Here is a 55144-nt window from a genome sequence, read left to right as displayed (position 1 = left end):
CGCTGAGAGCCGCTTCGGCAGCGAGATCTCAGTGCTGTTGATCCTGCAGGCCATGGACACTGCGGGGAAGGGCGGCGTCGTCCGGCATGTCGTGGGTGCAGTGGATCCCCAGGGGGTTCAGCATCACGCCTTCAAGGCGCCTACGGTGGCGGAGCAGAAGCATGACTTCCTGTGGAGAATCCGGAAAGAGCTTCCCGGTCCGGGGATGATCGGTGTGTTCGACCGGTCGCATTACGAAGACGTCCTGATTCACCGGGTGCGTAAGCTGGCTGAACCCGAGGTGCTGAACGAGCGGTACGGGAAGATCCGGGAGTTTGAGGCCGGTCTGGTCGATTCGGGGACGCGGATCATCAAGGTGATGCTGCATCTGAGCAAAGATGAGCAGAAGAAGCGCCTGACGGAGCGGCTGGAGCGTAAGGACAAACACTGGAAATACAATCCCGGAGATCTTGCCGAGCGCGCCCTCTGGGACGACTACCAGCAGGCTTACCAGATAGCCATTGAGCGGACAAGCACCCCGGACACGCCTTGGTTCGTGGTTCCGGCGGATCGTAAGTGGTACGCCCGGATCGCCGTCCAGCAGTTACTGAGTGACACACTGGCGGGAATGCAGCTGAGCTGGCCCAAAGCCACATTCGACGTGGCAGGGGAGAAAGCGAAGCTCGCAGCCACCTGACTGCCAGCTATGGACCTGGCGGTTAGCTCTGAGGCGCGGCGGGCGAATCTGCCTGGTCACGGGACGCGGCGAGGCGCTTGCGCGCTCCCTCCAGCCATTGCTCGCAGTGATCCGCGAGGGCTTCGCCGCGCTCCCAAAGTGCCAGAGACTGCTCAAGGCTTACGCCGCCGGCTTCCAGTTGGCTGACCACCTTGACCAACTGCTCCCTCGCGTCCTCATAACTCAGCTCCGACACGTCTACCGACGCTGCAGCGGCGTTGGCTGCATTCTCGCTCATATCTGGTCCTCACTCTCGTGCGAATTGCTGTTGGACGCTGAACGGGCATTGAATCTACCGCCTGCGACCCTGATGCGTAGAAGAGAATCCTGCGGTGCCTGGTTTAGATCTCGCACAACTTCTCCGGCCTCGTTCTGAACGACTGCGTACCCGCGGTCGAGCGTGTTCTGCGGCGAAAGCGACCGGACGTGGGCCCGCAGGTGCGCTACACGGTCCGATTCCCTGGCCAGAGCACCTTCAATCGCCATCGTGCTGCGGTTGCGCAGCCGCACGAGGTCATCGTGGCGGACAGTCACCATTCCGCTGGGCTGGGCCAGGACCGGACGGGACTTCAGATGAGCCAACCGCTCTGTCTCGCGGGTCATCAATTGGTCGACGCACCGCCGCAATTGCCCCCTCGCCTGACGGATACGCTGCAGCTCCTCGGAGACGTCGGGGACAACCCGCTTGGCAGCGTCCGTGGGAGTGGAAGCACGGAGGTCGGCGACGTCGTCGAGCAGGGGATGGTCTGCCTCATGCCCGATAGCGCTGACCACCGGAGTGGTGGCGGCAGCCACAGCGCGTACGAGGTCCTCGTTGCTGAATGGAAGAAGATCCTCGAGCGAACCGCCGCCACGGGCGATGATGATGACATCCACCTCCGGCATCCGGTCGAGTTCGAGCAGCGCCGAGCGCACCTGCGAGACGGCATTGACGCCCTGCACGGCGACTTCACGTATTTCAAAATCGACCGCAGGCCAGCGTAAACGGGCGTTCCGAAGGACATCTTTCTCGGCGTCGGAATCCCGCCCGGTGATGAGGCCGATACGGTGAGGCAAAGCCGGTAGGGGGCGTTTGCGATGCGCAGCGAAAAGCCCTTCAGCCGCCAGATCCTGACGGAGGCGCTCGATCCGGGCGAGCAAATCGCCCAGACCGACCGGGCGAATATCCCACGCCTGCATGGACAGGCGTCCCGTCTTGACCCAGAAATCCGCCTTGAGCCGGGCGACAACCCGCGATCCGCGCTCCAACGGCATCGCGAGCCGGTCCATCACCGTTCCCCAGACCGTCAAGGACAGTGATATCTCCGCGTCAACATCACGAAGGGTGACGAAGCACATGGTCCCACGTTTGTTCAGCTCAATGACCTGACCCTCAACCCAGGCGGCGGGAGCGCGCTCAATGTGGGCCTTCAACTTCTCCGAGAGCACGTGGAGCGGCCATGGGCGCTCAGCGGATGTCTCAGCTGCTGTCTCAGGGAGTGTGGATGGGTCCCCGGGGTTAGGCGGGCCGGCTGCGACCACGGTGCCCAAGAAAGCGCCGTCGTGGTTCATCAAATACCGCATCCTCCCGAAACAACCCGCTTTGCAGTCCGAGTTCACGAACGCTGCTTCTCGCAGCGCCGCCGGCTGCGGGGCTTCATCACTAGTTAATGTTTATCAGGTACCCCTGACAACGGTGGCACCGGACGGCCGCATGTGCAGGAGCAGAGCGCCACAAGGCAGGCGGCATAGGGCGGGTGCTGCGGCGAGGTAAGCAGGGGTCATAATCGAAGAATTGTCGATCAACGGAACGGGAGCCGATGAGAACCGCCGGTTCGGCCTTCTTTGCCCTGTTAGCCCTCCTGTTCGGTGCGGTGGCGCTGCCGAGTGCGTGGGTCGCCTTGAACGTGGCTGCAGAGGAGGGGTTCGTTCAACTGACGTCGCCGCTCGCCAGTAACCCGGAGTTCACGGGCGCCCTCGCCGACGCGCTGTCCGAAGAGAGCATCTCGGGCGTCGAACTCCCGCCGGAGATGGCGGAAGCAGCCCAACCTGTCGTGAGGGATGTCGCGCTGGGCATCACCCAATTGCCCGGCTTCACAGAGGCGTGGCAGGAGACCCTTGGACGCTCGCATGACCTGACGTTCACGGCTGAGGCTCAGCCGCCGAACGACCCCGTGGGACGGGCATTGTTTACGCTCGACGTCGCACCGTTGGTGGGTCTGGTGAGCTCCGAGATCGGCGGACAGTTCGGGGTCGACGTGCCTGTTCCTGAACAGGTGCCTGTAGCGGTCGGCGGAACGGACCGATTCGACGTCGTCGATCGCATGGAGACAGCCGCGGCGCTGTGGCCGGTGCTTGCTCTCGCCGCTGGCGTTGGCGCAGTCATCGCCCTCGCGCTCGCACGCCGTCGGAGCACGACGACTGCATTGCTCGGTCTCGGGGTGTTGATGATCGGGGCGGCGCTGTGGCTCGCCGCCGGCTTGGCTCCTGTTTCTGTGGACCGGGTTGCCGTGGGAGGAGCCGTGGCGGACGTGTTCATGGTTGCTCTCGTTACACGGGCTGCAACTGACTTCCAGGAGTGGTGTCTGGCAGCCGTTGCCGCGGGAATCCTGTTGACGGTTGCGGGCACTGTGGGCCGTCTGTTGAGTGGCTCCCGAAGATAGACCGTGCTGAGAGCCGACCACGCTCGGCTCTCAGCGGACAGGCCCGCGCGCCCGCCGAACCGGTGAGTCCGGGCCGTTAGCATGGAGTTATGTCTTTAACAGCTGTATCCGTGCCTATGCCGATGGTGCCCCGCAAGCGTCGCTCACCGGAAGAGGTACACGCCGCTGCGCCGGTTGCGGGAACTCGGAGAGTTCTTCTTGCGGCTCCTCGGGGGTACTGTGCCGGCGTGGATCGGGCCGTTATCGCTGTTGAGAAGGCACTGGCCCACTATGGCCCGCCGGTTTATGTGCGGAAGCAGATCGTTCACAACCTGCACGTGGTGTCGACGCTTGAGGAGAAGGGCGCGGTCTTCGTCGAGGACACAGATGAAGTTCCTGAAGGCGCGCTGGTGGTGTTTTCCGCACACGGTGTTTCTCCTGCGGTGGTCCAGTCCGCAGAGGAGCGGAATCTCCGGACCATCGACGCAACCTGCCCTCTGGTGACAAAGGTCCACCGTGAAGCAGTGCGCTTTGCGCGCGATGATTTTGACATCCTCCTGATCGGCCACGACGGGCACGAGGAAGTAGAAGGAACCGCCGGTGAAGCGCCCGACCATATCCAGATTGTGAACGGCCCGGAGGACGTTGACTCTGTGACGGTCCGTGACCCGAGCAAGGTGATTTGGCTGTCGCAGACGACGCTCAGCGTTGACGAAACGATGGAGACTGTGGCGCTGCTCAAAAAGCGGTTCCCCACTCTGCAGGATCCGCCAAGCGACGACATCTGCTATGCAACCTCAAATCGCCAGGCGGCGATCAAGAAGATTGCACCCGAAGCGGATCTCGTGATCGTTGTGGGCTCGGCGAACTCCTCCAACTCGGTGCGTCTTGTCGAAGTGGCGCTTGAATATGGGGCAAAGGCATCACACCGGGTGGACTTCGCCAATGAGGTGGATGAATCCTGGTTCGAAGGAGTGTCCACCGTCGGTGTGACGTCCGGTGCCTCCGTACCGGAGAACCTGGTGAAGGACGTGCTTCGTCTGCTTGCCGATTACGGATACGCGGATGTCGAGGAAGTAGTCACCGCGGAGGAAGACATCATCTTCTCGCTTCCGAAGGAAATACGTGCAGCGTTGAAGGCCATGGGTGACCCCTCCAGTGGACTGGGAGGACGCGGGCAGCGCCCCACCTCCTGAGTTCATCTCTGTGAGTTATCGCTGACGCGGCTCCCTTATGCAGATTGCTCCACAGGCGCCGCCTCGGACCTGGAGTCAATGAGTTCCGGTGCACTGAGCAGGCGCGGCGTCGTCTCCACCGCCTTCGTTGTGAGCCCCGGATCCTGGTCATCGGTCTCGAAAGCGTTGATTCTGCGGGCGGTCGGCAACACTCTCGACTCGAGGGTGCCGACGAACGAGTTGTACTTTTCCACCGAGCTCTTGAGCGAAGTGCCGAGGCGCGTGATGTGTGAACCCATGGTGCCCAACCGCTCGTACAGCTCCCGTGAGAGGTCGTACAGTTCCTTGGCGTTCTCGGTCAGGACGTCCTGGCGCCAGCTGAATGCAACGCCCTTCAGGATGGCGAGCAAGGAAACGGGGGAAGCCAGCACCACATTGCGGCTGAAGGCATAGTCCAGAAGGCCAGGATCCGTTTGCAGCGCGCTGGACAGCACGGACTCAAGCGGTATGAAGCACACGACAAGGTCGGGGGAGTTGTCAGTGCCCTCCCAGTACTTCTTCCGCGCGAGTGCGTCCACGTGGGCCCTGACTGCTTTCACATGCTGGGACAGTAGCTCCCGACGGCGACCTTCCTCGAAGGCGCCTTGCCCCTGATCGTCTGTCGACGGGTGGGACTGGGCCTCCAGATAAGCGTCCAGGGGTACCTTGGAATCCACGACGATCTGCTTGTTGCCCGGTAGTTGGATGATCATGTCCGGGCGGGCGGTGTTCGATGCCCCCTCCCGGGAGGCAATGGTGAGCGTGGCCTGTTCATGGAAGTCCACCCGGGGAAGCATGCCCGCGGATTCGACGATTCGCCTCAACTGCACCTCGCCCCACTGGCCGCGGGTTGTGGTGCTGCGCAGGGCAGAGGCAAGCGAATGGGTAGTGGACAGCAGCTTCGAATCGGACAGCTGTGCTTCCTGCAACTGCTGGGCAAGCTGCCCAAATTGCTGGGCGCGCTCCCGCTCCAGTTGGCCCACATGGGCCTGGACCTGGCCGAGTTTGTCGGCGAGCGGAGCGATGGCACGCAGAACCGACTGATCATGACCGGACTGTTCCATAAGCTGCCTGTTCTGCGCCTGCAGGATCCTGTTTTCCGCCTCAGCAGCCGCGCGGGCGGAAACGGCAGTACCCAGCCGGGTACCGGCGTCGTCCACTTCATTCCGCAGCCCCGTAAGGACCGGTCGGATCAGCGCAACTGCGACACCTGCTCCGACAATGAGACCAATGACCGCGGCAAGAACTACGAAGAGAAGAGTGAATCCGTCCATGATTCAACCTTCGCAGGCGCCTCTGACATTTTCGGAGAGCCCGGGGCCGGGAGCGGGCGCGCCGCGTGCGGCAACGCGACGGTAGACTGTTATCCCGTGGCTCTTACTATTGGCATCGTCGGACTGCCCAACGTCGGCAAATCAACCCTCTTCAACGCTCTCACCAGGAACAGCGTCCTGGCTGCGAACTACCCGTTCGCAACGATCGAGCCCAACGTTGGAGTAGTGAACCTGCCGGATCCGCGCCTCGGGCAGCTTGCTGAATTGTTCAGTTCACAGCGGGTGCTGCCGGCAACGGTCTCGTTCGTGGATATCGCGGGGATCGTCAAGGGCGCCTCGGAAGGGGAAGGGCTCGGTAACCAGTTCCTCGCAAATATTCGGGAGGCTGAAGCGATCGCCCAGGTAGTGCGCGTGTTTGATGATCCCGACGTCGTGCATGTGGACGGTGCGGTGAACCCTGTCTCGGACATGGAGACCATCAACACGGAACTGATTCTCGCCGACCTTCAGACGCTTGAGAAGGCGATTCCGCGCGTGGAAAAGGAAGTCAAGATCAAGAAGCGCGAGGCCGCGCAGCTTTCCGCGATGCAGGCGGCGCAGGCTGTTCTTGAGCGCGGCGACACCATCTTCTCTTCCATCGCCAAAGACAAGCTGGAGGTGGAGCACCTCCGAGAGCTGAGCCTTCTTACGGCCAAGCCTTTCATCTATGTGTTCAACGCTGACGACTCGGTGCTGGGGAACGAGGAGCGTCAGAGCGAACTCCGTGCGCTGGTCGAACCCGCGGACTGCATCTTCCTCGACGCCAAGCTCGAGGCAGACCTGGTCGAGCTCGATCCCGAGGAAGCGCGGGAGATGCTGGAGATGAACGGCCAGGAAGAATCCGGCCTCGACCAGCTTGCCCGAGTCGGCTTCCACACGCTTGGGCTGCAAACCTATCTGACTGCCGGTCCGAAGGAAGCCCGCGCCTGGACCATCCGCAAGGGCGCCACCGCACCGGAGGCGGCAGGCGTGATTCACTCTGACTTTCAGAGGGGTTTCATCAAGGCTGAGGTTGTCTCCTTCCAGGATCTGGTGGCTGCTGGTTCCATGGCCGAAGCCAAGTCCCGCGGCAAGGTACGGATTGAAGGCAAGGAATACGTCATGGCCGACGGCGACGTGGTGGAGTTCCGCTTCAACGTCTAGGGGCTTTCTGCCGCGGAACTGCTTGGATCACGGGACGTCCCAACCCAGGCGGCCGTTTCTTTACTGTGCCCACGTAAGCAAATTTGGTTGCATCTCGGTAACAACCGTCACCACCCTTCCCTTTGGATACCTACCGGTAACAAATACCGCCTAAGCTTTTCTTCATGTGAGGCACGCCACTTTGACCATCAAAGTGCGTGTCAGTCCTTTGTAAAACCATGAAGGACATCTTCCACAACATGAAACAAGGAGGCGGAATGCGTTTCGGACGTACTTCCAAAGCCGTAGGTGTGGCAGCAGTTGCTGCACTTGCACTGAGCGCCTGCGCCGAGAGCGGCGGCGGCGAAGATCCGGGCACAGGGGGCGGGGGCGAAGCTTCCGGTGGCACAGTCACCGTTGCCGAAGTCAACCCGTTCAGCTCGTTCAACTCCGACACCGCCGTAGGCAATGTTGATATCAACAACAAGGTGGCGCTGCTCACAACGAATGACTTCAACTACATCAACAGCGACCTCGAAGTAGTTCCGCGCGAGGAGTTCGGAACCTACGAGGTTGTCTCTGAGGATCCGCTCACAGTCACGTACACGGTTAACGAAGGCGTTACCTGGTCTGACGGTGAGCCGGTGGATGCAGATGACCTGCTTCTTTCCTGGGCATCCACCTCGGCATACTTCGACGACGAATCAGACCCGGACCCTGAGGTGGAAGGCGACGAAACCGGAACCACCTACTTCTCCGCTGCCTCAACCGCCGGCCTCGACCTGACAGAGATGCCCGAGCTGGGTGAAGACGGACGCTCGATCACTCTGGTCTACTCCGAGCCCTACGCGGACTGGGAGATCGCCTTCGGCGTCACCGACACCCCGGCGCATGTCGTCGCTACCAATGCGGGCCTCGCTGACGGTGATGCCCTCATCGAAGCGATCCAGAACGCACCGGAAGGGGATCCTGAGAATCCGCAGGAACGTCCGGAGATCTCCGCTATCGCGGATTTCTGGAACACGGGCTTTGACTCCACGAGCCTCCCGAGCGACCCGGCTCTCTATCTCTCGAACGGTCCTTACGTCGTTTCCGAGATGGTGCCGGATCAGTCGATGACCCTGGTTCGCAACGAGGACTACAACTGGGGACCGATCCCTGCAATCGACGAAATCACCATCCGTTACATCGGTGATGCGAACGCACAGGTTCAGGCTCTTCAGAACGGTGAAGTCGACATCATCCAGCCTCAGGCTTCGGCTGACACGCTGACGTCGCTGGAAGCCATCGACGGTGTCGAAATCCTGCAGGGCCCTGAGCTCTCCTTCGACCACCTGGACCTGTACCAGGAGGGTGGAGTCTTTGCTGACGAGAACGTCCGCAAGGCCTTCATGAAGACCGTTCCGCTTGAGCAGATCGTTGATGCAACGATTCGTCCGCTTGATCCGGAGTCCGGTCCCCGCATGTCCCAGATCTTCGACTTCGGCACCGAACCTTACCTGGCGGCAGTCGAAGAAAACGGATCGTCCGAGTACGCCGAAGTTGATATCGAGGGCGCCAAGGAACTGCTCGATGGTGCAACTCCAGAAGTTCGCATCATGTACAACGCAGAGAATCCGAACCGCGTCGATGCTTACACCCTTATCGCCGAGAGTGCCGAGCAGGCCGGTTTCCGGGTTGTTGACGTCGGTCTCCCCGGCGCTGAGTGGGGACCCGCGCTTGAAGAAGGCGGCGCCCGTTGGGACGCCACCATCTTCGGCTGGATCAGCCCTGGTGTCGGCGTGACCGGTGTGCCGCAGCTCTACGGTTGCGGCTCCGCCTCGAACTACGTTCAGTGGTGTGATGAAGAGGCGCAGGAGGCCATGGATGAGCTGATCCTGACCACCGATCTGGCCGAGCAGCAGGAACTGCAGACTCTCGTCGACACCCGTCTCTACGAGACCGGCTTCGGCCTGCCGCTGTTCCAGTCTGTCGGTATCAACGGTGTGAGCGATCGCATCGAAGGAACCGAGTACATGTCCAACCAGGACGGCATCTGGTGGAACTACTGGGAGTGGACCGTAGCGGAGTAATCGCTGACGGCGATGTAACCGTTCGAAACTGAGATCAGGAAGCGCCGGGGTCACTACGTGCTCCGGCGCTTCCTGACGTTTCAGGCGAATTCGAGCCACGCACACTGATTGGGAAAGCCCAAATTTCCGTTCAACGTGACCTGAATTACGCTCGTTTATGACCTCCCGGCTCCGTCCGGGTCCAACCGGGGAGATCCCGGACGCTCAACTCTGAGGCTGACAAATAATGCTGACGTATATCGTTCGGCGGCTGATCGTCGCTGTACTCATACTTCTTGGCGCGTCTTTTCTCGTATACGTCCTGACAGCGGTGTCAGGCGATCCACTCGCGGATCTTAGGGAAAGCAACGCGCCGAACAGGGACCAACTCATAGCGTTTCGCACAGATCTGCTGAACCTCGATGTCCCACCGGTCCTGCGCTACTTCGCATGGCTTGGGGGAGCGGCTGGCTGCCTGGTCCCCTTTGCAGCAACCTGCGACCTTGGCAACGCCATCAATGGTGCGGAAGTAACGCAGCTCCTTGAACGGGCGATGGGACAAACCATCCTACTCGTCACCGCTGCGACCATCCTCGCAATCCTGATCGGTATCACTCTCGGGATCATCACCGCCCTCCGCCAGTACAGTGGGCTGGACTACGGCGTCACCTTCATGGCGTTCCTCTTCTTCTCACTACCGATCTTCTGGGTGGCAGTTCTGTTGAAGGAGTACGGGGCAATCAGCTTCAACGATTTCCTCCGGGAGCCGGATATCTCACTGTTTGCGCTGATCGTGTGTGGATTACTCACCGCTTTCCTCTTCTATCTGGTGTCGGTGGGAAACCTGAAGAAGCGGCTTCTGACTGCCGCCGTCGGGTTTGCTTTCGCAGTCGCGCTGCTGTGGACTCTGGATGCATTGGGATGGTTCCTTACCCCAGGATTCGGACCAGTCGTCATCGCCATCATCGGTGTGGGTCTCGCCTACGGTGTAACGCTTCTGTCCGCCGGCCTGAAGAACCGCAAGGCTCTGTACAGTTCGCTCATTGTCGTGGGAATCGGCATGGTGGCTTACTTTGCGGTTCAGCCGTTGCTGGACCGTGCCACCGGTCTGATGATCTTCCTGCTGGCTGTCGCTACCGTCCTGGTGGGTGTCGCCGTGGGCCACTTCATGGGTGGATACGACCGGCGCCAGAACATGACCGCAGCCGGGCTGACCGCCTTCCTCATGGGATTCTTCATCCTTCTTGACCGCTTTATGCAGGCCTGGCCCGCCTACTTCGACAACAGCCGCATCCGGGGGCGTCCAATCGCCACCATCGGGTCCTCAACTCCGAATCTTCAGGGCGATTTCTGGATTCTTGGTCTCGACACCTTCACCCATCTGCTTCTTCCGACCATTGCCCTGATGCTGATTTCGCTGGCCGGTTACAGCCGGTACTCCCGCGCCTCGATGCTCGAGATCATGAACCAGGACTACATCCGCACGGCCCGGGCGAAGGGTCTGGGCGAACGAACGGTGGTCATGCGGCACGCGTTCCGTAACGCACTGATTCCGCTGGCTACCCTCGTTGCCTTCGACATCGGTGGCCTGATTGGCGGAGCAATCATCACCGAACAGGTATTCGCATTCAGCGGTATGGGCCAGCTTTTCGTCGGTGCACTGCGCGTAGTGGACCTGAACCCGGTCATGGGCGTATTCCTCATCACCGGCATTCTGGCATTGGTCTTCAACCTAGTCGCTGACCTTGTCTATTCCGTCCTCGATCCGCGCGTAAGGGTGAAAGCATGAGCACACGAATCGGCGAAAGCACAAAAGTTGCCGAGAACGAGACGAAGGGACTCAGCCAGGGACAAATAGTCCGGAAGCGGTTCCTGGGGCACACCGCGGCGGTCATCAGCATGGTGGTATTCCTCGCGGTCGTGGTGCTGGCCTTTACTTCCATCGGGTATGCCGGCATACCCGGGTGGTGGAAATGGAACTATGTCGAGACACCCAGCCTGGCAACCCCGAACGGTGCACCGACCTGGACGTTGCCCTTCGACTTCGGAGATCACCCGTTTGGCCAGGACCGTGTAGGACGCGACCTGTTTGCCATGACGATGCGTGGGGCCCAACTGTCCCTCATCATCATGTTCATCATCGGGGCGATCGGTGCCGTCATCGGAGTGGTCGTCGGTGGTGTATCCGGCTATTTCCGGGGATGGATCGAGGCAGTTCTGATGCGTCTCACCGACGTCATTATCATCATCCCCCTGCTGATCCTGGCTGCCGTACTTGGCACGGTGGGTAATGAGCTCGCGGGTAGGGGCACCTTCTTCAATGCGATCTTCGGCGGCAGCGCCGGAATCATCCTGCTCGGAGTCTTCATCGGTCTGGTGATCTGGACGGGCCTCGCCCGGCTTGTCCGCGGCGAGTTCCTTTCCCTCCGCGAGCGCGAGTTCGTCGATGCAGCCCGGATCGCAGGGGCATCGAACGCGCGGATCATCTTTAAGCACATCCTGCCGAATGCCGTCGGCGTCATCATCGTGAACACCACCCTCGTGATGGCGTCAGCGATCCTTCTCGAGTCCGGTCTGTCCTTCCTCGGACTGGGTGTCCAGCCGCCGGACATCTCGCTGGGCAACCTGATCAGCCAGAACCAGGCCGCTTTCGCAACCCGTCCCTGGCTGTTCTGGTGGCCGGGTCTGTTCATCGTCGTGATCTGCCTGTCGATCAACTTCATCGGCGACGGTCTCCGCGATGCTTTTGACCCGAGGCAGAAGAAGTTCAACGCGAAGAAGGCCGCTGAGCCAAAGAAGCCGGCCTGATGACCAGTTTCAGTACCCGGGGGATGCGTAGCGTCTGCCGTACGCGAGGCGCCGGCCTGCTGTCACTGCAGAGCGAAAGTGAACACGCTCAGCAGCAGCAGGCCGGCGACCACGCTCAGCGGCAGCCAGTTGATCCGCCGTTCCACCCGAGCGAAGTCTGTAGCGTCCACGTCGATCAGGCCCTTTTCGACCTGGCGCTCCCACTCCGAACGGACCAGCAGGGCTGCGAGACCGGAGTCGGTGTTGCTGAGGTCTCCAGGGCGGACGCTACCGCCGGCGCCGTAACTGGAGCTCGGCAGGTTCTGCATGTTCTCAGGTTTCCCCGCATGTGCTCCTCGGACTCCGGGGGCGGGGGCTGCCCAGGCGGTATAGCTTCCGCTGGGCGTGATCAGCTTGAGCGCATACTTTGTGTCGACGTGAATAAGACCTGCCCAGGGCACGTCGACGGTCCTGGTGGGATTACGGAGCTGAACCCCGTCCGGTCCGACGATCACGGCCGGATACCAGAACAGCCACCAGGCGATAGCCGCGACGGCCAGCAGCGGGGAAGCCGCGGCAAGTGCCTCCAGCCCCGACGAAACGATGGAGCTCGCGAGCCCCACGCCCACGATGATGCAGGCAATCACCAGAATCCAACGGCTGCTGCGGGGACGAAAGACGGTGGTCCGAGTGGGACCGGTCAGCGAGTTCATACCTCCATATTTCCAACATTCAGCGTCGGCGCCGTAATCAGCGGGCAAACAGTCCGCTCAACCGCGCCGTACACCCGGTCACACAGTGGAAGGACAGCACTATGACCAACGACATCATTGAAGGCAACGGGAGCAAGGAAAATCCTCCATCCGCCCGTCAGCCGGTGCTCGAAGTTCGCAACCTCAGCGTCGACTTCGGCGTGGAGAAAGAATGGGTTCCCGCTGCAATCGACCTGAACTACCACGTCAACGCCGGTGAAGTGCTCGCCATCGTCGGTGAATCGGGTTCCGGCAAGAGCGCAAGCTCAATGGCTCTGCTCGGACTTTTGCCCAGCAACAGCCGGGTCACCGGCGAGGTCATCCTCAACGGCCGGTCGATTCTGAACCTCTCAGCGAACAAGCTCCGGGAAGTGCGCGGCAATGACGTCGCCGTGATCTTCCAGGAGCCGATGACCGCACTGAACCCGGTCTACACGGTCGGGTTCCAGATTGTTGAGACGCTGCGGTTGCACAATGCCATATCGCCGGACGAGGCGCGCGAGCGTGCCCTCAAACTGTTGGAGATGGTGGAGCTTCCCGATCCGGAGAAGGCGTTCCGCTCCTACCCGCACCAGCTCTCGGGCGGTCAACGGCAGCGCGCGATGATTGCCCAGTCGCTCTCATGCGACCCCAAGCTACTCATCGCTGACGAGCCGACCACTGCTCTTGACGTTACGGTCCAGGCAGAAATCCTTGACCTGATGCGCAATCTCCGCAACAAACTGGATAGCGCAATCGTGCTGATCACGCACGACATGGGTGTCGTTGCCGACCTGGCTGACCGCATCGCTGTGATGCGCAAGGGGATCATCGTGGAGACGGGCACGGCCGAGAAGATCTTCCGCGAGCCGGAACACCCGTACACGCAGGACCTCCTCGCAGCGGTGCCACATCTTGGCCAGGGGTCCGAGGGCGGCACTGACGACGTCGACATCACAGCCGCGCTTGCTGCTGCCACTCACTCGGAACTGGTGGGAGTGGATGCCGAGGAACTCGACCGCCGGGAACGCGCCGTGCTCGCAGGCCTGGAAGAGCAGGTCGCTGCAGAGCGGCAGAGCCGGGGAGACGCAGTCCTCGAACTCGTCAACGTTGCGATCGAATACCCCAAGCAGGGCAGGGTGCCGGCGTTCCGGGCCGTCGAGAATGTGACGCTGTCCATTTGGCCCGGCGAGGTCATGGGTCTGGTGGGTGAGTCCGGCTCCGGCAAGACCACTATCGGGCGGGCCGCCGTCGGCCTTCTGCCGGTGGCAGAGGGATCCATGCGCGTTGTCGGTACGGATATCTCGGGCTACAAACCGACCTCCCGGGAACTGGGAGCAGTGCGGAAAAACGTGGGCATGGTCTTCCAGGATCCGTCCTCGTCGCTCAACCCGCGGCTGCCGATCGGTGAAAGTATCGGCGAACCGATGTTCCTCGCCGGAGAGGCGAAGGGCGCCGAGCTGCAGAAGCGAATCGAGACGCTGCTGGACCAGGTGGAGCTGCCCCGCTCGTACCGGAACCGTTACCCGCACGAGCTCTCGGGCGGACAGAAGCAGCGCGTAGGCATCGCCCGTGCGCTGTCGTTGAAGCCAAAACTCATGGTTGCGGACGAGCCCACGTCCGCACTGGACGTTTCCGTCCAGGCCAAGGTGCTTGAGCTCTTCCAGAACCTGCAGCAGGAAATGGGATTCGCCTGCCTGTTCGTGACCCACGACCTCGCGGTGGTAGACGTCCTCGCCGACCACATCTGCGTGATGCGCCGCGGCCGGATCGTCGAGCAGGGCACCCGGGACCAGATCCTTCGAAACCCGCAGGACCCGTACACCCAGCGCCTGCTTGCCGCTGTGCCGCTACCGGACCCGGAGAAGCAGCGCGAACGGCGTGAGCTCCGCGCACGCCTGCTGGCCTCGGCCGAGTAGAAACGCCCAACGCACGACGGCGGTGCCTCCCTCTTTGTCCACGGCAGGGGAGGCATCGCCGTCGTTCTTAAGTCGGTGAGCAGCGGGGCTGCCAGGGCAGGGTGAGCAGGCTCGTTAGGCCATCTTTTGCCTAACGCTTAGACTGGTAGTAGAGCGCGCTGTGCCGCCCGCTTTCATTTTTCCTTGATGCTCACCCAGCCCCTAAGAAACGAGTCATTCCGCATGTCTGTATCCACGAGCAACACTGCAATCCGCAGTGACCTTCGTAACGTTGCCATCGTGGCGCACGTCGACCATGGCAAGACGACGCTCGTTGACGCGATGCTGAAGCAGACCAACTCCTTCGCCGCCCACGGTGAGGTTGAGGATCGTGTCATGGACTCCGGCGACCTGGAGCGCGAGAAGGGCATCACCATCCTCGCGAAGAACACCACGGTGTTCTACGAGGGTCCGTCCGCCAACGGTGAGCGCATCACCATCAACGTCATCGACACCCCGGGCCACGCCGACTTCGGCGGCGAGGTTGAGCGCGGGCTCTCCATGGTCGACGGCGTGGTACTGCTGGTGGATGCCTCTGAGGGTCCGCTGCCGCAGACCCGCTTCGTTCTGCGTAAGGCCCTCGCAGCCAAGCTGCCCGTCGTGCTCCTGGTCAACAAGACCGACCGCCCTGACTCCCGTATTGACGAAGTTGTGAGCGAGTCGATGGACCTGCTTCTGGGCCTGGCATCCGACCTGTCGGACGAGGTTCCCGACCTGGACCTCGATTCCGTCCTCAACGTCCCGGTTGTCTACGCCGCAGCCCGCGTCGGAGCTGCTTCCCTGGAGCAGCCGGCAGACGGCTCAGCCCCGGACAACGACAACCTTGAGCCCCTCTTCAAGACCATCATCGAGCACATCCCGGCACCGAGCTACGACCCCACCGGGGTCCTGCAGGCGCACGTCACCAACCTCGACGCTTCACCGTTCCTTGGCCGCCTGGCACTGCTGCGTATTTTCAACGGCACCCTGCGCAAGGGCCAGCAGGTTGCTTGGGCGCGCCAGAACGGTGAGCTCAAGACGGTGAAGATCACCGAGCTCCTCGCCACCAAAGCACTGGACCGGGTGCCCACTGACTCTGCAGGCCCCGGCGAGATCGTGGCCGTTGCCGGTATTGAGGACATCACCATCGGTGAGACCCTCACGGACGTCGACAACCCGCAGCCGCTGCCGCTGATCACCGTGGATGACCCGGCTATCTCCGTCACCATTGGTATCAACACTTCGCCGCTGGCCGGCAAGGTCAAGGGCGCCAAGGTGACTGCCCGTCAGGTGAAGGATCGCCTGGACAAGGAGCTCATCGGTAACGTCTCACTGCGCGTGCTTCCCACCGCACGTCCGGACGCCTGGGAAGTACAGGGTCGCGGGGAGCTCGCGCTGGCCATCCTCGTGGAGCAGATGCGCCGCGAAGGCTTCGAGCTGACCGTCGGTAAGCCGCAGGTTGTCACCAAGGTTGTGGACGGCAAGGTCCACGAGCCGATGGAGCACATGACCATCGACGTCCCGGAGGAATACCTCGGCGGCGTCACCCAGCTCATGGCGGCGCGCAAGGGCCGGATGACCAACATGGCGAACCATGGCACCGGCTGGGTCCGCATGGAGTTCATCGTTCCCGCCCGCGGCCTCATCGGCTTCCGCACCCGCTTCCTCACCGACACCCGTGGTGCCGGCATCGCGTCCTCCTACTCGGAGGGCTATGAGCCGTGGGCCGGCGACATCGAGTACCGCACCAACGGTTCGATGATCGCGGACCGCTCCGGCGTGGTCACCCCGTTCGCGATGATCAACCTGCAGGAGCGCGGTTCATTCTTCGTTGAGCCGACCTCCGAGGTGTACGAGGGCATGATCGTCGGCGAGAATTCCCGCGCTGATGACATGGACGTGAATATCACCAAGGAGAAGAAGCTCACCAACATGCGTGCTGCTTCCTCGGACAGCTTCGAGAACCTCACGCCTCCGCGCAAGCTCACGCTTGAGGAATCACTCGAGTTTGCCCGCGAGGACGAGTGTGTCGAGGTCACCCCGGAAGCCATCCGCATCCGCAAGGTCATCCTCGACGCCAACGAGCGTCTGCGCGCAGCACGTTCCCGCGCACGCGCCTAGGGACCGGCGTCCCTTGCCGGCTCCCGGCGAAGCTGCGGACGCACAAAGGCACGGGAACGACGACGGCGCCAGCCCGGCCGCCGTCGTCGTTCCGCCTTCTCCTCACCTCGCCCGATGGCATGGAGTTCTAGCTGCCGTTGTGGCAGGGGTCCTCGCCGCTGTCTTCGGTACCGCTCTCCACGCGAACGTCTGGTACCTGGGCGGCATGGGACTGCCCGTCGGGGCGCTGGCGGCGATCGTGCTTGCGGTCAGTCTGGCCGTCTTTGTGGCGGTGTCCGGCCGCAATGTTCTTCTTGCCGGCCTCACGGGAGCAGTGGCGTACATCCTGGTGGGCCTCGCCGCGTCATTCTCTGCGGGCAGCCTCATTGCTGCGGGCGTTGAACTCGAAGGTGCGCAGCCGCCGGTTTCGCTTGCCGGTTATGTCTGGGTAGTCGGTCTGGCGGTTGGGACGGTGATTGCCGTGGCGGTGTCCTGGTGGGTCCTGCGACCAACCCGGCGGCGCTGATTCGACTGCCGGTTCAGTCGGCGCTCCGGTCCAGGTGGTGGGCCAGCATGATGGAGGTGGCTGTGCCGTCCTCATCCGCTCCGCGTCGGGCATACTCCTCGAAGACGGTGCGGATCTTCTCCATCATTTCGGCGCGGTGCGTGTCATTGAGCCGCACCCCCAAGCGCCAGACGTCGATCTCTGACGGGCTCAGGCCGTCGATCTCCTGCAAAAAGGTCTCCACGAGGACCGGAGCGGCGTTGGGCATCCTGCTTCCCCAGGACAACCCGGTAGCCCTATAGGGGATTTCCTTGGCCCCCCGATTGCCTGATCGTGGCTCCTCGGCCCGAAGGAATCCTGTTGCAAGGAGGGTACGTACATGGTGCAAGGCCGTGGCGGGATTCAATTCCAGCACCTCGGCGATTTCCTTGTTGGTGCGGGCCTTGTGCAGGCACAGCCGGAGGATCCTGAGCCGAACGGGGGAGCTCAGCGCCCTGCCGCGTGCCTGGACGTCCTCATCTGTTTCCATGTCCAAAAGCATACGTCAGCAGGCGTGTAGCGATTGAACTTAGTCAATCGCGTGGAGTCCGAGACGTCATCCGTGCAGGGCGGTACGTGGACCCCGCCGCGGGGGAGGCGGGGGCACCGGCTTCGCTGCGGTGACCGCGTCGAGAGGCACGACGACGTCGCCCCGCCTGGTCGCGACGGTGCAGGATGCCTCATCCCTTCCGGTCAGCTCGCCAAGCGCGTCGGTGAGCCCGCCCTCGATCCGGTATCTGACCACCACGCGGGTGCCGAGCGGCAGTGCGGCCAACCGGTCTGCGGCGGGGTTCGTCATGGCCATAGCGTGTCATATTACGGCGGGCGCCGGTCGATGCCGAACCCTTCGACCGTTGCGTTAAGCTTGAACAGCGACGAAGAGCCGGTACCGGCACCAGAATCCTAGGGAAGGCGTGGGACGTGACCTACGTAATCGCACAGCCGTGCGTGGATGTGAAAGACAAGGCCTGCATTGAGGAATGCCCGGTCGACTGCATCTATGAAGGCGAGCGTTCGTTGTACATCCACCCGGATGAGTGCGTGGACTGTGGCGCGTGCGAGCCGGTCTGCCCGGTGGAGGCCATCTACTACGAGGACGACACCCCGGAGGAGTGGGCCGATTACTACAAGGCCAATGTGGAGTTCTTCGATGACCTGGGTTCTCCGGGCGGTGCCGCCAAGCTCGGCAACACCGGGAAGGACCACCCGATGATCGCCGCCCTGCCGCCGCAAAACCAAGAAGCGTGACAGCAGAGTGACTCTCGAGCGGTCCTTCGGGCTCAACCTGCCGGATTACCCGTGGGACGCCATGGCGCCTTATGTGGAGGAAGCCCGGCAGCATCCCGACGGCGCCGTCAATCTTTCCATCGGCACCCCTGTGGACCCCACGCCGGACGTTGTCCAGCGTGCACTCCGGGACGCCGCAAACGCTCCTGGGTACCCCACGACGCACGGCACTGTGAAGCTGAGGGAAGCGATCAGCGAGTGGTACCGCCGTCGTCGTAATGTTGTGGGCCTGGATCCTGCTGACATTCTGCCCACGGTGGGGTCCAAGGAACTCGTCGCGTGGCTGCCCACGCTGCTCGGGCTGGGAGCCGGCGACGTCGTCGTGCGCCCCACGGTGGCCTACCCCACGTACGACATGGGCGCGCACTTTGCCGGCGCCACTCCTGTCGCTGCGGATTCGTTGGCCGAGCTCGACGCCGACACCCGTGCCCGGGTCCGTCTTGTCTGGGTCAACTCACCGTCCAACCCCACCGGCGCGGTCCACGATGTGGAGGCGCTGCAGGCAATCGTCGACGAAGCCCGCAGTCTGGGGGCCATGGTGGCCTCGGACGAGTGTTACGCCGAACTGGGGTGGGGCATTTGGGATCCGGCGACGGGAGGCCAGCCGGTGCCCAGCATCCTCGATGCGCGGGTCAGCGGCGGATCCTCGGACCTGTTGTTGTCCGTCTATTCGCTCAGCAAGCAGTCAAACGTTGCGGGTTACCGCGCTGCCTTCGCAGCGGGCGACAGCAAGGTGCTGGCGAATTTGATCAATTCGCGCAAGCACGCGGGCATGATCGTGCCCTTCCCGGTTCAGGAAGCCATGCGCGCAGCGCTGTCGGACGACGCGCATGTTGCTGCCCAGAAAGATCTCTACCGGGCGCGCCGGGAGCAGCTGATCCCCGCCCTCGAAGCTTTTGGCCTGACCATCCATTCTTCCGACGCCGGTCTTTACCTCTGGGCCACGGCGGGCGAGGACACCTGGATCACTGTGAAGCGGTTCGCGAAGCTTGGAATCATCGTCGGACCGGGCACCTTCTACGGCGAAGCAGGGAACGGATTCGTCCGCGTCGCGTTGACGGGTTCGGATGAGCGGGTGCGCGCTGCCGCTACACGGCTGAGTGCCTGAGTGCATGTTGCTATTGCACAACAACGGCCAAACGGATTAGTGCTGAAGGCGTGTGTGCCGGTAGCGTTTTAGCTGACTAGGCTGATCCAGCCCACACGCATGCTTTTCCATAAGCTCCACAAGGAGAGTCAATGACTGAGCACAACGGAGCCTCACTCCAGTATGACGGAGGAAGCCTCAGCCTCCCGCTGATTTCAGCGGCGGAAGGCAACCACGGGTACGACGTCTCTAAGCTTCTCAAGCAGACCGGTTCCGTCACGTTCGACCCCGGCTTCATGAACACAGCGGCCACCACCTCAGCGATCACCTACATCGACGGCGACCAGGGAATCCTGCGCTACCGCGGTTACCCGATCGACCAGCTGGCAGAGCACTCCAGCTTCCTCGAGGTCTCGTACCTGCTCATCTACGGCGAACTGCCGACCCCTACTGAACTCGATGCCTTCGATCAGCGCATCCGCCGTCACACGCTCCTGCACGAGGAGCTCAAGGGCTTCTTCGGAGGCTTCCCCCGTGACGCCCACCCCATGCCGGTGCTGTCCTCCGCTGTTTCCGCTCTGTCGACGTTCTATCAGGACTCGCTGGACCCGTTCGACGACGAACAGGTGGAACTATCCACTTTCCGCCTCATGGCGAAGCTCCCGGTGATCGCCGCGTACGCGCACAAGAAGTCGATCGGCCAGCCGATGCTGTATCCGGACAACTCCATGAACCTCGTGGAGAACTTCATGCGACTGTGCTTCGGTCTCCCTGCCGAGCCCTATGACCTCGACCCCACGATGGTGAAGGCACTTGACCTGCTCCTCATCCTCCACGCGGACCACGAGCAGAACTGTTCGACCTCCACCGTCCGCCTTGTGGGCAGTTCGAATGCGAACATGTTCGCTTCCATCTCCGCAGGCATCAACGCACTCTTCGGCCCGCTGCACGGCGGTGCCAACGAGGCCGTGCTCAACATGCTCCGCCAGATCCAGGCAACAGGCATGCAGCCCGAGGACTTCATGGAAAAGGTGAAGAAGAAGGAAGACGGCGTGAAGCTCATGGGCTTCGGGCACCGCGTCTACAAGAATTACGACCCTCGCGCCAAGATCGTCAAGGCAACAGCGCACGACATCCTCTCCAAGCTCGGCGGCAATGACGAGCTGCTGGACATCGCCATGCGCCTCGAAGAGAAGGCCCTCGCCGATGACTACTTCATCGAGCGCAAGCTCTACCCGAACGTGGATTTCTACACCGGTCTCATCTACAAGGCGATGGGTTTCCCCGAGAAGATGTTCACGGTGCTTTTCGCCATCGGACGTCTCCCGGGCTGGATTGCCCAGTGGCGCGAGATGATCAAGGACCCGCAGACCAAGATCGGACGCCCGCGGCAGCTGTACACGGGTGCCGGGGAACGGCACTACCCGGCTCGCTAGGGCCAACAGGCGCAGAACCAGTACGACGACGGCCGGTCACCTTCGCAGGTGGCCGGCCGTCGTCGTACGTCAGCAGGGAACGGAGCTAGGAAGCGTACCCCTGGGGATTGTTCTTCTGCCAGCGCCAGTGGTCCTCACACATCTGGTCCAGCGACCGGTGGGCAGACCAGCCCAGGTCAGCAAGGGCGGACGACGGATCGGCGTAACTGACGGCAGCGTCACCGGGCCGCCGGGGGGCGAACTCGTAGGGGATCTCGTGACCGGCCGCCTTGGAGAAGGCTGCGAGCACCTCAAGCACCGATGACCCGTTTCCGGTGCCGAGGTTCCAGCGGTGCACCCCGGAGTGGGTGGTGAGATAGTTCAGGGCTGCGACATGGCCGTCGGCAAGGTCCACCACATGGATGTAGTCGCGGATGCCGGTGCCGTCCGGGGTGGGGTAATCGTTACCGAAGACCAGAACCTTCTCCCGCCTGCCGACTGCTACCTGCGCCACGAAGGGGAGCAGGTTGTTGGGGACACCGGTGGGATCCTCACCGATCCGGCCCGATTCATGGGCGCCGACGGGATTGAAGTAGCGCAGCAGGGCAATGTTCCAGCGGTCGTCGGAAGCACCGACGTCGCTCAGGATGTCCTCGATCTGTTCCTTGGTGCGCCCATAGGGATTGGTCGCATCCAGCGGCATCTTTTCGATGAGCGGGACCTCCTCGGAGGCGCCGTACACCGTGGCGGAGGAACTGAAGACGAGCGTACGGACGTTGTGCCGGTCCATGGTGCGCAGCAGGTTCAGGGTGCCGCCGACGTTGTTGTGATAGTAGAACAGGGGCTTCTCCACCGACTCACCGACCGCCTTCAGCCCGGCGAAGTGAATGACCGCGTCTACGGACTCTGCCTCGAAGACGGCATCAAGCGCGTGCTCGTCGAGCAGGTCAACCTTCCGGAAGTCCACCTCACGTCCCGCGAGCTCCTGCACCCTGCTCAGCGCGACCTCGCTTGAGTTGTACAGATTGTCCACTACGACGACGTCGTGGCCCGCCTCCAGCAGTGCCAGTGTGGTGTGCGAGCCAATGTAACCGCTTCCGCCGGTGACGAGTATCTTCATGGGTTCAAGCCTACCGACCGGCCGCCTGAGGCGCCTAAGTAAGTCACAGACTGTGCGCCGATCACTCTGGAGGCTCAAGCCCTATCGGTCTACCCTTGGAGGATCACGCGCGAGCCGGCCCACCTGACGCCGGCGGAGAGGTCAGGACCACGCATGCACGTCAACAGGGCACCTTCCTGGAGAGTGGAAGCAGGTTCATCTCTGGAAATGTGCTTCGCCCTGTACCTGCGTGACTGTGCCGGACTCGGAGTGATCGGCCAGCCGGCGGTGTGCCCGGTCAAGCCAGCCGTTCATTGTGTCAGCCCGCGCCAGGTGGTTCATGATGTCGGCGGAATGACTGCGCTCCGGGTCGAGTGGGAGGCCTGGTGGTATGAGCTCGTGGCACACTACGGAAACGGGACAGCGCTTCCGACGCCACCCGATTTCCCCGAGCTCACGTCAATGCCGGCGCTCCAGCGCCTGACACACGCACATTATGGGACTGCCCTGACCTGGACGCAGGAACGCGATGCTGCCTGGCGCCAACGGTCGCTCAAACGGATGCACGACGGCGGCCAGCGATGCTTCGGCGACCTCGTGCGGGAACGTGAACTGGAGCTCGGCCGGCCCGCGAGGCACTTTTCGCTTTCCGTGATCGAGCTGCCGTTGAGCGAGACGCGGGCCTGGTACGTGGAGCCGGACCGGCTCATTCTGAGCGAAGACCTGTACGACGACGAGGCCACCTTCCGGAGCTACGTCCAGCCGGTCGTGGAGATTATTGCGTAACCCCGGTTAGACGGGCGTCTCAGCGAGGGTGATCAGTATCTGGCCGGTTTCGGTTTCCGCGGTGGTCCAGCCGCCGTCGTTCCGGTCCCATCGCAGGCCGGCATGGGAGACGGTGGAGATACCCAACTCCTTGGCGTGGGCGACCGCGAACTGCGCGGCAGCCCACCCGACGGAGCCGGATGCACTGGCCACCATCCCGTTCTCAGTGGCGCTGGTGGCCACAGTGGGGAAGACGGCGGCGAAGCGTTCGGCCACTGCCACCGCGTTCCCGGGTTCCTCAGCCTTCCGCAGGACACAGTTGAGCGATGCCGGAGACTGGCCGGTCAAAGCGGACGCGAAAGCACGTGCTTCGGGCTCGTGGTCGGCATACGCATCGGGGTAGGCGCTTCGCTGGACCAGCTGCGCGGCTTCCGTGATGGGCAGCGTCTGGTATGCCGGAACCTCAACGAGGGCATCGTAGAAGGCTCCGGCGGCGTAGATGGGATCCTGCACCTGTTCCTCGCTGCCCCAGCCCTGCGACGGCCGCTGCTGGAACAGGCCGCGCGAGTCGGGTCCCGCCTGATCACCGTAATCCAGGTTACGCAACCCCGATTCCTGCACCGCTGTGGCCAGGGCAATGGAAGCGGCGCGGGGCGGCAGGCCGCGGGTGACCGCAACTCCCGCGATAGTGGAGGCGTTGGCGGCCTGCTCCGGTCGCAACTCGTACGTGTCCGTACCGACAACGGCGCTGCATCGCTCACGAACCAGAACCTCGGAGGAATTCAACTGGGTTACCGCGAGGTATGCGCCGCCACCGACCACGGCCGTCAACAGGGTGAGGACACCGGCCGCGCGGAGCCGGCGCCGTCGTCGTGCTTGGTGGGAGGTCGGTGGCACGCCGCTCCCTAGTTCGCGTGCAGTGCAGCGTTCAGGGCGATGCCGTGCCCTGACCGCTGGCGCGCTTCCACGATTCCCGTGGTGGAGTTGCGGATGAAGAGCACGCCCGACTGTCCCGAGAGTTCGGCCGCCTTGACCACCGAGCCATCGGGGAGGGTCACTTTGGTGCCCGCGGTGATGTACAGGCCGGCCTCCACGACGCAGTCATCACCGAGTGAGATGCCGATTCCCGCCTGTGCGCTGAGGAGGCAGCGTTCGCCGATGCTGATGCGCTCCTTGCCGCCGCCGGAGAGCGTACCCATGATTGACGACCCGCCCCCGATGTCCGAACCGTTGCCGACGACGACGCCGGCCGAAATACGTCCCTCAACCATCGAGTGGCCCAGCGTTCCGGCATTGAAGTTGATGAAGCCCTCGTGCATGACCGTGGTGCCTTCGGCCAGATGGGCGCCCAGCCGGACGCGGTCGGCATCGGCAATCCTGACGCCGGAGGGCATCACATAGTCCACCATGCGGGGGAACTTGTCGACGCCGTACACGACGACCGCGCCGCGCGAACGCAGGCGAAGGCGGGTGGTCTCAAAACCGTCGACCGGGCAGGGTCCGAAGTTGGTCCACACGACGTTGGCGAGCAGGCCGAAGATGCCGTCGAGGTTGATGGTGTTCGGCTGCGCCAGGCGGTGCGAGAGCAGGTGGAGGCGCAGGTACGCATCGGCGGCGTCCACCGGGGCGTCATCAAGCGATGAGGTAGTGAAGACTACTCCCTGCGTGACACCACGCAGTGCGTCCGGCGCCGCAATGCCCGCGAGTTCGGTGCGCAGCGAGTCTGCGTCGGCTGAACCTTCGCCCAGAACCGGCTGCGGATACCAGACATCGAGTACCGTTCCATCGTCCGCCAGGGTGGCAAGGCCGATGCCGGAAGCGGTCCGGGAGGTGGTTTCGGAGGGGGTCAGGGAAGCGGAGGCCGTCTCAGTCATGGCCTCCATTCTACCGAGTTGGTGCCGGCGACCTCCTCCACCTCGCCGCCACCAGGGGCGGGACCTACGCCAAGTACCCTTGAGACCATGACTGCTTCCGACATTCTTCGGCTCGATCCCACTACCGACGTAGCGCAACTCACGTCGCACATCATGGACATCGAAAGCGTGTCAGGCAACGAGCGGGAGCTCGCAGACGCCGTTGAACAGGTCCTGCGGGCGAGCCCGCACCTCGAGGTCGTCCGGGATGGTGATTCGTTGATCGCCCGCACCAACCTCGGCCGCGCAGAGCGGGTCATCCTCGCCGGCCACCTCGACACGGTTCCCCTGCCGCACGTGCCGGGTTCCCGCGGGACGGTCCCCAGCTCCTGGGACGGTGAGGTTCTGTACGGGCGAGGCGCCACCGACATGAAGGGTGGAATTGCTGTGCAACTTGCCCTCGCCGCTGCGCTGACCGGACCCTCCCGTGACATCACCTATGTCTTCTACGACCATGAGGAAGTCGAGGCTGCCTTAAGCGGACTCGGCAGGCTGGTCGAAAGGTACCCATCGTGGCTCGAAGCCGATTTCGCTGTCCTGCTGGAGCCGACCGATGGAGTCGTCGAGGGCGGCTGCAATGGAACTTCACGCTTCAACGTCACGACGACGGGGCGCGCGGCCCACTCGGCACGCGCCTGGATGGGGGAGAATGCGATCCACAAATTGGCCGACGTCCTTGTGCGGCTGCGGGACCATCAGCCCGCCACCGTCACGGTCGATGGTCTGGACTTCCGCGAAAGCCTCAACGCCGTCCTCATCAACGGTGGTACGGCCGGTAACGTGATCCCCGACCAGGCAGTGGTGGAAGTCAATTATCGCTTCGCTCCGGACAAGACTCCCGACGACGCCGAGAGGTACGTAAGGGAACTGCTCGACGGCTTTGACGTGATCAGGACCGATGCTGCGGCTGGTGCCCGCCCCGGTCTGAATCATCCCGCTGCAGCGGCATTCGTCAGGGCAGTCGGAGGCGAGCCGAAGCCGAAGTACGGCTGGACCGACGTCGCGCGCTTCAGCGCGCTCGGTATCCCGGCAGTGAACTTCGGTCCGGGTGACGCGCTGTTGGCCCACTCGGACAACGAGCATGTGCACGCGGACGCGATCCGCGCCTGCCTGTCTGCGTTAAAGGACTGGCTCGCCTAGACCGGAGGTCGAGACGAGCCAGTGAATCCTGTTGACCGGGCCTAGCCGGCGTTGGTTGCGTCGGGTAGCAGCACCTTTTGGTCCTTGTCCCGCTTGGCTCTCCCGGCGGTGCGGAAGCTGAGCAGCTTCGACAACCGGTTGGCCAACGACGACAGTGCGAAGTTGATGATGATGAAAATTACCGCAGCAATGAGGAGCGCCTGCAGCAGGTTCCCCTCGCCGACGCCGAGCCTCCGCGCGTTCTGCAGCAGCTCGGTGTAGGTGATGATGTAGCCGAGTGCCGAGTCCTTGAGGATCACGACGAACTGGCTGACCAAGGCAGGCAGCATGGCAGTGAGCGCCTGGGGCACCTCAACCGACCGCAGAGATTGACCCCGCGTCATACCGATGGCCATTGCGGCTTCGCGCTGTCCCTTGGGGAGACCCTCCACGCCGGAGCGCACAAGTTCAGCGATGACCGAGCCGTTGTAGAGCGTCAGCGCGGTGACCACCGCAATGAACGGGATGTCCTGCGGGCGCATGATGCTCGCCGCGCCGATAGCCAGCCAGAGGAAGATCATCATCAGCAGGACGGGTACTGCCCGGAGGAACTCGACAATGACCCCGGCGAGCCAGCGGATTGGCAGGAAGTGTGAGAGCCGGCCGATGCCTAGGATGAGGCCCAGAACCACGGAGGTCACGATCGCTACGCCGGCGGCGCGCAATGTGTCCCAGAGGCCCGGAAGGAAGAAGAATTGCCACGTCCTCACCTCGAGGAAGGGTGTCCACTTCGCAGGCTCCAACTGACCGCGCTCGGCGAGGGTGATGACGAGCCACGTCAGCAGCCCAATGACGAAGATGGCACCGGCAATGTTGCCGATCAGGATATTGCGCTTGGCTTTGGGGCCGGGCGCATCGAAAAGTACCTGCTGAGCGCTCAACGTGCCACCGCCAGTTTCTTGGATGCCCAGGTGGTCAGCAGACCGATCGGGATAACGATGATGACGAAGCCCAGGGCAAAGGTGAAGAAGATCGGGATAACCATGTCAGAACGGAACTCGATCATGGTCTTCATGAGACCCGCAGACTCCGCCACCGAGCCTGCAGCCGCCACCGTGGAGTTCTTGGTCAATGCAATCAGCACGTTGCCGAGGGGTGCAATGGCGCCGCGGAAAGCCTGAGGAAGAATGATCAGCCGGGCGGCGGGGAGGAACGACAGCCCGATCGCGCGGGCGGCCTCCGCCTGACCGAGCGGAACAGTGTTCACGCCGCTTCGGATCGCCTCGCAGACAAATGCCGCGTGGTAGAGGCTCAAGCCCAGGATCGCGAGACGGAAGAAGTTGAGGTTGAAGTCTTCCGACAGGCTCACGAAGAGTTGGCCGAACAACGCAAGTACGCCGAAGGCGATGATGATCGTCAGCGGCGTGTTGCGGAAGATGTTGACGTAGGTGGCGCCGAACCACTGCAGGCTCGCAATGGGAGAGATCCTGAACAGTGCGAGGAGAGTTCCCAGGAGCAGGGACCAGATCGCCGCCCAGAATGTCAGCTGGATATTGATCCAGAAAGCCCCTGCGACGTCGTATTGCTCGAAGAGCGATAGGAAACCGTCCACGGCATCCTTTCTTGTCGGTACGTCAAACGGCTGTGTGGGGGCTGCAACGCAACCCCCACACAGCCGCAGAGGGTGTTAGGCGCACTCAGCCGGCGTCGGCGGGTTCAGTTCCGCGTTCGGCTCATAATCGACGCCTTCAAGGTTGGCTGCCAGGGCTTCTTCCCAGGCGCCGTCCTCGATCATCTTCTCGATGGCGGCGTTGATGTCCGAGCACAATTCGCTGCCCTTGGTGAGACCAACGCCGTAGTTCTCCTCCGAGAACGGGTTGCCGACAACCTTGAACTGGCCCTGGTTGGCTTCCTGGGCAGCAAGACCGGCGAGGATGATGTCATCGGTGGTGACGGCGTCGATCTGTCCGCCGCCCATGAGGCTGACACACTCCGCGTAGCCGGGCTGCTCGATCAGGTTAACGTCTTCAGCGAACTCGTCCTTCACGCGCTGTGCGGAGGTGGAACCGGTGACGGAGCAGAGGTTCCGCCCGTTCAGGTCCTCCGGTCCGGTGATGTCGCTGTCGGTGGGAACGAGAAGGTCCTGGCCTGCAACGAAGTACGGTCCGGCGAAGTCGACGGTTTCCTTGCGGGTGTCGGTGATCGAATAGGTAGCGAAGATCATGTCGACCTGCTCGTTTGACAGCAGGTTCTCGCGGTTGGCGGACGGTGCTTCGACCCACTCGATCTGATCTTCGGTGTAGCCCAGTTCGCCTGCAACGTACTTGGCAACGTCAACGTCGAAGCCCGAGTAGGAGCCGCCCTCGTCGAAGCCGAGGCCCGGCTGGTCAAACTTGATGCCGATTCGGATCGAATCTGCTGCGGCTTCGCCGCCTTCTGCGCCGCCGCCTTCGCCTTCTCCTCCGCCGCCGCCGCAGGCGGACAGGGTAAGCGCCGCTGCTGCTGCCATGGCCAATGCGCCATATCGTGTTGTTCGCATGTTTTCTCCTCGGGTTATTTCCTGATGGGAATTCGTCGGTAGTTAGTGGGCGAGGATCTTGCCCAGGAAGTCCTTGGCGCGATCGCTCTGCGGGTTGGTGAAGAACTCTTCGGGCTTTGCCTGCTCGACGATCTGGCCGTCGGCCATGAAGATCACGCGGTCCGCGGCTTTCCGCGCGAAGCCCATCTCGTGGGTGACAACGATCATGGTCATGCCCTCCTTGGCGAGGGAGACCATGGCGTCGAGCACTTCGTTGATCATTTCCGGGTCCAACGCAGAGGTGGGCTCATCAAAAAGCATCACCTTAGGCTGCATCGCCAGCGCACGGGCTATGGCGACACGTTGCTGCTGCCCTCCGGAAAGCTGTGCGGGAAGCTTCTGCGCCTGGTTATCGACGCCCACGCGCTTCAGAAGCGACATGGCGAGATCTTTCGCCGCGTTTACCTTCATGCCCTTGACCTTGACCGGCCCCAGGGTCACGTTCTCAAGGATGGACTTATGAGCGAAGAGGTTGAATGACTGGAAGACCATGCCGACGTCGGCGCGGAGTTTCGCGAGCGCCTTGCCTTCCGCCGGGAGCACTTTGCCGTCGATGCGGATCTCGCCGTTGTCGATGGTCTCAAGGCGGTTGATGGCACGGCAGAGCGTGGACTTGCCGGAGCCCGATGGTCCGATCACCACCACTACTTCGCCGCGGGCGACCTCAAGGTTGATGTCCTTGAGCACATGGAGTTCACCGAAGTGCTTGTTGACGTTCTTGAGGGAGACGAGCGGCTGGGCCGGCGAGTTGGACGCGGACGAGGGCGTGCCCGACTGTGTGTCACGAGTCATAGGTAGAAATGTAGTCAAAGATTCCACACCGGCGGTACATCGACTGGCCGAAAGCGGAAATCGTGATTCAAGAGCAACCAAAGCGTCAGGCCCCCGCGCCGGTTAGCCTTGGGTGTATGAGTCCCCATAGCGGTAATGACGATCAGCAGGCAGGGCCCCCGGCACCGGCACGGCGCCGGGGCCAGGTGGAACTCCGCCGCGACCAGGCAAGTGCGGTGCAGTCGGACCGGTACCTGCTCGACTCGATGGAGGAAACCCCGTTCACCAAAACGGATCCGTGGCGCGTCCTCCGGATTCAGAGCGAGTTCGTGGAGGGCTTCGGCACCCTGTCGGAACTGGGGCCTGCCATCAGCGTGTTTGGTTCCGCTCGCACTCCCCGGGACTCGCAGTTCTACAAGGTAGGCGAGGAAGTGGGCCGGCTTCTGGTGGAGGCCGGGTACGCCGTCATCACGGGAGGCGGCCCGGGCGCTATGGAAGCGGCCAACAAGGGTGCTTGTGAGGCGGGCGGAGTATCGGTGGGGCTCGGTATCGAGCTTCCGTTCGAGCAGGGGATGAACGAGTGGGTGGATCTCGGCGTCAACTTCCGCTATTTCTTCGCCCGCAAGACTATGTTCGTCAAGTACGCCCAGGGTTTCATTGTGCTGCCCGGTGGATTCGGCACTCTCGACGAATTGTTCGAAGCGATGACACTGGTGCAGACCCAAAAGGTGACGTCATTCCCGATTATCCTCATCGGATCTGATTTCTGGGGTCCGCTGTGGAACTGGGTGCGGGACACGCTGCTCGCGAACGGGATGATCTCCGAGAAGGACCTTTCACTGGTTCACCTGGTCGATGATCCGGCGGACGCGGTGGGCGCCGTCCTCGCTGACACAGCCAGGCACACCGGGCCCTGAGTGATGACCATCTTCCTCGTGCTGATCGCCATAGTAGCCGTCGGCGCCACCGCGTTTTTCGCCGTCGGTCGGGGATGGCAGGGGAGGGATCAGCTGCCGCCGCGCGACCAGCCGAGCGTGACGGGGTTGGTTGAGCCGACGCCGAACCTTCCGCCTGTCCTGCTCCCGGATCGCCCTACCGCGTCGGATATCGGCCGTATCCGCTTCTCCCTCGGATTGAGGGGCTATCGGATGGACCAGGTGGACGAAGTTCTGGACCGGCTTGCCGCAGCGCTTGCCGAGCGGGACGAGCTCATCGAAGCGCTGCAGAACCAGAATCGGGACGCTCGGTGACCGCGGTCAGCGGCAGCGACGGCCGCCTGCGGTGCGGCTGGGCCATCTCCAGCACCGAGTACGAGGCCTATCACGACCTTGAGTGGGGCCGTCCAGTCGTTGGCGATCAGGCTCTCTTCGAACGAATCAGCCTGGAGGCGTTCCAGTCCGGGCTCAGCTGGATTACCATCCTCCGGAAGCGGGAGGCCTTCCGTGCGGCTTTCGCCGGTTTTGACCCGCAAGCGGTCGCGGCCTTTGACGACGACGACGTTGCCCGCTTGCTCAGCGACGCCGGCATCGTGCGGAACCGCGCCAAGATCCTCGCGACGATCTCCAACGCGAGGGCGCTGCTCGCGCTTCCGGAGGGAATGACGCTGGCGGGAGTTCTGGAGAGCCACCGGCCGCCGCCTAAAGCTGCGCCTGAGTCGCTCGCGGATGTTCCCGCCGTCGTGCCCGAATCAATTGCGCTCGCGAAGAAGCTGCGCTCGCTCGGGTTCCGGTTCGTTGGGCCCACCACTGCTTACGCCATGCAACAGGCAACGGGTTATGTGAATGACCACCTTGCTTCCTGCTGGGTACGAAATGACGCCGCGGGACCCTTCCATGTCGCTGAGACTGCGTGAATCCCTGAGGCTTGGCGGGTCGTCGTTGCCTGCCTGGATCCGGTCGCTCCGTGATCGGGCGGCGGCTTTCCCCTGGTGGCTGCAGGTGCTTCTCATCTACGGTGTAGCCCGGTTGTATTCGACGATTGTGCTCACCGTAGCCGCGCGCCTTCAGATGCCCAGTCCGTGGGCCGAAGGTTCTCCCACCTATGAAGAGTTCATCAATTTCTGGGACAGCGGCTGGTACGCGCGAATTCACGACGGCGGGTATCCCACCGCGCTCCCGCGGGGCGACGACGGGTCCGTTCTCGAGAACCAGTGGGCGTTCTACCCGCTTTTCCCGGCGGCCGTGCGGGTCTTCTCGATGCTCACGGGCACGGGATGGAATCCCGGGGCCGCGGTCCTCGCCACCCTGTCTGGAGCTGCGGCCGCGCTCGTGATCTACCGCCTCTTCCGGCTGCGCTCCGCTCACCGGGATGCACTGTGGGCAGTGGGGCTGGTCGCTTTCCTTCCGATATCGCCCATCCTGCAAATTCCTTACGCAGAATCCCTTCATCTGATGCTGCTGTCACTCGCGCTGTATCTGGTGATCGGGGGACACTACCTGCGCGCCGTCCCGGTGGTGGTGCTGATGTGCCTTGCCCGCCCGGCCGGTGTCCCTTTCGCCGCGATGCTGGGAGTCCTCCTGCTGATGGGACTGGCGGCGCGGGGCGATGCCCCGGAGGGGAGGTCCTCGGCTGCGGGGGATCTGCTGCGGCTGGCGGTCCTTGCCGGTGTTTGCGGCATTGCGGCCGTCGTTTGGCCGGTTGTCGCGTGGATTGCGACCGGTATACCGGACGCCTACGTCCAGACAGAGACCGCCTGGCGCGGATCTGAACTCACGCTTTTCGCGCCCTGGCTCAGTGCGTCGATGCAGTTGCTGGGCCCTGTCCTGGGCCCGGTCGGCCTAGTGCTGCTGACCGCCGGTTTCGCCGCGATTCTCCTCTCACCCGCGGGCCGGCGTCTCGGATTGCCGCTCCAGCTGTGGTGCGCGGCCTACCTCTTGTACCTCGCCGCTTTTTGGAATCCGCAGACGAGCACTTTCCGGATCCTGCTTCCGTTGTTTCCGCTGGTACTTGCGTTTGTCCTGCTCTCGGATTCGAGGGCATACCGATGGCTGGCGCTCGCCGCTTGTGCAAGCCTGCAGATCGTGTGGGTCACGTGGCTGTGGGCATGGGCACCGCTGTTCGGCGCGGGCGATTATTCACCGTGACGATGTGATGGGCGCCGCATGGCGATTAGCTCGGCGCGCACTTCTACGGGATAATGGGTGTGGACGAGCGTACGGGGGATACTCCGCCGTGCAATGTTGACCGCGGCCCGGTTCCGGCTGCGCACACCGTGGAAGGGAAACTACTCAGATGGCTGCCATGAAACCCCGTACCGGTGATGGACCTATGGAAGTCACCAAAGAGGGACGCAGCCTCATCATGCGGGTTCCGATCGACGGCGGCGGGCGCCTGGTGGTCGAGCTGAACGCCGAGGAAGCCGGCAAGCTCAAAGACTGCCTGGTCACCGTCACGGACTGACGTCCAGCACTCCAGACGTCTCAGCACCAAGAATCTTTCAGCAGCACCGACTGACGAGTTCTTGTGCCCGCTACGCGGGCATTTTGACTGCCATCAAGAGGCCGTTTCCGGCTGGCATCAGCGAGCTGACCAGCGACTCGTTGGCACGCAGCGTCTTGCCCACCTGCCGCAGCGTGTTGGTTGACGCGTCGCGAATGGCCGGGTCAGCTACTTTGCCGCCATCCAGGGCGTCGTTAATCAGAAGCAGCCCTCCGCGTTTGAGAAGTCGGACCGCCTGGTCCGCGTACAGCGGGAGGTTGGTTTTGTCAGCATCGAGAAACACCAGATCATAGGCTGCATCGGTCAGCCGCGGGAGCACATCAGCCGCACGCCCCGAGATAGTGCGCGTCCGGTTCGCCGGAATTCCCGCCTCCGAGTACGCCTCCCGGGACGCCCGCAAATGGTCCACGTCCGAGTCGATCGTGGTCAGAACCGAATTCGCCCCCATGCCCCGCAGCAGGCACACTCCGGATACACCCGCCCCGGCGCCGACTTCGACAACCGTCATCGCCTTCGACGCCGCGGCAAGAACGGTGAGCGCGGCCGCAATGCCGGTGGTGACGGGAGTGACCCCCAGCTCGTATGAGCGGTCGCGTGCTCGAAGCAGGACATCGTCTTCAACCGGCAGGCCTTCCGTGTAGGACCAGTTAGCCTGCTTCTGCGCGCTCATGTTGTTCCGTTCTCTCCACTGGTTCAACCGGGAGCTGAGTAGGGTCGGATGGTTCCCGCGAACTGCCGGGCGTATCTTTCCCAGCCTACTGCCGATGAAGGGGGGCCCCGGGTATCACCGCGTAACAGCGCAGCCCGTTCTCCTGATCTTTTCAGCGAGCTCACAGCAAGATCCGGCACGATTGATATGCAAGACGTGCACTATAAGGCATCCAACCGAGGTGAAGCCCCGAATACCTGATGTGGGTCTTTCGGTTTACGACTGGCGCAGCACACCAAACACATCATTCGAGGGCGAGAGGAGAAGGTCGATGGCTACTTCGCGCACGGTGGCCCCTGCACAGGGCGTCACCACCGGAGAGCACGATCAGGAGGTACCCGGCTGGGTGCCGCCGTCATGGGAAGAAGTGGTTCGTGACCACTCTCCCAAGGTCTATAGGCTTGCCTACCGTCTGACGGGCAACAAGTACGACGCGGAAGACCTCACCCAGGAGGTGTTTGTCCGCGTCTTCCGGTCTCTGGCAAACTTCAAGCCGGGAACCCTCGACGGGTGGCTCCATCGGATCACCACGAACCTGTTCCTGGACCAGGCGCGTCGGAAGAACCGCATCCGGTTCGACGGGCTGGCTGAAGATGCCGAGAGCCGGCTGCCCAGCACCCACCCGAGCCCGGAGCGCAGCTTCGAATTCAACAACCTCGATCTCGATGTGCAGGCCGCTCTGGAGGAGCTTCCGCCGGACTTCCGCGCCGCCGTAGTGCTGTGTGATCTTGAGGGTTTGCCTTACGACGAGGTGGCCCGCGCGCTTGGGGTGAAACTCGGCACTGTACGTTCCCGCATCCACCGTGGACGCACCATCCTTCGAGAGAAACTGGCTCACAGGGACCCCCGGCAGACTCCACCTGCTCCAACCCGCCTCAGCCTGCCTCGAATCGCAGGTGCGCGCTAGGTCGATGCGCCATCCAACCCGTTTCCTGATCGACTACGTGGCGGGCGAGCTGAGCCCGGTCCGGCAGCACGCAGTCGAGAAGCACCTTCTTCGGTGTGCACGGTGCCACGAGGTCGTGGAGCAGGAGCAGGCAATCCGTCGTCGGCTTCGGAGCACCTCGACTCCCGGCCCCTCAGAAGACCTGTGCGAGCGCATCCTGCGCAGATCGGCCGCTTCGCCTGCGGGACTTGACGGACTGGCTGATGCGGGCAACGCCGCCGCCTGCAGCCCGGCGCGCATGAGCGACGAGTCCTTCGCCCACCGGCACAGGGCGGTTGTGGCGGTCGGCAGCGCTATCGCAGTCGCCGCCGTCGCGACCCTGAGTGCAGCCTACGCGCTCGGCTCCGAGGTGGAGTCCGGCGAACTTCCGGCAACGGCCGGCTCTGCGTCCGTTTCAGAGAGCTTCAACAGTGTCGCAGAAGGCACTCCCGCCAGTCTCGATGAAGGTCAGATCGAACAGCTGCGCGACGACGGCTGGTTCTGCCCGGAACTGCAGTCGCTGGGCTTCCGGCTTGAGGGTGCCCAGGCACACGAGATAGACGGCCGGCCCACCCTACAGCTGAACCTGTCGGACGGCACTCACACGCTGACCATCTATGAGCAGCGGGGAGAGACGGATATCCCAACCTCTGCCCCTGTCAATGCGGCGACTGGAAATACCGTGCAGGAGGACGGATTCGAGGAAATCGGCGGCACCGAGCAAACGGTATGGCTCCACCCCGGACGTGCCTGGCAGCTGGTTATCGATTCCGGCTCGGCGACGTACACGGTAGTGTCCACGCTGCCCGTCGCGGATATGCCCCGCGCTGTCAGTCAGCTGATGTTCAACGAACACTCCCAGCTCGCCTACTCCCGGCCGGACGCACCCAGCGACCCGCTGAGCCGTATTCTCCGCGGTCTCGGGAAGCTCGCCCAGCCCGCGCCCTGACGCAAATAGATTCGGTGTTGTCCGGCAGGTAGGCTTCGAGGGTGTTTGGAATCAATGGATACGAGTTCCTGCTGTTGGCGCTCATTGCTGTGATCGTCCTTGGTCCTGAACGCCTGCCCGAATACGCGTCCCAGCTGGCACAGCTCGTGAAGGGCTTGCGAAGGATGGCTACCGGCGCTCGTGAGCAGCTCCGGGAGGAAGTCGGCTCGGAGTTCGACGACGTCGACTGGCGCAAGCTTGATCCGCGCCAGTACGATCCTCGCCGCATCATCAAAGAGGCGCTCCTCGACGACATTGAAGACGCCATCAAGCCCGTGAGTGAGAACGGGTCCATTCCCGGTCCGCGCTCACCCTCTACACCGACGGCCTACACGCCCGGTTCCGCCGCGGCGGATGATGCGACCGGCGCCACAGCCGTCACCCCGCAGCGGCTCACCGCGGGCCAGCCCGCACCATTCGATGTCGAGGCAACCTGACGTGTTCTCACATGTGAGTAGGCGTAACTTTCAGCAGTCTCTCGCTCAGCCCGCGAGGCCGGCGCGCCAACGCTGAGGCAATGCGGCGAAGCTCGCCGGCGGCGCCTGAGCTGCCGTCCAGAACCACGGGGCGTCCGCTGTCACCGCCTTCCCGCAGGGAAGGTTCCAGCGGAATACTTCCGAGCAGGTCGACGCTGTACCCGACCGTCGAGGTGAGCCGGCGGGCCAGCTCGGCACCGCCGCCGCTGCCGAATACCTCCATGCGCTCACCCGAGGGAAGCTCGAGCCACGACATGTTCTCGATAACTCCCGCAACTCTCTGGCCTGTCTGGACTGCCATGGAACCGGCGCGCTCTGCGACGTCGGCCGCCGCTGACTGAGGAGTGGTGACGATGAGCAGTTCCGCCTCGGGCAGCAGCTGCGAGACGGAGATCGCGATGTCGCCTGTTCCCGGCGGCAGATCGAGGAACAGTACATCCAGGTCCCCGAAGTACACATCCTGGAGGAATTGCTCCAGTGCCCGGTGCAGCATCGGGCCGCGCCAGGCGACCGGCTGGTTACCCGCGACGAACATACCGATCGAAATCGCCTTGACCCCGTGTGCAACCGGAGGAAGGATCATCTCGTCCACGCGCGTGGGTGACTGCTCGATGCCCATGAGGGCAGGAACCGAGAATCCGTAGACGTCGGCGTCGACAATGCCGACCCGCAGACCCTGTGCCGCCATTGAGGCCGCGAGGTTCACGGTAACGCTTGACTTGCCCACGCCGCCCTTGCCGCTTGCAACGGCCAGCACGCGCGTAAGGGATCCAGGATCGTTGAACGGGATGCCGCGCTTTGCTCCAGGGCCGCGAAGCCTATCCTTCAGGCTGTCTCGCTGCGCTTGCGTCATAACCCCCAGCTGCACCGAAGCCGTGCTCACGCCGGGGAGTCCGATGAGCGCTGTTTCCACATCCCTGGTGATGGTGTCGCGCAGCGGGCACCCGGCAATAGTCAGCAAGACGTGTACGACGACGGCGCCGTCGTCGTGCACCGTGATGTCCTCCACCATGCCCAACTCGGTGATGGGACGGCGCAACTCCGGGTCGATCACCTTCCCGAGGGCGGCGCGGACAGCGCTTTCGAGGGATTGGGACTGTTCGTCCGTCACTGTCTGTCCTTGCGCGCCGGCGGCACCTGAGGGAGGGACGTGGTGGCATCAGATACCCTGCGTCTGGGCTTGCGTTGGGCGGGTGTCTCATGGCTGTCGGCGGACTCCAACAGCTCCTCCATGACGGAGCGCAGCTCCGACCGGACGAAGTCGCGGGTGGCAACCTCCCGCAGCGCGATGCGCAGCTCCGCGATCTCACGCGTGAGGTACTCGGTGTCCGACAGGTTCCGCTCGGCGCGCTGCCGGTCCTGTTGGAGGGAGACGCGGTCACGGTCATCCTGCCGGTTCTGCGCCAGCAGCAAAAGGGGAGCGGCATAGGACGCCTGCAGGGACAACATGAGGGTAAGCAGCGTGAACCCGATCGCCGCGCTGTCGAACCTCCACGACTCCGGAGCCCAGCTGTTCCAAGCCAGCCACACAGCAACGAATACCGTCATGTAGAAGAGGAACTGCGGCGTGCCCATGAAGCGCGCGAAATTCTCGGTCGCGCTCCCGAAGGCGTCTGGGTTGGGGCGCAGACGTGGCAATAACCTCGCGCGGCTTTCGCGTGGTGTGTCCAGGCCGCTGCTGGTCACAGTTCTGGTTCTCTCAGCCATTCATGCCTCCCCGAGTTGTATCGGGCGTGACGTCCTGCGCACGCCAGTCTTCCGGTAGCAGGTGATCAAGGACGTCATCAACAGTCACCGCCCCCACTAGTCGGCCGTCGCCATTGACGATCGGCAGCGAATTCAGGTTGTAGGTTGCGAGGATCCGCGACACCTCGCTGATATTCGCCTGGTCACTGACCGGTTCCAGATCAGTGTCGACGATGTTTCCCAGCTGCTCAGGCGGCGGGAAGCGCAGCAGCTGCTGGATGTGGACAACGCCCAGGTAGCGACCGGTCGGTGTCTCAAGCGGCGGTCTGCATACGAAGATGGAGGATGCCAACGCAGGGGTGAGCTCCTCCCGGCGCACATGCGCCAGTGCCTCGGCAACTGTCGCTTCAGGAGGCAGGATGACGGGTACGGGCGTCATCAGCGACCCTGCTGTGTCCTCCTCGTACTGCAACAGTCGCCGCACGTCCTTGGCATCGTCCGGCTCCATGAGTTGAAGCAGTTCTTCCTTCTGCTCTTCCGGCAGTTCGTTCAAAAGGTCTGCGGCGTCATCCGGGTCCATCTCCTCGAGCACGTCTGCGGCCCGCTCCCGGTCTAGGGAGGACAGGATCTGTACCTGGTCGTCGTCGGGCAGTTCCTGGAGGATGTCGGCGAGGCGCTCATCCTGAAGTTCGGTGGCCACCTCGATCCGGCGCTTCACACTCATTTCGTGGAGCGCGTCGGCGAAGTCGGCGGCTTTCAGGTCATCGTGCTGTGCGACGAAGGAGGTCGCAGCCTGTGGTTCGTCAGCGTCGCCGTGGAAGGCATCGAGCCAGTCAATGATGAGACGCTCGCCTCGACGGAGGCCCCGAAGGCGGGATTGCGGTCCGCCGCGGCGGACGAAAATCTGGGAGACATGCCAATCCCCGGAGCGGTCCTTCTCCATGGCAACATCTTCAATGGTCGCTTCACCGCTGCCGTCGCGCAGGGTAATCCTGCGGTCGAACAGCTCTGCGACAACAAGCTGTTCGGCCCCACGCTGGTCGAAGCGGCGCAAATTAACCAGCCCGGTGCAGATGATCTGGCCTGCGTCGATGGAGGTCACACGGGTCATCGGCACGAAGACGCGCTTCTTGCCCGGAACCTCGACCACGAGGCCCACCACCTGGGGAACAACTGCTGGACCGCGATCCAGCACGACGGCATCACGAAGCCGCCCGAGACGGTCACCGAGAGGGTCGAAGACGTCCAGGCCCAAAAGACGTGCCACGAATACGCGCGTTGGGTTGCTGCTCACATGCCAAGGCTACTGCCGTTGCTGTACTAGAGCCGTATTGCGTGACAGCCCGCACAACCTGCGCCCGGGGACCTCCGGCCTTCGGGGAGCTTTCCGTCAGCCCGGAAAGTTCACCGCGAGCGATACGGTGACACAGCCAAGCGCTTGTAAGCAAGAATGAAACTATGTCAAACGTACTTGGACGAACCGCCTCACGCGATGAGGGCCGCACCCTCCCGAAGGGCGAAACCATCGGCCGGTACAACTCGTACCTGGATGCGCAGAAGGCAGTGGACTATCTCGCGGACAGCAAGTTCCCCGTGCAGCAGGTGTCGATCATCGGCAATGACCTCAAGACGGTGGAACGGGTGACAGGTCGCCTGAGCTATCCCAGGGTTGCGCTTGCCAGTGCCGCCACCGGCGCATGGTTCGGCCTGTTTGTGGGCTTCATCCTGACGCTTTTCGGCGGTGACTCAACCTACCTGCCTATCCTGTCCTCGATGGCGCTCGGCGCTGTTTTCTGGGTGTTGTTCGGAGTGATCGCCTACGCCTTCCAGCGGGGAAAGCGGGACTTCACGTCAACCAGCCAGGTCGTGGCCACCAGCTACGACGTCATTGTTGATCCCTCCGTAGCCGGTGAAGCCCGCCGCATGCTGCAGCAGCTTCCGATGAACTCGCGTCCGCAGGGGGAGGCAGCGGCGCCGCCCCAGCCGTGGGGTCCGCCTCCGCAGCAGAACCAGCCCCCGCAGCGTCCCGAAAGCTGGACTCAGCCGCCGGTCCAGCCTCCGCACGTGCAGGCACCGGACGGTGCTCAGGGTGCTGCGCCGCCGCAAGCCGGTGAGGAGCAGAGCGATGCCACGCGTCGTTCCACCCGCGGGCAGTTCCCCGATCTTCCCGACGGCCGGCCGCAGTACGGAGTGCGCGTTGAACCGCAGGCAGGGCCGACGTCCCCTGAACCGGAAAAGCAGGGCGACGAATCCACCAGCGATCAGGCGCGCAACCCCTAAAGCCGAAGCGCATGAACCCGAACTGCAAGAAAGGGCGGACAGCCACGTGGCTGTCCGCCCTTTCTTGCGGTCGTAGGGGTGATCCGCTATTCGCCGGTAGGGCTGTAGATACCAGCCATCCACGCCTCGACGTCGTCGGGATCGCGGGGAAGTGCTGAACTGAGGTTCACCGGTCCATCCGCCGTCATCAGGATGTCGTCTTCAATGCGCACACCGATTCCGCGATACTCCTGGGGAACCGCGAGATCCTCTTCCTTGAAGTAGAGGCCCGGCTCGATGGTGAAGACCATCCCCTCCGCCAGGACCCCATCGAGGTAGAGTTCCCGCCGGGCCTGTGCGCAGTCATGGACGTCCATGCCAAGGTGGTGGCTGGTGCCGTGCGGCATCCACCGGCGGTGGTGCTGGCCCTCGGGAGCAAGAGCTTCGTCCAGCGGCACAGGCAGGAAACCCCACTCATCCAAACGCTCAGCAAGCACGGCTACAGCAGCGGCGTGCACCTCGCGGAACTTCACGCCCACCTTCGCAGCCGCAAAACCGGCGTCGGCGGCGTCCAGCACGGCCTGGTAGACCTTGCGCTGAATATCGGAATATTTGCCGCTCACCGGCAGCGTGCGGGTGATGTCCGCCGTGTAGAGGCTGTCAGCCTCCACTCCAGCATCCAGGAGCAACAGCTCATCGGCGTTGACCTGCCCGTTGTTGCGGATCCAGTGCAGAATGGTTGCGTTGTTGCCCGAAGCTGCGATGGTGTCGTAGCCGAGGTCGTTGCCCTCTTCCCGTGCCCGGGCGAAGAACGCCCCTTCAACCACGCGCTCGCCGCGCGGATGCGCAATAGCGCGTGGCAGTTCCTTCACAACCTCGTGGAACCCGTTCACGGTAGCCTCCACAGCCCTGCGCATCTGCTCGACCTCCCACTCATCCTTGATGAGTCGAAGTTCGGACAGAGCTTCCGCAAGTTTTGCGTCGAGCGCATCGGAGGCCTCAAGGTCCACACCCGTGTTGATGCGGGACGTGTCCACCAGGGCGTCAGCGTTCAGATCGACTTCCCGGAGCAAACGGATGCGGGTGCCGCCGATCTCCACTGCGCCGGCGTCCTTCGTGATCGCCGTTTCAAGGTCGGCGAGGTCAGCTGTTTCCAGCGCTAGCAGTGCACGCACCTCCGCGCGGGAAAGACGGGAGCCGATCCAGAACTCGCCGTAACGCGCGTTCGCGTAGAACTCGGCGCTGTCCCGTCCGGCCAGTTCGCGGAAGTAGAGGGTGGAGTGATGGTTGCCGCCGTCGTCGCCGTTGCCTTCTTCAACCGGCTCCATGACGAGCACTGCGTCGGGCTCGTGGTCCAGGCCGAGTCCGGTGAGGTGGGCGAACCCGGAGTGCGGGCGGAAACGGTAGTCCGTGTCGTTTGAGCGGACCTTCAGGGGACCGGCGGGAATGACCAGGCGCTCGCCGGGGAATTGCCGGGAGACCTTGAGGCGGCGCTGCGCCGCGTACCGCGCTACTTCGGCTTCCGCTGGAAGCTCGGTGTCTTTCGGCGCCCAATTGGAACCCATGAACGCCTTGAAAGCGTCCGAGTCCGGCCGCTGCGACCGGTTCTCGTTGCGGCTCGAGAGCGGCTGCTCCTCCGGCGTGACAGGGGTGGCGTCATTGCCGGCTTCGTTCGGATTCATGGTTACTGCCGATGGGATGTTCTCTGCTGTACTCACCAGACCATCGTCTCACCGGCCGTGGAGTGAGCCAAACACTCCCTGGGGCCCGCCGGGCGTACAGTTATTTGGTGAGAATTGACCTGCACGCCCACTCCACCGAGTCTGACGGCACTGAAAGCCCGGCGGACGTCATGCGCGCCGCGGCCGCAGCCGGACTCGACGTCGTCGCACTCACCGACCACGACTCCACAGCCGGCTGGGCCGATGCGGCCGCGGAAGCCCGCACTCTGGGTCTGACACTGGTTCCTGGTATGGAGGTGTCCTGCCGCACCGAAACAGGCATCAGCGTGCACGTGCTCTCCTACCTGCATGATCCGGCCCATCCGGGACTGCTGGCTGAAGTCGAGCGGTCGAGATCGGCCCGGCTTACCCGGGCTGAACGGATGGTCGAGAAACTTTCCGTGGACTACCCGATCTCGTGGCCCCACGTGCTTGAACACGTCGCCGAAGGCGCAACCATTGGGCGGCCACACATCGCCGATACGCTCGTGGCACTGAAGGTCGTGGCGACGAGGAGCGAGGCGTTCGCCAGCATGCTCAGCGCCCGGTCACGGTACTGGGTTGGACACTATGCCCCACACCCCGCAGATGCGGTGGCGCTGGTACGTGAGGCAGGGGGCGTTCCGGTCTTCGCGCATCCAGTGGCGTCCTCCCGAGGCCGGGTCGTGGACAACCGGGTGACCGAAGAAATGATCGACGCCGGCCTTCTCGGCCTGGAGATCGATCACCGGGACAACTCGGAGCAGGGGCGCGCGGATCTGCATCGAATCGCCTCGCGGCACAACCTGCTGATCACCGGCTCAAGCGACTATCACGGAACCGGGAAGCCCAACCGGCTGGGTGAGAACGTCACACGGCCCGAGATGTTTCAACGCCTAGAGGAACTGGCTACCGGCAGCAGCGTTATCCGGTAGCGGCCGGCGAATCCAGCTCATCGGATGTCGGACTGCCTTCCGCCTCCAGCCAGGGTGCCAGCCGCCGGGACATCACCTCGATCGACTGCGGATTGCTGTCCACGCAGACGAACCGCCGTCCGAGCTTGCCCGCGACGGCGCCCAGCGTCCCAGAGCCGGCGAAGAAGTCAAGCACCCAATCACCCGGCCTGCTGCTCGCAGCCAGAGCCCGCCGCACCAAACCCTCCGGCTTCTGCGTAGGGTAGCCGGTCTTTTCCTTGCCCGTCGGGGAGACGATGGTGTGCCACCAGACGTCGGTGGGCAACTTGCCGAGCGCTGCCTTCTCCGGCGTCACAAGGCCGGGCGCCATGTACGGCTCACGGTCAACTTCGGCGCTGTCGAAGTGATACGCCGCCGGATCCTTCACGTACACAAGGATGTTGTCGTGTTTCGCCGGCCAGCGGCGTCGTGCCCGGGCGCCGTAGTCGTAGGCCCAGATGATTTCGTTGAGGAAGCACTCACGCCCGAACAGGGTGTCGAGCATGACCTTGGCGTAGTGCACTTCCCGATAATCGAGGTGCACATAGAGGGTCCCGTCCTCAGCTAACAGACGCCAGGCCTCGGCGAGGCGGGGTACGAGGAACTCCCAGTAGTCCTCGAAGGCATCGTCGTAGCTTGCGAGCATGCCTTTGACCGTGGAGTAGCTGAGCCCCTTGAAACCGACGCGGTCCCCGGCACCCGGCGCACTGCGGACCATGGAGGTCTGCTGCCTGCGTTGCGAGCGGCCCGTGTTGAACGGCGGGTCCACGTAGATCATGGTGAAGGAATTGTCCGGAAGCCCGGCCAGGTACTCCAGGTTGTCCGCCTGCACCACGAGGTTCGGTCCATCCGGCCGCCAGACCGGATGGACCGGAAGATCTCCCACGGATCTGTCAGCTGTCTGCGGCAGGCTTGGCCACGACCTCGCCGTTACGACGGCGGGTCCGTGACCGGTTGCGCTTGGGGCGGTCGGTCCGCTCTGCCCGCGTGCCGCCGGCTTCCGCTGCGGCGTGGTCCTCGGCGGGAGCGGCTGAGCCACCACTACGACGACGGCCGCCCGTCTTCTCCTCGGAACCCTGCTTGCCGCCGCGGCCAGCAGAGCGGGTGCGGTCACCGGTGCGGTTTTTCTTGCCGGTTTCGCCGAGGTCTTCGATCTTCTCGGCGTTGATCCCCGCGAGCGTGCGCTGGGCGCGGGGGAGGCGTCCCTTGGTGCCTTCGGGGATGTCGAGGTCGGTGTACAGATGCGGCGAGGACGAGTACGTTTCCACGGGTTCGGCCTGGTCAAGCCCGAGCGCCTTGTTGATCAGGCCCCAGCGGGGAACGTCATCCCAGTCCACGAAAGTGACTGCGGTGCCCTTCTTGCCCGCACGGCCGGTACGGCCAACGCGGTGCAGATAGGCCTTCTCATCCTCAGGGCACTGGAAGTTGATGACGTGGGTGATGTCCTCGACGTCGATGCCGCGGGCCGCAACCTCGGTTGCGACCAGAACATCGATCTTGTCTCCGCGGAAGGCGCGAAGGGCCTGCTCGCGGGCTCCCTGGCCCAGGTCGCCGTGGATCGCGCCGGCGGCGAATCCGCGGTCCACGAGCTCTTCCGAGAGCTTCGCGGCCGTGCGCTTGGTCTTGGTGAAGATGATGGTGCGTCCGCGGCCGCGGGCCTGAAGGATCCTGGCCACCACTTCGTCCTTGTCAAGGTTGTGCGCCCGGTAGATGACCTGGCGGATGTCCTTCTTGGTGGCGCCGTCGTCTTCAGGATCAGCAGCGCGGATGTGCGTCGGGTGCGACATGTAGCGCCGGGCCATGGCCACAACGGGTCCAGGCATGGTTGCCGAGAAGAGCAGGGTCTGGCGGATCGCCGGGGTTGCCGACATCAGGGTCTCGACATCGGGCAGGAACCCGAGGTCAAGCATCTCGTCCGCTTCGTCCAGGACAACGATGCGGACGTTCTTCAGCGACAGGATCTTTTGGCGGTACAAATCGATCAGGCGGCCGGGCGTGCCGACGACCACTTCGGTGCCGCGCTTGAGCGCCTCGATCTGCGGCTCGTACGCACGGCCGCCATAGATCGTCACGATGCGGGCGTTCCGCTTCTTTGCGGCTTTCGTCAGGTCATCGGCAACCTGGACGGCGAGCTCACGCGTCGGAACAACGATGAGCGCCTGTGGTGCTCCGGGCGCGGGCAGCCTGTCATAACCCTCGTCCGAGGGGCCGACCACGCGCTGCAGGGCGGGCACGCCGAAGCCGAGGGTCTTACCCGTTCCGGTCTTCGCCTGGCCGATAATGTCGTGGCCGCCCAGAGCGATGGAGAGGGTCATCGCCTGAATGGGGAAGGGGTGCACGATCCCCGCATCCGCGAGGGATTCGACGATGTCAGCGCGGACGTTGAAGTCGGCGAAGGTCTCGGGTGCTTCCTGGTGCGGTTCTTCAGTGGTGACAAGCGTCTCTTCGACGAAGATTTCGTCATCGCTGTTGTCCGCGTGGAGGTGGTGGTTGTCTGTGGTCACTCTTACTACCGTTTCGATTAGGCACTGCCGCCGCCGGGCTCAACGGCCGGACCGGTGAGGTCCGCTCGGAGCAGGACGGGGCAGGGCGTCCAGTGGAAGCCGATCGCGGGCTATCAACTGCGGCTCGGGAGCGGAGCGGTCCGCTTCGAGCTGGTAAAAACTCAAGATCGCGTAGGTATTGCGGGTCGATTGTTGGGAGGCTGCCGGTTCACAAGAACCGCGGCCCACCACGTTCGGAACTGGAACAAAAGTTCGTCGAGAACGACAAAAGTTCATCTAGAACGACCGGGCATCCATTACTACGCGTTCCAGTCTACCCTGCCGCGCTTTCACTTTCCGACGTCGACACCGCTTCCTGCGCACCCTCGATCAGCTCGAAGCGCAGGTCACGCCGGCTGATGTCTGCCGTGACCAGCCGAACCCGTACCTCGTCTCCAGCCGTCATGACGCCGTCGCACCGTGCTTCGACGGCGGGATCCGCGATCTGAATGACACCATGGGGGGCTCCGTTGCCGTTCCGGCCGTTCCCGTTCCGGCCGTTCCCGTTACGGCCGTTCCCGCCGTTGCGGCTTTCACCGTCGCTTGCCCTTCGGGGTGCCTCTTCAGGGGGAGGTGCCGGCTCGGATACGGTGGCAGGCGCGTCAGGAGCCGGCTTGGAACCAGTGATAACGACGGCGTCGAACTCCTGGCCCACCCGGTTGCTGAGCAACGCGGCCTCCACGGCGGCAATGGCCCCGCTTTCCAGCCGTGATGCAAGCTGGTTGGAGGAGGACATGAGCGCGTTCAGTTCCGGCAGAGCCGCGCGCACCCACTCCGGGACATTCTTTCCTGCGCACAGTGCCTCGCAGATCACCAGGACGAAACGGTCAACCAGGCGCCGCAGGGGCGCGGTGGTGTGCGCGTAGGGCGCTGCAATTGCAGCCTGCTCGACGGCCTCCGGGATGTCGCCGTCGAACGCTGTGTAGCCTGCCCCGCGGAACAGTGAGGCAGCCGCATGCATGAGGGAGAGCTGCCTGGGGTCCGAGGTGTCGAGGCTGCGCAGGAACTCGCCGTACGGCAGGTCCCGGGGCCAGGAACGCCCGAGTGCCCGGGCCTGGTGCCGGAAGCGGGCAAGAGAGGTTTCATCCGGGGCGGGCATGGTGCGCAGAATCCCCACGCCGCCCTCGAGCATGATCTCCGCGGCTGCCATGCCGGTCATGAGGGAAAGCTGTGCGTTCCAGTCCTCCGACGCCAGGGGCGGGCGCGTGACGATGAAGTAGCGCTCGCCGTCGTGCGCTATTTCCTGCTCCGGCAAGTTGAGGCTGGCGCCGCCACGTTCCTTCTCGAGAGCGATCCGCTTGGTACCGATTTCCTTGAGCAGGGTCAGGTTCTCGGCGGCACCACCCGAGTCAATGTCCTCCTGCACCTGCTCATAGGTGAGTTGCGCGCGGCTCTTGACGACGGCCCGTTCGACGACGACGGACTCAACCTGCGCATCCTCGTCCAGTTCAAATTCCCAGACATAGGCGGACCGCACCCTGCCGGGCAACAGGCTGGCGGCGTCTTCGGCAATGACCTCGGGGTGGAGGGAGATCCGGCCGTCCGGGGCGTACATGGTCTGGCCGCGGAGACGGGCTTCGGCGTCGATCGCGCCGCCGGGAGCCACAAAGGCCGGGACGTCGGCAATCGCATACCAGACCCGGTACCCCGAGCCTGCACGCTCCAGGTGAAAAGCCTGGTCAAGATCCGTGGAGCCCGGGGGATCCACGGTGATGAATCCCAGCGCGGTGAGGTCTTTCTCCGGCAATACATGTTTGTGCACCGCAGCATTCGCCTCTGCCAGCACGTCCGGTGGGAAATCGGCGCGCAACTCCAGTTCCTCGCGCAACCCCTCAAGCGCAGCAGTGAGCTGGACCTGGGAGTCCCTGTTGCTCAAATCCAGATGCGAATACGGCACAGTGCCAACCGTAGTACAACCCACCGACGAACTGTCGGTGAAACTGCGCGCGGGTACCCTTGATCCCATGACTGCCTTGCATCCGCAAACCCCTTCGAGCTCCTCCGCAGCATCCCCGACGACCCGCACGGGAACCGGCCAGGAGCCACTGAACGGGTTCGTCGTCGACCTCTTCGGCGTCATGGCTTATGGGGAACTGTCCGCGTTCGAGCGGCTGTCGTCGGACGCGAGATTCTCGCCGACGCTTCGGGACCGGGCAGCGCTGGGGCGCCTGGCCGTCACCGAGTTCGAACACTTCGAGATGGTCAGCGCCCACCTGGCCGGGCTCGGTGTGGACGTCGAGGAGGCAATGAGCCCGTTCCAGGCTTCGATTGACTCTTTCCATGAGCGGACGCGTCCCGCCGACTGGTATGAGTCGCTCATGAAGGCGTACGTCATCGACGCCATCTCCGGCGACTTCTACACAGCGCTCGCGGAGCACCTCGACGCCCCTACCCGTGACTTGATCGCCCGCATCCAGTCGACGGCCGAGCAGGGCGGTCTGCTGCAGTCCAGGTTGAAGTCCGCGCTCTCCGACGATCCGAGACTCGCCTCCCGGCTTGCCCTGTGGGGACGGCGCCTCGTGGGGGAAGCTCTGACGCAGGCACAACGGGTCGGCATTGAGCGCCAGTTCCTGGGCGGCCTGCTCTTCGGTGCTGCAGACGTGGACCAGGAACGGGAAACTGCGCAGCTCTTCGCCCAGCTCACCCGGAACCATTCACGCCGGATGAGCTCACTCGGGTTGACTGCCTGACTCCTGGCGGCCTTACCGTCCCCGCTGCTCCTCATCCGGAAGCTGCGCCTTGAGCTTTCCGGCGGCCTCCTGCGGATCGTCGGCTTCCGTGATGGCCCGTACGACGACGACGCGCCGGGCTCCCGCAGCCACCACCTCCGGGAGGTTTTGAAGGTCGATGCCGCCGATCGCGAACCACGGCTTCAGGGGGCGGCCCTGTTCCGCCAGCGCTGTTTCGAGCCTCGCCGCCTCCCGGACAAGCTCCAGCCCGACGGCGGTTCGGCCGGGTTTGGTGGGCGTGGCCCAGATCGGTCCCGTGCAGAAGTAGTCGACGTCGTCCTTCGCTGCCGCCGCTGCCACCTGCTCGGGTGAGTGGGTCGACAAACCGAGAACACCGCCGTCGGGCAGGAACTGCCTCGCACGGGTGGGCGGCAGGTCCCGCTGTCCGACGTGCAACACAGGCGCGCCGCTGATGGAGGCGATATCTGCGCGGTCGTTCACTGACCACAGCCTGCCGTGCTTCCCGGCAGATGCGCGCAATACCTGAAGCAGCTCCAGTTCCTCGGCGGCCTCGAGGGACTTGTCCCTGAGCTGAATGATGTCCACACCGCCAGCAAAGGCAGCGTCCACGAAAGCCCCGAAGTCCTGCTGCTGCCGGCGAGAGTCGGTGCAGAGGTAAAGTCGGGCGGCGTCAAGTTGCATACCCCCTACAATAAAGGCGTACTGCGGGAGCCGTGCCGCATCCGGGAACCACCGGATGCCACACCGGCTGAGAGGGCGTTCGACGCCGACCGCGTTGTGAGAACAACGAACCTGATCCGGGTCATGCCGGCGTAGGGAAGGGCTGTGGGTGAATACGGACGTGGATGTCGCCGTCGTCGGCGGAGGGATCATCGGGCTGGGAATCGCGTGGGAAGCGATCCGCAGGGGCCACTCGGTTGCGTTGATCGACCCGGATCCCGCAGGAGGGGCAACACACGCCGCCGCGGGCATGATCGCCCCGGCCAGCGAGCTGCATTACCGCGAGGAGCATCTGCTGCGGCTCACGGTCGACTCCGCATCCCGCTACCCCGAGTTCCTGTTCTCGCTTGCCTGGACGGGCGTCGACCCCGGCTATCGCAGAACCGGAACCCTGGTCATTGCGCTCGACGGCGCCGACCGCACGGCGCTCGCCGATCTCCAGACGGTACAGCAGCGCAATTCGTTGTCGGTGCAGCAGATTCCCCTGCGTGAAGCGCGCCGGTCGGAGCCTCTGATTGGTCCGGCAGCGACCGCGGCTTTCCATGCGCCTGACGATCACCAACTGGATCCACGCAGGCTGGCGCAAGCGCTGATCGCTGCCGTGTCCGAGCGTGGCCGCCTGGTACGGCGACGGGCTTCCGGGATCGAGCGAACCGGAAACCGCGTCACTGGCGTCAGTCTCGAGGACGGCACTTTCGTGGGCGCCCGGCAGACGGTCGTTGCCAACGGCTTGGCTGCTGCAGACCTCGCCGGCCTGCCCTGTCAGCTTCCCCTCCGGCCGGTCTACGGCGACATTCTTCGCCTTCGGGTTCCCGAGGCGCTGCAGCCCCTGCTGACCCACACCATCCGCGGGCTGGTGCGCGGGCACGCCGTCTATCTGGTGCCGCGTGAAGACGGAACAGTCGTGCTTGGAGCGACCATGCGGGAGGACGGCAGCAGCGCCGTGTCCGCGGGAGGGGTGTATCAGCTGCTGCGCGACGCCCAGCAACTGATACCCGCCGTTGCCGAGCTCGAGCTTGTCGAGGTGCTGTGCCGCGCGCGGCCGGGAACGCCGGACAACGCGCCTCTACTTGGTGGTGTAACGGGTACCCACAACCTGGTCATCGCCACCGGATTCTTCCGCCACGGCGTACTTCTGACGCCGGCTGCAGCGGCGCTGTGCGTGGACCTGCTGGAGGGCAAACCGGGCCCGGCGGAACAGGAGCGGTACAAGCCCGATCGATTCGAGGAAGGACGAGCATGGAGAAGTTGACCATCACGGTGAACGGGGAGGACTCGGTCACAACAGCCCCGGACCTGCTGTGTCTGGTGGCAGAGCTTACGGGGAGGGAGCTGGCACCGACCGGGCAACCGGTCGACGGCTCGCGGCTCGGGGTGGCGGTCGCTGTCAATGCTGCCGTAATTCCCCGCAGCCAGTGGTCCGGCAAGGCACTTACCGAGGGGGACGACGTCGAACTCGTCACCGCCGTACAGGGAGGATGAAAATGCAGACGGACACAATCGTGAACGCTGACCCGCTGGTCATCGACGGCGTTCCACTTACCTCAAGGCTCATCATGGGAACCGGGGGAGCACCGAGCATTGAGGGGCTGGGCGAGGCATTGGCCGTTTCCGGTACCGAGCTGACCACGGTCGCAATGCGGCGCTATACGCCGCAATCCGGAGCGTCGCTCTTTCAGCTGCTGAACGGCCGCCGGATGCGCATCCTTCCGAACACCGCGGGCTGCTTCACCGCACGCGAAGCCGTACTGACTGCCGAACTGGGACGCGAAGCGCTCGAGACCGATTGGGTGAAGCTCGAAGTCATCGCCGATGAACAGACTCTGCTGCCCGACGCCGTCGAACTGGTCGAAGCCACTGAAGCCCTGGTGGCACGCGGATTCACGGTTTTCGCCTACACCAATGACGACCCGGTCCTGGCACTTCGGCTGGAGCAGCTGGGAGCTGCCGTGGTCATGCCGTTGGGCGCGCCCATTGGTACCGGGCTGGGCATCCTCAACCCGCACAACATTGAACTGATCGTGGCCCGGGCAGGGGTGCCCATTGTGCTCGACGCCGGAATCGGCACGGCCTCGGACGCCGCGTTGGCGATGGAGTTGGGCTGCGACGCGGTGCTCCTCGCCACTGCCGTCACCAGGGCCCAGGACCCGGTGACGATGGCGTCGGCTTTTCGCCATGCTGTCATCGCCGGACGCCTGGCTGCTCAGGCGGGGCGGATTCCGAAGCGGGAGCACGCGCTCGCGTCGTCGTCCTTTGACGGCAGGGCGGACCTGTAAACGGGCTGCCCGGGCTGTCCCTTCAGCGCCGTTTCAGGATCGCCGTCATGGCTTCGGCGTCAGCCTGCTCCCGGTGCCGGCCGAACCACCAGGCCGCAGCCACGGTAAGGGCGGTGGATGCAACCAGCGGGAGGATCCAAGCCAACCAGGAAAGGTCGGGATGATAGCCCAGACCCGCAAACTGCAGGATGATCCACAGAATCAGCGCTGAGCAGAGGGAAATGGCGGGGAGCAGGAGAACGCCGTAGCGATGATGCCGACGGTCCGCGAACCACACGAAGAAGCCGACGCACACGGCGACGCCGGTAACGACTATCAGCGAGACCACGGCGGCACCTGCTCGGTCAGAGAGCGCCGAATCCGATTCGGCGTGATTCGCTCTCGCCGATCTCCACGTAGCCCAGGACACCGGTGGGAACAATGACCTGGCGCCCCTTGGCGTCGGCCAGGCGCAACTCGGCACCACCGTTCATGGCCCTGCTGACAATCTCAGCGACCTCATCTGCAGACTGGTTGGACTCCAGGACAATCTCGCGGTTGACGTTCTGAACGCCGATTTTGATCTCCACAGCTAAGGCCTTTCATAGACGGGCAGATGACTTTGGCGACGCTCGTACCTCAGCGCCACCACTTAGGGAAATGTAACTCAGATTTCCTTGGGGAATCGACTTATTCCGCGCCAAGCTAAACGGTAGATAAGCTCGCTGGCAGTGTCGATGTCGAGGCTGCCGTCTGTCTCGAGCCAATACCGCGCACTCACCTGTGCCATCCCGGCCATGGCCCGCCCCAGCAGGGTGGCCTCCAGGTGGGATAGCCGGGTGTCACCGGAAATCACACCGGCAATCTGATCCGCGAAGTGGGCGTTGAAAGCTTCGAGACGGCGGCTCACATCAGGATCATTATTCAGATCGGACTCGAACACGATCCGGTGGGCCTGGCTGTCTTGGGCGATGAACTGAAAGTACGCGCGCATGGTGGCGTGCACGCGAAGTTTGTTGTCCGTCGTGGATTTCAGCGCATCCACCAGCAGTTCAGTCAGCGACGCAAGATGGCTCTCAAGCAGCGCCAGATACAGTTCGCGCTTGCCCGGAAAGTGCTGGTAAAGCACAGGTTTGCTGACATGGGCCACTTCAGCGATCTCGTCCATTGCCGCGCCATGGTAGCCGTTGACAACAAACACCTCGTGGGCGGCATTCAGCAACTGGCGTCGTCGCTCGTCTCGCGGAAGCCGTGTGGCCTTTCCGCTTGCCGGTGCCTCTGAACTCACTGTCTGGGCTTTCGTTGTACGTCTTCATAAACCCGCCGGTACAGCGGGTCTCCCAGTCTACCCGCGCAGCACCATGCCGGAGGGAACATCGCCGGGGGAATGTGTGCCTGATATGTCGGCCCTGTATTGCGTTGTGCAGCGCCGGTGGGCATACATTGAAGCATGAGTTCCTTGACTCCCGTCCCTGGCCCGCTGGTGGAGCCGCACGCCGATCTGAGCAGGGAGGAGACGGAGCGATACTCCCGCCACCTCATCCTTCCGGAGTTCGGTCTCGAGGCCCAGAAACGGCTCAAGAACGCCCGGGTTCTCGTTATCGGGGCCGGTGGGCTGGGCTCGCCCGCGCTTCTCTACCTCGCCGCTGCGGGTGTGGGAACGCTGGGCATTGTGGATGACGACGTCGTCGATGTCTCCAACCTGCAGCGGCAGGTGATTCACGGAGTCAGCAATGTGGGTCAGGCCAAGGCCCGCTCGGCCGAGCAGAGCATCAAGGAGCTCAACCCTCACGTGGCGGTCATCCGGCACGAAGTCCGGCTCGACACCAGCAATGTCCTGGACATCTTCGCGCAGTATGACCTGATCCTTGACGGCACTGACAATTTCGCTACCCGGTACCTGGTGAGCGATGCCGCTGAGATTTTGGACAAACCGTACGTCTGGGGCTCCATTCTCCGGTTCGACGGCCAGGTGAGCGTTTTCTGGCCCAAGCCGTCCGTCGGAGGGCCCAGCTACCGCGACCTCTATCCCGAAGCGCCGCCGCCCGGCGCCGTCCCCTCCTGCGCGGAGGGCGGAGTGCTCGGCGTGCTGTGTGCCCAGATCGGTTCAGTCATGGTCAATGAGGCGATCAAACTGATTACGGGCATCGGCTCCACGCTTCTGGGCCGGGTCCTGATCTTCAATGCCCTCGATATGACGTGGCGGGAACTGCGCGTACGCAGGGATCCTTCCGCGGCGCCCATCACTGAACTCTCAGACTATGAGGCGTTCTGCGGAATCGTCCCGGCCGATACGGAAGGGGAGGAGGTTCCGTCCGTCACAGCTGCGCGTCTGGAGGAGCTCCTCCAGGAACGCTCCGCCGGTGCCCATGACTTCGACCTGATCGACGTGAGGGAGCCTGGCGAATACGAGATCGTCCGCATAACGGGAGCAACCCTTGTTCCTCAGAACCGGATCCTGACAGGGGAAACGGCGCTTGATCCCAGCCGGGAGATGTACGTGCACTGCAAGGCCGGTTCGCGTTCCGCCAACGTTGTCCGCTATCTGCGCGAACAAGGCGCGCGGAAGGTCTACAACGTGGAGGGCGGCATTCTGCAGTGGGTTCGCGACGTAGAACCGGACAAGCCGGTCTACTGACCCTGCCCGGCTACTGCTCCTGCTCGACTACTGACTTGCAGTAGATCCTTGTCAGGCTGAGTCGGCGCGGGACTCGTTGACTTCGTGCACCGGGCAGGACTGCGCAGGAGCCGTGCCGGCGCCGGTCTCGGGTTCGATGCCGTAGAGCGCTTCAAGTGCCGCGGTGTAGTCCTCCTGGCGGCCTTCGGCTGCCAGTTGCCGCGCACGGACGGTGGGAACATGCAGGAGCTGGCGAACCATGCGTCGAAGGGCGAACTCGACTTCTTCGGCCGCAGCGGTGCAGCCGTGCTGCGCCCGCACACGGGTCATTTCGGCGTCGAGAACCTGCTGTGTGTGCTTACGCAGTGCGACGATAGCGGCATCAACAGAGCGGGAGTTGACCTGCTCCTGGAAGGCGTGCGCCGCGTTGGATACCAGCTCGCCCGCCTGGCGGAGGGATTCGGCTTGTTCCTCCGGAGCCGCGAGCCGGACGGACTCAAGCGTGATGAGCTCTACGTTCTCCACTGAGTCCACCGCTGGATCGAAGTCGTGGGACAGGGCCAGATCAACGATGACTAGGGTGTGCTCGACGCCGTCCCGAAGCTGACGGATGTCCTCGGCGCCCACGCGACGCTCACTGCCGCTGCAGCCGATGACGACGTCGGCGCGCGTCAGTGCGGCTGCGAGTGTCTCATCGGTCAGGGCTGTTCCGCCGCGGGTAGCCACGAAGCTTTCTGCCCGGCCGGAAGGAGAGTAGACGGAGATGTCGGTGCAGCCGCGCTCACGAAGCAGCGCCATGGTGGCGCCGGCGTATGCTCCAGTGCCGAAAACAACCACGGATTTCTCCGCCAGATCACGGGTGCTGGAGAGGTCTGCGGCGAGGTCGAGTGCAACAGAGACGATTGAACGGCCGCGGGCGCCCAGGGCGGTCTGCGCTCCGACGTCCCGGGCGGTGCGTGAAGCGGCCTGGAACAGGCGTACCAGGCCACCGCTGGCGGTGCCGATCCCCTGGGACTCAACGAGCGCACGCCGTACCTGGCCGGCAATCTCGCGTTCGCCGACGACGGCGGAATCGAGCCCTGCGCTCACACTGAAGAGGTGGCGCGGCACGTCCTGTCCCGTCAGTGTGGTGAACGATTGCGAGACTTTGCTCTTGGGAAGTCCGGACTGGTCGCTGATGGCTGCGATGATGGAGGAACGGGCAGACTCAATGTCTGCTTCCGATGCTGCCTCGCCATAGATTTCGTAGCGGTTGCAGGTTGCAAGGGCAACGGCTCCGCTGAGAGCCTGACTGTCCCGAAGCGCGGACGAAGCGACCTGGGACGCCCCGACGCTGAGGCGGGCGACGGTCTCCAGATCGATATCCGAGTGGGTTGCAACCAGGGAAAAGTAGTTCACAGCCCTCCCAGCATAGCCAAAACGGCCTCTTGAACCCTAATAGGGGAACCTAACCTCCAGCCTTTCTCCAGCGTCCAAAAACCGCGCCGTTGCAGGGAAGTGGGCAAGCGTGCACGGAGGAGAATGTGGGAGCTGTTACCGTGATTTCGGCCACCACCCACGGGTGAAGTTATCCAACCGGGTGGAACTTCGGCAGAATCGACTCATGACCCTCAGCGCAACGCACCCCCTGACTGACGGCACGACGTCACAGTCCCCGCTCATCCAGGCCTATCGTGGCGGCACGCCGTCCCGCCGTCCGGTCTGGTTCATGCGTCAGGCCGGGCGCTCGCTGCCGGAGTACCGTTCGCTCCGTGAGGGTACCGCCATGCTCGACGCGTGTCTGGACCCGGCCATGGCCGCCGAAATCACGCTTCAGCCGGTCCGGCGGCACGATGTCGATGCCGCGATCTTCTTCTCAGACATCGTGATCCCGCTGAAGCTGGCAGGCGTCGATGTGGACATCGTTCCCGGCGTCGGTCCGGTGCTCGGAAGCCCCATCCGCAGCGCAGCGGACGTGGCTTCGCTGCCCGAACTGACAGATGGAGCACTGGAGCCGATCCGCGAAGCGGTATCCCG

General features: G+C 63.6%; 57 protein-coding genes (2 of these 57 running past the window's edge). 31 read left to right on the top strand and 26 right to left on the bottom strand.

Annotated features, from left to right (window positions below; translation table 11 throughout):
- Window positions 1-676, top strand: the 3' portion of a protein-coding gene (locus M1D74_RS11470) for a polyphosphate kinase 2 family protein (RefSeq protein WP_458115396.1). Its footprint begins 179 nt before the window's first position; the window shows 676 of its 855 coding nt (coding positions 180-855); its start codon lies beyond the left edge, outside the window; the stop codon is at window positions 674-676.
- Between the two features lie 22 nt (window positions 677-698).
- Here M1D74_RS11470 and M1D74_RS11465 read toward each other — a convergent pair whose 3' ends face one another.
- Both M1D74_RS11465 and xseA read right to left on the bottom strand, forming a co-directional pair.
- Window positions 699-953 carry an exodeoxyribonuclease VII small subunit gene (locus M1D74_RS11465; RefSeq protein WP_309071471.1) on the bottom strand — a complete coding sequence of 85 codons (255 nt, stop codon included), beginning with the start codon at window positions 951-953 and terminating at the stop codon, window positions 699-701.
- Window positions 950-2266, bottom strand: coding sequence for an exodeoxyribonuclease VII large subunit (gene xseA / locus M1D74_RS11460; protein WP_458115395.1), 1317 nt, complete (start codon window positions 2264-2266; stop codon window positions 950-952). The genes M1D74_RS11465 and xseA overlap by 4 nt, the downstream gene beginning before the upstream one ends.
- Before the next feature lie 248 nt (window positions 2267-2514).
- Between xseA and M1D74_RS11455 the strand changes: the two genes are divergently transcribed.
- Together M1D74_RS11455 and M1D74_RS11450 are read left to right on the top strand one after the other, a co-directional pair.
- Entirely contained in the window at window positions 2515-3357 is an 843-nt protein-coding gene (locus M1D74_RS11455) for a hypothetical protein (RefSeq protein WP_458115394.1), read from the top strand.
- An 89-nt stretch (window positions 3358-3446) separates the two neighbouring features.
- Window positions 3447-4532 (top strand): 4-hydroxy-3-methylbut-2-enyl diphosphate reductase, encoded by a 1086-nt coding sequence (locus M1D74_RS11450; RefSeq protein WP_309071468.1) that lies wholly within the window; start codon window positions 3447-3449, stop codon window positions 4530-4532.
- Between the two features lie 35 nt (window positions 4533-4567).
- Here the strand turns inward: M1D74_RS11450 and M1D74_RS11445 are convergent, their stop codons facing one another.
- Window positions 4568-5824: a DNA recombination protein RmuC gene (locus M1D74_RS11445; RefSeq protein WP_309071467.1), complete on the bottom strand. Its 1257-nt coding sequence runs from the start codon at window positions 5822-5824 to the stop codon at window positions 4568-4570.
- A gap of 96 nt (window positions 5825-5920) precedes the next feature.
- Between M1D74_RS11445 and ychF the strand changes: the two genes are divergently transcribed.
- From ychF to M1D74_RS11425, 4 genes are all read left to right on the top strand, one after another.
- Entirely contained in the window at window positions 5921-7006 is a 1086-nt protein-coding gene (gene ychF, locus M1D74_RS11440) for a redox-regulated ATPase YchF (RefSeq protein WP_458115393.1), read from the top strand.
- 257 nt (window positions 7007-7263) lie between these two features.
- The gene (locus tag M1D74_RS11435) at window positions 7264-9057 is read left to right on the top strand and encodes an ABC transporter family substrate-binding protein (protein WP_458115392.1); all 1794 of its coding nucleotides are present in this window, start codon (window positions 7264-7266) and stop codon (window positions 9055-9057) included.
- A gap of 226 nt (window positions 9058-9283) precedes the next feature.
- Window positions 9284-10825: an ABC transporter permease gene (locus tag M1D74_RS11430; RefSeq protein WP_309071464.1), complete on the top strand. Its 1542-nt coding sequence runs from the start codon at window positions 9284-9286 to the stop codon at window positions 10823-10825.
- Window positions 10822-11844: an ABC transporter permease gene (locus M1D74_RS11425; protein ID WP_309071463.1), complete on the top strand. Its 1023-nt coding sequence runs from the start codon at window positions 10822-10824 to the stop codon at window positions 11842-11844. Before M1D74_RS11430 ends, M1D74_RS11425 begins: the two co-directional genes overlap by 4 nt.
- 62 nt (window positions 11845-11906) lie before the next feature.
- Here the strand turns inward: M1D74_RS11425 and M1D74_RS11420 are convergent, their stop codons facing one another.
- Window positions 11907-12536, bottom strand: coding sequence for a PH domain-containing protein (locus M1D74_RS11420; protein ID WP_458115391.1), 630 nt, complete (start codon window positions 12534-12536; stop codon window positions 11907-11909).
- Between the two features lie 101 nt (window positions 12537-12637).
- Here M1D74_RS11420 and M1D74_RS11415 point away from each other — a divergent pair, with 101 nt between their 5' ends.
- The 3 genes from M1D74_RS11415 (at window position 12638) to M1D74_RS11405 (ending at window position 17117) form a co-directional block, all read left to right on the top strand.
- Window positions 12638-14473, top strand: a complete 1836-nt coding sequence (locus tag M1D74_RS11415; protein WP_458115390.1) for an ABC transporter ATP-binding protein — start codon at window positions 12638-12640, stop codon at window positions 14471-14473.
- Between the two features lie 222 nt (window positions 14474-14695).
- Window positions 14696-16612: a translational GTPase TypA gene (typA, locus tag M1D74_RS11410; protein WP_309071460.1), complete on the top strand. Its 1917-nt coding sequence runs from the start codon at window positions 14696-14698 to the stop codon at window positions 16610-16612.
- A 13-nt stretch (window positions 16613-16625) separates the two neighbouring features.
- The gene (locus M1D74_RS11405; RefSeq protein WP_458115389.1) at window positions 16626-17117 is read left to right on the top strand and encodes a hypothetical protein; all 492 of its coding nucleotides are present in this window, start codon (window positions 16626-16628) and stop codon (window positions 17115-17117) included.
- A 13-nt stretch (window positions 17118-17130) separates the two neighbouring features.
- Here the strand turns inward: M1D74_RS11405 and M1D74_RS11400 are convergent, their stop codons facing one another.
- Both M1D74_RS11400 and M1D74_RS11395 read right to left on the bottom strand, forming a co-directional pair.
- Window positions 17131-17625: an ArsR/SmtB family transcription factor gene (locus M1D74_RS11400; protein WP_309072690.1), complete on the bottom strand. Its 495-nt coding sequence runs from the start codon at window positions 17623-17625 to the stop codon at window positions 17131-17133.
- A 66-nt stretch (window positions 17626-17691) separates the two neighbouring features.
- Window positions 17692-17934 carry a putative acetyltransferase gene (locus M1D74_RS11395; protein WP_458115388.1) on the bottom strand — a complete coding sequence of 81 codons (243 nt, stop codon included), beginning with the start codon at window positions 17932-17934 and terminating at the stop codon, window positions 17692-17694.
- A 122-nt stretch (window positions 17935-18056) separates the two neighbouring features.
- Here M1D74_RS11395 and fdxA point away from each other — a divergent pair, with 122 nt between their 5' ends.
- The 3 genes from fdxA (at window position 18057) to M1D74_RS11380 (ending at window position 20945) form a co-directional block, all read left to right on the top strand.
- Entirely contained in the window at window positions 18057-18383 is a 327-nt protein-coding gene (fdxA, locus tag M1D74_RS11390) for a ferredoxin (protein WP_309072692.1), read from the top strand.
- 61 nt (window positions 18384-18444) lie between these two features.
- Window positions 18445-19530, top strand: a complete 1086-nt coding sequence (dapC, locus tag M1D74_RS11385; protein WP_458117178.1) for a succinyldiaminopimelate transaminase — start codon at window positions 18445-18447, stop codon at window positions 19528-19530.
- A gap of 131 nt (window positions 19531-19661) precedes the next feature.
- The gene (locus M1D74_RS11380; protein ID WP_309123795.1) at window positions 19662-20945 is read left to right on the top strand and encodes a citrate synthase; all 1284 of its coding nucleotides are present in this window, start codon (window positions 19662-19664) and stop codon (window positions 20943-20945) included.
- An 85-nt stretch (window positions 20946-21030) separates the two neighbouring features.
- Here M1D74_RS11380 and galE read toward each other — a convergent pair whose 3' ends face one another.
- Window positions 21031-22044: a UDP-glucose 4-epimerase GalE gene (gene galE / locus M1D74_RS11375; RefSeq protein ID WP_309070652.1), complete on the bottom strand. Its 1014-nt coding sequence runs from the start codon at window positions 22042-22044 to the stop codon at window positions 21031-21033.
- A gap of 153 nt (window positions 22045-22197) precedes the next feature.
- Here galE and M1D74_RS11370 point away from each other — a divergent pair, with 153 nt between their 5' ends.
- Window positions 22198-22809, top strand: coding sequence for a hypothetical protein (locus M1D74_RS11370; protein ID WP_309070653.1), 612 nt, complete (start codon window positions 22198-22200; stop codon window positions 22807-22809).
- Window positions 22810-22815: 6 nt separating this feature from the next.
- Here the strand turns inward: M1D74_RS11370 and M1D74_RS11365 are convergent, their stop codons facing one another.
- Both M1D74_RS11365 and dapD read right to left on the bottom strand, forming a co-directional pair.
- A complete protein-coding gene (locus M1D74_RS11365) occupies window positions 22816-23685 on the bottom strand; it encodes a hypothetical protein (RefSeq protein ID WP_458115387.1) in 870 nt (289 codons plus the stop codon).
- 8 nt (window positions 23686-23693) lie between these two features.
- Entirely contained in the window at window positions 23694-24662 is a 969-nt protein-coding gene (dapD, locus tag M1D74_RS11360) for a 2,3,4,5-tetrahydropyridine-2,6-dicarboxylate N-succinyltransferase (RefSeq protein WP_458115386.1), read from the bottom strand.
- Window positions 24663-24749: 87 nt separating this feature from the next.
- On the opposite strand from dapD, the gene dapE reads away from it, so the two are divergent.
- Complete coding sequence (gene dapE / locus M1D74_RS11355; protein WP_458115385.1) at window positions 24750-25841, top strand: succinyl-diaminopimelate desuccinylase; 1092 nt, start codon at window positions 24750-24752, stop codon at window positions 25839-25841.
- 41 nt (window positions 25842-25882) lie between these two features.
- On the opposite strand, the gene M1D74_RS11350 is transcribed toward dapE, so the two are convergent.
- The 4 genes from M1D74_RS11350 to M1D74_RS11335 all read right to left on the bottom strand — a co-directional run bounded on the left by M1D74_RS11350 (window position 25883) and on the right by M1D74_RS11335 (window position 29190).
- On the bottom strand, window positions 25883-26761 hold the full coding sequence (locus M1D74_RS11350; RefSeq protein ID WP_309070657.1) for an amino acid ABC transporter permease: 879 nt from the start codon (window positions 26759-26761) through the stop codon (window positions 25883-25885).
- Complete coding sequence (locus M1D74_RS11345; RefSeq protein ID WP_309070658.1) at window positions 26758-27432, bottom strand: amino acid ABC transporter permease; 675 nt, start codon at window positions 27430-27432, stop codon at window positions 26758-26760. Before M1D74_RS11345 ends, M1D74_RS11350 begins: the two co-directional genes overlap by 4 nt.
- Window positions 27433-27507: 75 nt before the next feature.
- A complete protein-coding gene (locus M1D74_RS11340) occupies window positions 27508-28359 on the bottom strand; it encodes a glutamate ABC transporter substrate-binding protein (RefSeq protein ID WP_309070659.1) in 852 nt (283 codons plus the stop codon).
- A gap of 42 nt (window positions 28360-28401) precedes the next feature.
- Window positions 28402-29190 carry an amino acid ABC transporter ATP-binding protein gene (locus M1D74_RS11335; protein ID WP_309070660.1) on the bottom strand — a complete coding sequence of 263 codons (789 nt, stop codon included), beginning with the start codon at window positions 29188-29190 and terminating at the stop codon, window positions 28402-28404.
- 116 nt (window positions 29191-29306) lie between these two features.
- Here M1D74_RS11335 and M1D74_RS11330 point away from each other — a divergent pair, with 116 nt between their 5' ends.
- The 5 genes from M1D74_RS11330 to M1D74_RS11310 all read left to right on the top strand — a co-directional run bounded on the left by M1D74_RS11330 (window position 29307) and on the right by M1D74_RS11310 (window position 32568).
- Entirely contained in the window at window positions 29307-30086 is a 780-nt protein-coding gene (locus tag M1D74_RS11330) for an LOG family protein (protein ID WP_309070661.1), read from the top strand.
- Between the two features lie 3 nt (window positions 30087-30089).
- Complete coding sequence (locus M1D74_RS11325; RefSeq protein WP_309070662.1) at window positions 30090-30419, top strand: DivIVA domain-containing protein; 330 nt, start codon at window positions 30090-30092, stop codon at window positions 30417-30419.
- The gene (locus tag M1D74_RS11320) at window positions 30416-31021 is read left to right on the top strand and encodes a DNA-3-methyladenine glycosylase I (protein ID WP_309070663.1); all 606 of its coding nucleotides are present in this window, start codon (window positions 30416-30418) and stop codon (window positions 31019-31021) included. The genes M1D74_RS11325 and M1D74_RS11320 overlap by 4 nt, the downstream gene beginning before the upstream one ends.
- Window positions 31002-32252 (top strand): hypothetical protein, encoded by a 1251-nt coding sequence (locus M1D74_RS11315; protein ID WP_458115384.1) that lies wholly within the window; start codon window positions 31002-31004, stop codon window positions 32250-32252. Before M1D74_RS11320 ends, M1D74_RS11315 begins: the two co-directional genes overlap by 20 nt.
- Before the next feature lie 148 nt (window positions 32253-32400).
- Window positions 32401-32568: a DUF3117 domain-containing protein gene (locus M1D74_RS11310; RefSeq protein WP_309070665.1), complete on the top strand. Its 168-nt coding sequence runs from the start codon at window positions 32401-32403 to the stop codon at window positions 32566-32568.
- A gap of 70 nt (window positions 32569-32638) precedes the next feature.
- On the opposite strand, the gene M1D74_RS11305 is transcribed toward M1D74_RS11310, so the two are convergent.
- A complete protein-coding gene (locus M1D74_RS11305) occupies window positions 32639-33277 on the bottom strand; it encodes an O-methyltransferase (RefSeq protein WP_309070666.1) in 639 nt (212 codons plus the stop codon).
- Window positions 33278-33587: 310 nt separating this feature from the next.
- Between M1D74_RS11305 and sigE the strand changes: the two genes are divergently transcribed.
- From sigE to M1D74_RS11290, 3 genes are read left to right on the top strand one after another with little or no spacing between them, the layout of a single operon-like run.
- Window positions 33588-34223 carry an RNA polymerase sigma factor SigE gene (gene sigE / locus M1D74_RS11300; protein ID WP_309070667.1) on the top strand — a complete coding sequence of 212 codons (636 nt, stop codon included), beginning with the start codon at window positions 33588-33590 and terminating at the stop codon, window positions 34221-34223.
- 4 nt (window positions 34224-34227) lie between these two features.
- The gene (locus tag M1D74_RS11295) at window positions 34228-35190 is read left to right on the top strand and encodes an anti-sigma factor family protein (protein WP_458115383.1); all 963 of its coding nucleotides are present in this window, start codon (window positions 34228-34230) and stop codon (window positions 35188-35190) included.
- A gap of 41 nt (window positions 35191-35231) precedes the next feature.
- Window positions 35232-35666, top strand: coding sequence for a Sec-independent protein translocase family protein (locus M1D74_RS11290; RefSeq protein WP_309124200.1), 435 nt, complete (start codon window positions 35232-35234; stop codon window positions 35664-35666).
- A 7-nt stretch (window positions 35667-35673) separates the two neighbouring features.
- Here M1D74_RS11290 and M1D74_RS11285 read toward each other — a convergent pair whose 3' ends face one another.
- Genes M1D74_RS11285 through M1D74_RS11275 form a run of 3 tightly spaced genes read right to left on the bottom strand, consistent with a single transcriptional unit; the run spans window position 35674 to window position 38685 of the window.
- Window positions 35674-36816: an Mrp/NBP35 family ATP-binding protein gene (locus M1D74_RS11285; RefSeq protein ID WP_458115382.1), complete on the bottom strand. Its 1143-nt coding sequence runs from the start codon at window positions 36814-36816 to the stop codon at window positions 35674-35676.
- The gene (locus M1D74_RS11280; RefSeq protein WP_309070671.1) at window positions 36813-37412 is read right to left on the bottom strand and encodes a DUF1003 domain-containing protein; all 600 of its coding nucleotides are present in this window, start codon (window positions 37410-37412) and stop codon (window positions 36813-36815) included. The genes M1D74_RS11285 and M1D74_RS11280 overlap by 4 nt, the downstream gene beginning before the upstream one ends.
- Entirely contained in the window at window positions 37405-38685 is a 1281-nt protein-coding gene (locus tag M1D74_RS11275; RefSeq protein ID WP_309070672.1) for a magnesium transporter MgtE N-terminal domain-containing protein, read from the bottom strand. Before M1D74_RS11275 ends, M1D74_RS11280 begins: the two co-directional genes overlap by 8 nt.
- 164 nt (window positions 38686-38849) lie before the next feature.
- On the opposite strand from M1D74_RS11275, the gene M1D74_RS11270 reads away from it, so the two are divergent.
- A complete protein-coding gene (locus M1D74_RS11270) occupies window positions 38850-39671 on the top strand; it encodes a general stress protein (protein WP_458115381.1) in 822 nt (273 codons plus the stop codon).
- Window positions 39672-39757: 86 nt separating this feature from the next.
- On the opposite strand, the gene M1D74_RS11265 is transcribed toward M1D74_RS11270, so the two are convergent.
- Complete coding sequence (locus M1D74_RS11265; protein ID WP_458117177.1) at window positions 39758-41332, bottom strand: aminopeptidase P family protein; 1575 nt, start codon at window positions 41330-41332, stop codon at window positions 39758-39760.
- Window positions 41333-41439: 107 nt separating this feature from the next.
- Here M1D74_RS11265 and M1D74_RS11260 point away from each other — a divergent pair, with 107 nt between their 5' ends.
- Window positions 41440-42285 carry a PHP domain-containing protein gene (locus M1D74_RS11260; RefSeq protein ID WP_309070674.1) on the top strand — a complete coding sequence of 282 codons (846 nt, stop codon included), beginning with the start codon at window positions 41440-41442 and terminating at the stop codon, window positions 42283-42285.
- Here the strand turns inward: M1D74_RS11260 and M1D74_RS11255 are convergent.
- The 3 genes from M1D74_RS11255 to M1D74_RS11245 form a co-directional block, all read right to left on the bottom strand.
- A complete protein-coding gene (locus tag M1D74_RS11255) occupies window positions 42275-43189 on the bottom strand; it encodes a DNA-methyltransferase (protein WP_458115380.1) in 915 nt (304 codons plus the stop codon). The genes M1D74_RS11260 and M1D74_RS11255 overlap by 11 nt on opposite strands.
- A gap of 7 nt (window positions 43190-43196) precedes the next feature.
- On the bottom strand, window positions 43197-44807 hold the full coding sequence (locus tag M1D74_RS11250; protein WP_309070676.1) for a DEAD/DEAH box helicase: 1611 nt from the start codon (window positions 44805-44807) through the stop codon (window positions 43197-43199).
- Between the two features lie 313 nt (window positions 44808-45120).
- Entirely contained in the window at window positions 45121-46743 is a 1623-nt protein-coding gene (locus M1D74_RS11245; RefSeq protein ID WP_458115379.1) for an RNB domain-containing ribonuclease, read from the bottom strand.
- A gap of 181 nt (window positions 46744-46924) precedes the next feature.
- Between M1D74_RS11245 and M1D74_RS11240 the strand changes: the two genes are divergently transcribed.
- A complete protein-coding gene (locus tag M1D74_RS11240; RefSeq protein ID WP_458117176.1) occupies window positions 46925-47536 on the top strand; it encodes a ferritin-like fold-containing protein in 612 nt (203 codons plus the stop codon).
- 12 nt (window positions 47537-47548) lie between these two features.
- Here M1D74_RS11240 and thiE read toward each other — a convergent pair whose 3' ends face one another.
- Window positions 47549-48217 carry a thiamine phosphate synthase gene (thiE, locus tag M1D74_RS11235; protein WP_458115378.1) on the bottom strand — a complete coding sequence of 223 codons (669 nt, stop codon included), beginning with the start codon at window positions 48215-48217 and terminating at the stop codon, window positions 47549-47551.
- A 148-nt stretch (window positions 48218-48365) separates the two neighbouring features.
- On the opposite strand from thiE, the gene thiO reads away from it, so the two are divergent.
- Genes thiO through M1D74_RS11220 form a run of 3 tightly spaced genes read left to right on the top strand, consistent with a single transcriptional unit; the run spans window position 48366 to window position 50532 of the window.
- Window positions 48366-49508 carry a glycine oxidase ThiO gene (gene thiO / locus M1D74_RS11230; protein WP_458115377.1) on the top strand — a complete coding sequence of 381 codons (1143 nt, stop codon included), beginning with the start codon at window positions 48366-48368 and terminating at the stop codon, window positions 49506-49508.
- Complete coding sequence (thiS, locus tag M1D74_RS11225) at window positions 49505-49738, top strand: sulfur carrier protein ThiS (protein ID WP_375164369.1); 234 nt, start codon at window positions 49505-49507, stop codon at window positions 49736-49738. The genes thiO and thiS overlap by 4 nt, the downstream gene beginning before the upstream one ends.
- Window positions 49739-49740: 2 nt before the next feature.
- The gene (locus M1D74_RS11220) at window positions 49741-50532 is read left to right on the top strand and encodes a thiazole synthase (RefSeq protein WP_458115376.1); all 792 of its coding nucleotides are present in this window, start codon (window positions 49741-49743) and stop codon (window positions 50530-50532) included.
- A 22-nt stretch (window positions 50533-50554) separates the two neighbouring features.
- Here the strand turns inward: M1D74_RS11220 and M1D74_RS11215 are convergent, their stop codons facing one another.
- From M1D74_RS11215 to M1D74_RS11205, 3 genes are all read right to left on the bottom strand, one after another.
- A complete protein-coding gene (locus M1D74_RS11215; protein WP_458115375.1) occupies window positions 50555-50860 on the bottom strand; it encodes a hypothetical protein in 306 nt (101 codons plus the stop codon).
- Window positions 50861-50876: 16 nt separating this feature from the next.
- On the bottom strand, window positions 50877-51101 hold the full coding sequence (locus M1D74_RS11210; RefSeq protein ID WP_309070684.1) for a DUF3107 domain-containing protein: 225 nt from the start codon (window positions 51099-51101) through the stop codon (window positions 50877-50879).
- A 77-nt stretch (window positions 51102-51178) separates the two neighbouring features.
- Entirely contained in the window at window positions 51179-51799 is a 621-nt protein-coding gene (locus M1D74_RS11205; protein ID WP_309070685.1) for a TetR/AcrR family transcriptional regulator, read from the bottom strand.
- A 162-nt stretch (window positions 51800-51961) separates the two neighbouring features.
- Here M1D74_RS11205 and moeB point away from each other — a divergent pair, with 162 nt between their 5' ends.
- Window positions 51962-53149, top strand: a complete 1188-nt coding sequence (gene moeB, locus M1D74_RS11200) for a molybdopterin-synthase adenylyltransferase MoeB (protein ID WP_458115374.1) — start codon at window positions 51962-51964, stop codon at window positions 53147-53149.
- Window positions 53150-53200: 51 nt separating this feature from the next.
- Here the strand turns inward: moeB and M1D74_RS11195 are convergent, their stop codons facing one another.
- Window positions 53201-54526, bottom strand: a complete 1326-nt coding sequence (locus tag M1D74_RS11195; protein ID WP_458115373.1) for a glutamyl-tRNA reductase — start codon at window positions 54524-54526, stop codon at window positions 53201-53203.
- Between the two features lie 205 nt (window positions 54527-54731).
- Here M1D74_RS11195 and hemE point away from each other — a divergent pair, with 205 nt between their 5' ends.
- A protein-coding gene (gene hemE / locus M1D74_RS11190; RefSeq protein ID WP_458115372.1) for a uroporphyrinogen decarboxylase crosses the window boundary here: on the top strand, window positions 54732-55144 show its 5' portion. The gene runs 655 nt beyond the window's last position; only the first 413 of its 1068 coding nucleotides appear in the window; the start codon lies at window positions 54732-54734; its stop codon lies beyond the right edge, outside the window.

The sequence above is a fragment of the Arthrobacter sp. D2-10 genome (assembly GCF_054161285.1).
The sequence above is the reverse complement of the archived record's forward strand: the minus strand, read 5'-3'. Positions and strand labels throughout refer to the sequence as shown.

What these genes read in the sequence shown, in the direction of transcription:
- M1D74_RS11305 (WP_309070666.1), bottom strand. Translation starts at nt 33,277, where the DNA reads ATGAGCGCGCAGAAGCAGGCTAACTGGTCCTACACGGAAGGCCTGCCG.
- M1D74_RS11280 (WP_309070671.1), bottom strand. Translation starts at nt 37,412, where the DNA reads ATGGCTGAGAGAACCAGAACTGTGACCAGCAGCGGCCTGGACACACCA.
- M1D74_RS11450 (WP_309071468.1), top strand. Translation starts at nt 3,447, where the DNA reads ATGTCTTTAACAGCTGTATCCGTGCCTATGCCGATGGTGCCCCGCAAG.
- M1D74_RS11220 (WP_458115376.1), top strand. Translation starts at nt 49,741, where the DNA reads ATGCAGACGGACACAATCGTGAACGCTGACCCGCTGGTCATCGACGGC.
- dapD (WP_458115386.1), bottom strand. Translation starts at nt 24,662, where the DNA reads ATGACTGAGACGGCCTCCGCTTCCCTGACCCCCTCCGAAACCACCTCC.
- M1D74_RS11330 (WP_309070661.1), top strand. Translation starts at nt 29,307, where the DNA reads ATGAGTCCCCATAGCGGTAATGACGATCAGCAGGCAGGGCCCCCGGCA.
- M1D74_RS11455 (WP_458115394.1), top strand. Translation starts at nt 2,515, where the DNA reads ATGAGAACCGCCGGTTCGGCCTTCTTTGCCCTGTTAGCCCTCCTGTTC.
- M1D74_RS11380 (WP_309123795.1), top strand. Translation starts at nt 19,662, where the DNA reads ATGACTGAGCACAACGGAGCCTCACTCCAGTATGACGGAGGAAGCCTC.
- M1D74_RS11310 (WP_309070665.1), top strand. Translation starts at nt 32,401, where the DNA reads ATGGCTGCCATGAAACCCCGTACCGGTGATGGACCTATGGAAGTCACC.
- M1D74_RS11420 (WP_458115391.1), bottom strand. Translation starts at nt 12,536, where the DNA reads ATGAACTCGCTGACCGGTCCCACTCGGACCACCGTCTTTCGTCCCCGC.
- M1D74_RS11270 (WP_458115381.1), top strand. Translation starts at nt 38,850, where the DNA reads ATGTCAAACGTACTTGGACGAACCGCCTCACGCGATGAGGGCCGCACC.
- M1D74_RS11415 (WP_458115390.1), top strand. Translation starts at nt 12,638, where the DNA reads ATGACCAACGACATCATTGAAGGCAACGGGAGCAAGGAAAATCCTCCA.
- thiE (WP_458115378.1), bottom strand. Translation starts at nt 48,217, where the DNA reads ATGCAACTTGACGCCGCCCGACTTTACCTCTGCACCGACTCTCGCCGG.
- M1D74_RS11325 (WP_309070662.1), top strand. Translation starts at nt 30,090, where the DNA reads ATGACCATCTTCCTCGTGCTGATCGCCATAGTAGCCGTCGGCGCCACC.
- xseA (WP_458115395.1), bottom strand. Translation starts at nt 2,266, where the DNA reads ATGAACCACGACGGCGCTTTCTTGGGCACCGTGGTCGCAGCCGGCCCG.
- galE (WP_309070652.1), bottom strand. Translation starts at nt 22,044, where the DNA reads ATGAAGATACTCGTCACCGGCGGAAGCGGTTACATTGGCTCGCACACC.
- M1D74_RS11295 (WP_458115383.1), top strand. Translation starts at nt 34,228, where the DNA reads ATGCGCCATCCAACCCGTTTCCTGATCGACTACGTGGCGGGCGAGCTG.
- sigE (WP_309070667.1), top strand. Translation starts at nt 33,588, where the DNA reads ATGGCTACTTCGCGCACGGTGGCCCCTGCACAGGGCGTCACCACCGGA.
- dapE (WP_458115385.1), top strand. Translation starts at nt 24,750, where the DNA reads ATGACTGCTTCCGACATTCTTCGGCTCGATCCCACTACCGACGTAGCG.
- M1D74_RS11435 (WP_458115392.1), top strand. Translation starts at nt 7,264, where the DNA reads ATGCGTTTCGGACGTACTTCCAAAGCCGTAGGTGTGGCAGCAGTTGCT.
- M1D74_RS11335 (WP_309070660.1), bottom strand. Translation starts at nt 29,190, where the DNA reads ATGACTCGTGACACACAGTCGGGCACGCCCTCGTCCGCGTCCAACTCG.
- M1D74_RS11465 (WP_309071471.1), bottom strand. Translation starts at nt 953, where the DNA reads ATGAGCGAGAATGCAGCCAACGCCGCTGCAGCGTCGGTAGACGTGTCG.
- M1D74_RS11425 (WP_309071463.1), top strand. Translation starts at nt 10,822, where the DNA reads ATGAGCACACGAATCGGCGAAAGCACAAAAGTTGCCGAGAACGAGACG.
- M1D74_RS11445 (WP_309071467.1), bottom strand. Translation starts at nt 5,824, where the DNA reads ATGGACGGATTCACTCTTCTCTTCGTAGTTCTTGCCGCGGTCATTGGT.
- M1D74_RS11240 (WP_458117176.1), top strand. Translation starts at nt 46,925, where the DNA reads ATGGCTTATGGGGAACTGTCCGCGTTCGAGCGGCTGTCGTCGGACGCG.
- M1D74_RS11395 (WP_458115388.1), bottom strand. Translation starts at nt 17,934, where the DNA reads ATGACGAACCCCGCCGCAGACCGGTTGGCCGCACTGCCGCTCGGCACC.
- M1D74_RS11340 (WP_309070659.1), bottom strand. Translation starts at nt 28,359, where the DNA reads ATGCGAACAACACGATATGGCGCATTGGCCATGGCAGCAGCAGCGGCG.
- M1D74_RS11315 (WP_458115384.1), top strand. Translation starts at nt 31,002, where the DNA reads ATGTCGCTGAGACTGCGTGAATCCCTGAGGCTTGGCGGGTCGTCGTTG.
- M1D74_RS11370 (WP_309070653.1), top strand. Translation starts at nt 22,198, where the DNA reads ATGCACGTCAACAGGGCACCTTCCTGGAGAGTGGAAGCAGGTTCATCT.
- moeB (WP_458115374.1), top strand. Translation starts at nt 51,962, where the DNA reads ATGAGTTCCTTGACTCCCGTCCCTGGCCCGCTGGTGGAGCCGCACGCC.
- M1D74_RS11400 (WP_309072690.1), bottom strand. Translation starts at nt 17,625, where the DNA reads ATGGAAACAGATGAGGACGTCCAGGCACGCGGCAGGGCGCTGAGCTCC.
- dapC (WP_458117178.1), top strand. Translation starts at nt 18,445, where the DNA reads ATGGCGCCTTATGTGGAGGAAGCCCGGCAGCATCCCGACGGCGCCGTC.
- M1D74_RS11430 (WP_309071464.1), top strand. Translation starts at nt 9,284, where the DNA reads ATGCTGACGTATATCGTTCGGCGGCTGATCGTCGCTGTACTCATACTT.
- M1D74_RS11265 (WP_458117177.1), bottom strand. Translation starts at nt 41,332, where the DNA reads ATGAATCCGAACGAAGCCGGCAATGACGCCACCCCTGTCACGCCGGAG.
- typA (WP_309071460.1), top strand. Translation starts at nt 14,696, where the DNA reads ATGTCTGTATCCACGAGCAACACTGCAATCCGCAGTGACCTTCGTAAC.